Source organism: Agromyces sp. NPDC052230 (assembly GCF_040679595.1).
GTDB lineage: Bacteria > Actinomycetota > Actinomycetes > Actinomycetales > Microbacteriaceae > Agromyces.
Window position 1 is genome coordinate 386,695 of sequence record NZ_JBFAVC010000003.1, and the last position, 54,929, is coordinate 441,623.

The following is a 54,929-nucleotide window of genomic DNA, read 5'->3' on the forward strand; positions in this document are numbered from 1 at the left end:
CCGGACGCGCGTGCGCCCGTCGCCGAGGTCTTCGAAGGTCAGCGTCTCGTTGCTCACGACGTCGGGGAAGCCCTCGAATTCGAAGGTCTGGATCACCAGCTCGTTCTCGCGCACCGTGTGGAACGTGCCGTTGAACGCGTATGCCTCGCCTTCGGGGTTGGTGTGGACGTAGCGGTACCCACCGTGGCTGACGAAGTCCCAGCGGTCGACGGCCATCTCGTAGCCGTTCGGACCGAGCCATTGCTTCACGAGCTCGGGGTCGCGGTGCGCGTTGAACACGGCGGCCACGGGCGCATCGAACTCGCGCTCGATCTCGATGAAGGGCAGGCCCTCGGGGGCGCTGATGGTGACGGGGTTGGTGGTGGTGGTCATGATGGGTTCTCCTCTGTGGTGCCGGGCGTCGGTCCGGCATCGGATGCTGCGGCGTTCGTGCCGCGGTCGGTGGCGAGCAGCGCGTCCAGAGCGCGGAACTGCTGCTCGTGGATCAGCCGGTAGCGGTCGATCCACGCGGTGAGGGCCTCGAGCTGCGCGGCGTCCAGGTGCACCGGGCGTCGCTGCGCGTCGCGACTGCGGGTCACGAGGCCGGCCTGCTCGAGCACCTGGATGTGCTTCGAGACGGCCTGCTTGGTGATCTGGAACGGCTCGGCGAGTTCATTGACCGTGGCCGGCCCCCGGCTCAGACGGGCGATGATGCCCCGTCGCACCGGGTCGGCGAGTGCCATGAAGGCGCGGTCGAGACGGTCGTCGGCGCTCGGGTCCACGATCATCCCGCCTCCTTCGTTATCAACCATTCATTTGATCAACCAATTCATTGACTACAGTACGCCGACAGCATCGGCTCGTCAAGTGGGTCGTACGCGGGACTCGCGGGGCTCCGGCATCCGGAGCAGAATCGGGCGGAGGAACGACGACGACCTGGAGGCCACGATGCCCGTCACGCTCAATCCGTACCTGAACTTCCACGACGACGCCCGCGAGGCGCTGGAGTTCTACCACGCCGTCTTCGGCGGTGAACTCACCATCTCGACGTTCGCCGACTTCCAGGCGGCCCAGGATCCGGCCGAGAACAACCTCGTCATGCACGGCCAGATCGACGGCGCGAACGGCGTCACCCTGATGGCCGCCGACACACCGAAGCACCTGGAGTTCCGCGGCCACGAGGGCTTCTCGGTGTCCCTCTCGGGCGACGACGACGCGACCCTGCGCGGCTACTGGGAGAGGCTCGCCGAGGGCGGGAAGGTGGTGGAGCCGCTCGAGACGGCGCCGTGGGGCGACGCCTTCGGCATGCTCGTCGACCGCTTCGGCGTGAGCTGGGTCGTCAACATCGCCGGTTCGGCGTCGTAGGCGGTTTCGGGGGGTCTCGACACCGGATGTCGCGTCCGAGGTCGGTCTCGGTCCCTCGCGGCTGTCAACCCCTCGCCGCTCCGACACACCCCGCCTACCGTGGGACACCCCGGCGCTGCGGACGCATGCGCCGGCCGATGGGTTGGAGACGGATGCGATGACGGGATGGAACACGGACACGCTCGCACAGACCGCCGGTGACGGCGCGGTCACGATCGTCGAGGGGTCCTCGTTCTGCGTCTCCGCGGCCAACGGCGACATCGTGCCTGAGCTTCCCCACGGCGTCTTCTTCCGCGACACGAGGCTGGTCTCGCGCTGGACCCTCCTCATCGACGGTGCGCCCGTCGAGGCGCTGTCGTCGGCCACGCCCCAACCGTTCCAGGCCGTGATGATCGGACGAGCCGGGCACATCCCCGGGCGCGCCGACACCTCGCTCATCGTGGAGCGCGATCGTCACGTGGACAACGGGCTCCGTGAGACGCTGACCCTCAAGAGCTACTCGCGAGAGCCCACGTTCTATCGCGTCGAACTCATTGCCGAGTCCGACTTCGCCGACATCTTCGAGGTGAAGGAGGGCCGGGCGACGGGTGAGCCGCGGCCGGCGGGCGAGGAATCGCCCGGACGGCTGCGGATCGACTCCGCCCGAAGCGATCGGAGCTTCGGCCTGGCGATCTCGGCACCGGGTGCCGCCGTGTCGGGCGACCGCCTGTCGTTCGACGTCATCCTCGGGCCGCGTGGAACGTGGTCGGCGGAGGTGCGCGTCGCGCCGATCGTCGACGGCGAGGTGGTGTCGATCGGCACCGACACCGGGCCGCTCCCCCAGTTGGAGCCCGCGCGGCGGTTCCTGGCCTGGCAGTCGGGCATCCCGGTGCCGTCGCTCGAGGACGTCACGCTCGAACGCGTCGTCCTGCAGAGTCAGCGCGACCTCGGCTCCCTGCGCATCTTCGACCCGCGGCATCCCGAACGCGCCGTCGTGGCCGCCGGTGTCCCGTGGTTCATGGCCCTCTTCGGGCGCGACTCCCTGCTCACCGCGCTCATGTCGCTCCCGCTCGACCCGACGCTCGCGGTGGGGACGCTGCAGACGCTGGCCGACCTGCAGGGCACCAAGTTCGAGCGGTTCTCCGAGGAGCAGCCCGGGAAGATCCTGCACGAGGTCCGCCTCGGCGCCGCGACGAACCTGGCTCTCGGGGGCGGTTCGGTCTACTACGGCACTGTGGATGCGACGCCGTTGTTCGTCGTGGTGCTCGGCGAGCTCGCCCGCTGGGGCGCACTTCCCGACGACGCATCCGACCTCATCCGCGCCGCCGACCGCGCGCTCGACTGGATCGCCCGTGACGGCGACCGCGACGGCGACGGGTTCGTGGAGTACGGCCGCATGAACGAGCACGGCCTCGTGAACCAGGGCTGGAAGGACTCGTGGGACGGCATCTCGTTCGCCGATGGCACCCTCGCCGAGGCTCCCATCGCCCTCTGCGAGGTGCAGGGCTACGTGTACGCCGCCTACGAGGCGCGTGCGGCACTCGCCACGATCCAGGGCGACGCCGACGGCGCGCAAGCGTGGGCCACCCGAGCCCAGGAATTGAAGCGCGAGTTCAACGAGCGATTCTGGCTCCCCGACCGGGGCTATTTCGCGATCGCCCTCGACGGGAGGAAGCGAACGGTCGACGCCTGCGCGTCGAACATGGGCCATTGCCTCTGGAGCGGCATCGTCGACGACGACAAGGCCGCAGCGGTCGCGGAGCGCCTGCTCTCGAACGAGATGTTCAGCGGTTGGGGCGTGCGCACCCTCGCCACCGACATGGGCGCCTACAACCCCGCGAGCTACCACAACGGTTCGGTCTGGCCGCACGACAACGCGATCATCGCCGCCGGGCTCATGCGCTACGGCTTCGTCGAGGAGGCCAACCGCATCGTGATCGGGCTCTTCGAAGCGGCCAGCCACTACGGCGGCCGCCTGCCCGAGCTGTTCTGCGGCTTCGACCGCACCGAATACCCCGAACCGGTGGCGTATCCGGCCTCGTGCTCACCGCAGGCCTGGGCGGCGGCGACACCGTTCTCGCTGCTGCGCACGACGCTCCGATTCGACCCGTCGGTGCCCACCGGTGACCTGTGGCTCGCGCCGACGTCCACGAACGACCTCGGCGACATCCACCTCCGCAACATGCCCTTCGCCGGCGCCCGGATCTCGGTGGATGCCACGCGTAAGGGCGCATCGGTCGCCGGGCTCCCTCCGGGCGTCACGCTTCACCGGACGCCCCGCTGGGCGCCGGCCGTCTCCACCCGAAAGGACCACTCATGAGGATCGGCATCATCGCACCCCCGTGGATTCCCATTCCGCCGTCTGCATACGGCGGCATCGAGTCGTTCATCGACATCCTCGCGCGCGAGCTCGTGGATGCCGGCCACGACGTGATGCTCGCGGCATCCGGTGACAGCACCTCGTCGGTGCCGCAGCTCGAGGGGTTCCCGCCCGCCGACCACGAGACGATGGGCGTGACCACGCACGAACTGCGCCACCTGATCCGCGCCTACACGAAGTTCGAGGGCGCCGACGTCGTCGTCGACAACACGCTGGCCGGCCCGATCGTCGCCCGCAGCCTGCGCACGGGGCCCACCGTGACCATCGCCCACGGACCCTTCATCCCCCTGGTGCAGGAGCTGTACGCCGTCGCCTCACCCGACATGGCGTTCGTGGCCATCTCGCATCACCAGGCCTCGACCGCGGGTGACATCCCCATCGCGCGGGTGATCCACCACGGCATCCACGTCGAGACCATCCCCATCGGCCCCGGCGGCGACAGCGCCTGCTTCGTCGGCCGGATGAATCCGTCGAAGGGGCTCCCCGAGGCGATCACCGTCGCCGAGCGGGCAGGCATTCCGCTCCGCATCGCGGCGAAGATGCGGGAGCCCGCCGAGGAGGAGTACTTCGACGAGGTCGTGCGCCCGGCGCTCGGTTCGAACGCCGAGTACCTCGGCGAACTCGATGCCGACGAGAAGTACGAGCTCATGGGCTCATCGCTCGCGCTGCTCAGCCCGATCCAATGGGATGAGCCGTTCGGGCTCATGATGATCGAGGCGATGTCGACGGGTACGCCGGTGGTGTCCACGAACCGGGGCTCCGTGCCCGAGATCGTCGACGAGGGACGCACGGGGTACATCCGTGACGACCTCGACGAGCTGGCCGAGGCGCTCGGGAGGACCACCGACCTGGATCGCGGCGCATGTCGCGCGAGTGTCGAGGCCCGCTTCACCGCGCGGCGAATGGCCGCCGACTACATCGCGCTCTTCGAGGATCTCGTCGATCACCCGTGGGGGCGTGCGGATGCCCAGGCGTGGCCGACGAGGGCCGCAGACGAGTCGCCGGCCGCCGGCGAGCAGCCCGGTCGATCCGCCGTCGGGGAGTCGACGAACGCGTAGCGGAACTCAGTCGAAGAGCTCCGAGAGCCAGCTCTCCTTCTTCTTGCGGCGGGGGGAGCCCTGGTCGTACCCGCGGTCGTACGGCTGCTGGTATGCCGGGGCGGGCTGCTGCCCGTAGCCGGGGCCCTGCGGCTGCACGGGCGACTGCGGCTGGGGCGGCGGCGCCACCGAGGAGGGCGCCGCGAATTCGCGCGCCGCACGCTCGACGATCTTGTCGAGTTCGCCACGGTCGAGCCAGACGCCGCGACAGGTCGGACAGTAGTCGATCTCGATGCCGCTGCGCTCGCTCATCACGAGCACGGATCCGTCATTGGGGCACTGCATGGGCTTCTCCTTCGGGGTGTCGGGCGAGCCTATGGCTCGAAGCTCGGAGGATGCTCCGGGTGTCGATACGGCGTTGCGCGCCCTAGACCAGGGCCGGAAATGCGCGAACGGATGCCGCGCCGCGCCTCACTGGGAGGCGCCGGCAGCGGCATCCGCTCGTCGACCGGCGGCGGACCGCCGATCATGGGGTGCGAGAACTACGCGATGACGCGAATGTTCTCGGCCTGCAGGCCCTTCGGGCCGCGGGCGGTCTCGAATTCGACCTTCTGGTTCTCCTCGAGCGAACGGTATCCGCCCGACGCGATCGCGCTGAAGTGCGCGAACACGTCGGCAGAGCCGTCATCCGGGGCGATGAAGCCGAAGCCCTTGTCGGCGTTGAACCACTTGACGGTTCCGGTTGCCATATTCTTTTCCTTCTGTAAAGCCGAGCCGCTGAACGGCTGCGACGTGCACGACTCGGGGCCGTGCGGGGTTCCGACGGCGACGTCCGCCGCCGGAAGCTTGTGGTCGATCAGACCCGACGGAACTGGTTCACCATCGGACAATCGAACGGGTCACGGGCGGCGAGGCCGACGCGATTGAGGTAGCTGACGACGATGGCATACGACTGCAGCACCGTCGTCTCGGTGTAGGGCACGTCGAGCGTGCGGCAGTACTCGCGAACGATCTCGCGGGTCTTCGCCAGGTGCGGACGCGGCATGTTGGGGAAGAGGTGGTGCTCGACCTGGTAGTTGAGGCCGCCGAAGAGCGCGCTGGCCCACCAGCCGCCCGAGACGTTGCGCGAGGTCAGCACCTGCTTCGAGAAGAAGTCGAGCTTCGCGTCCTTGGGGATGATCGGCATGCCCTTGTGGTTGGGCGCGAACGAGGCACCCATGTAGATGCCGAAGACCGCCAACTGCACGCCGATGAAGGCGAACGCCATGCCGAGGGGGAGGACCCAGAAGATCGCACCCAGGTAGACGGTGAACCGCGCGGCCATGAGGCTGAGCTCGATCCAGCGGCCCTTGACCGGTCCGCGAGCGAAGAGCGTGCGCACCGAGGTGATGTGCAGGTTCAGGCCCTCGAGCGTGAGCAGCGGGAAGAACAACCAGCCCTGCCGGCGCGTGATGAACGCCATGACCCCGCGCTGCTTCGCCGCCGACTCCTCGGTGAAGGAGATCGTGTCGAAGTCGATATCGGGGTCCTTGCCGATCTTGTTGGGATTGGCGTGGTGCCGCGTGTGCTTCGTCATCCACCAGGCGTAGCTGATGCCGACGACGCCGGCGGCGAGGATGCGCCCGATGCGGTCGTTCGCGGGGCCCGATTCGAGCACCGCGCGGTGCGAGGCCTCATGGGCGAGGAACGCCACCTGGGTGAAGATCAGGCCCAGCGCGGCCGCGATGAGGAGCTGGAACCACGAGTCGCCGAGCAGGATGAACCCGGTGATCGCTCCGCCGAGGGCGAGCGCGAGACCTGCGACGAGCGAGAGATAGAACCAGCGAGTGCGGTTCAGGAGGCCGGATTCGCGAACGACCCGGGAAAGTGCCGTGTAGCTCCGTGTGATGTCCATGGAGCCGGTGCGGGGCTTCGTTGCCCGAATTGCACCGAAGGTTTCGGTGTGAGAGATAGTGTTCCCAGCTGGTTGTCGACTTCCCAGCCGGCCATGTGCGGGTAAACCACCCGCTGCAGATGATCCCATCATAGGGCGTCGGAATGGGAAGGCGCTGTGAGGGCTCATGATTCTCCAGTGGTGTCGGCCGCGGTGCGGAGTTCGTCGACGAAGGTCTCGTAGGCGGCGCGGCGATCGCCCGCGTCCTCGACGTCGGCGCCGGGCGGCACCCACTCCCCGGCACCTGGGCGGTCGGGTTCATGGGTCATCTCAGGAGACTAGGTGCGGTCGATGCGGCCGGGGAGGGGGTTGCGAAGATCGCGGATCTCGGCGTCCCTCGTTCCGCCGGTGCAGACTGGTCGCATGCGCATCATCGTGACCGGAGGCACCGGCAAGCTCGGCCGCACCGTCGTCAGTACGCTCCGCGACGAGGGGCACGAGGTCTGGAACCTCGACCTGCACGGCAGACGCGGCGGGTTCATCCGCGTGGAGCTGACCGATTACGGGCAGGTGATCGACGCCATCGCCGGCGTCGACGACCGGCACTCGGGGGTCGACGCCATCGTGCACCTCGCCGCGATCCCGGCGCCCGGGCTGGAGAGCGACGCGGCAACCTTCCGCAACAACATGCTCGCGACCTACAACGTCTTCCAGGCCGCACGGCGCCTCGGCATCCGGCGCATCGTGTACGCGTCGAGCGAGACCGTGCTCGGCCTTCCCTTCGACACCCCGCCGCCCTACATCCCGGTCGACGAGGAGTACCCGGCCCGCCCCGAGAGCACCTACTCGCTCGTGAAGCACCTCGAGGAGCAGCTCGCGATCGAGCTGGTGCGCTGGGACCCGGGGTTGTCGATCACGGCGCTCCGGTTCTCGAACGTCATGGACCCCGACGACTACGAGGCGTTCCCCGCCTTCGACGCCGACGCGACGCTGCGCAAGTGGAACCTGTGGGGCTACATCGACGCGCGCGACGGCGCGCAGGCGGTGAGTCTCGCGCTCGCCAAGGGGCAGCCTGGGTTCGAGCGGTTCATCATCGCGGCGGCCGACACCGTGATGAGCCGCCCGAACGCCGAACTCGTCGCCGAGGTGTTCCCGGATGTCCCGGTGCGCGGCGACCTCGGCGTCAACGACACGCTGCTCTCCATCGAGAAGGCCCGCCGGGTGCTCGGGTACGAGCCGCGGCACACGTGGCGCGACTCACGCGACTCGCGGGACTCGCGCGACACCGCGGGTTGATCGCAGACGACGAACGCCGCCGCTGCCCGTGGGCGGCGACGGCGTTCGTCGTGGTGCGACCTAGAGGGCGCGGATGTTCTCGGCCTGGAGGCCCTTGGGGCCCTGCGCGACCTCGAATTCGACCTTCTGGCCCTCATCGAGCGAACGGTAGCCGTTCCCCGTGATGGCGCTGAAGTGCGCGAAGACGTCGGCCGAGCCGTCGTCGGGGGCGATGAAGCCGAAGCCCTTTTCGGCGTTGAACCACTTGACGGTTCCGGTTGCCATACTGCTGTCCTTCTGTCCTGCGGGCCGCATTCGCGACCCCGATGCGATCGAGGGTCGATCGCGGCCCCGACGGCCCGGTGCCGCCGAAGCGAGGGGCGAGGGGCGGGATTGCGCTCAGGCATCCGCCGTCTCGTATCGGGTCATGCCACGCGGATCAGTCCGCCTCCGGGCAATCAGGTGGAGGCACGGGCGAGCGCCCGCTAGATGGAGGAATCGTTGAAGGCCACCATAGCGGCATCCGCCGTCGCTGCACAGGGTCCGCGACCTGATCGTGACCATGCGTGACGATGACGTTCGTGTCCCCCCGATGAGGGACATGCGGCACGAAACCAGCAGACTCCGAGGGAACCGGTGCAGAATCGTGGGATGAACCGCCGCCCCCTGCGATTCTTCGCCCTCGCCTACGCTCTCGCCGTGCTCTGGCTGACCGTCGGTCCGGCGCCGTGGCGCGCGAGCGGCAATCAGCTCGATGGCGGCATCCTGAACCCCGAGGCCTGGACCGCGACCGTCACCTGGACCACCGGCTACCTCGCCGAGATGGCCTTCAACGTCGCCATGTTCGTGCCGGTGGGCATCATGGCCGCGCTCCTCATCCCCCGACGCCGCTGGCCGCTCGCCGCGCTCACCGGATTCGGCTTCACGTTGCTGATCGAACTCATCCAGGTACCCGTCGATCGTGTCTCCGACCCGCGCGACCTCGTCATGAACTCGAGCGGCGCGGTGTTCGGAGTGCTGCTCGTGGTCGTCGCCCGCGGCGTGCGGCGGGTGGCCGAGGTCGTCTCCGTCGTGCCGAGCCCGGCGGATGCCGCGAGCCGGCTGCCGGTGCCACCGCTCGCGCCGCTCGCCGAGGCGGTCGACCTCGACGACCGGCACGAACACGGCGACCTCGTGGGTGCGACGGCGTCTGGGGCCGTGGTGGATCGTCCGGCCGCCTGATCCTCGCGGTCCTCCCCCGCCGCTACAGTGTTCGAGTGACCTCCCCTGCTGCGCCCGCCGCCGCGGCGCGGTTGCCGTGGGTGCGACTCGCGCTCGTGGGCGCGGCCGGCGGCCTGCTCTCGGGCGCCTTCGGCGTCGGCGGCGGCATCCTCATGGTCCCGCTCCTCATGACGTTCACCGCGATGAACCAGCGGCGTGCCTCGGCCACGTCGCTCGCCGCGATCGTGCCCGCCGCGCTCGTGGGGTCGATCACGTACCTCCTCAATGGCGAGATCGACCTGCTCGCCGCGCTGTTCGTCGCGATCGGTGGCATCGCGGGCTCCTGGATGGGCTCGTGGCTGCTGCGGCGGCTCTCGCTCGGCTGGCTGCGCTGGCTCTTCATCGCGCTGCTCGTCGCCGTGGCCGTGCGTCTGCTGCTCGTCACGCCGGCGCGGGTTGACGGCCGGATCGAATACGACGTGGTCTCGGTCGTGAGCCTGCTCGCGCTCGGCGTCGCCATCGGCGTCGCCGCTGGCCTGTTCGGCATCGGCGGCGGCATCATCATGGTGCCCGCGTTCGTTGCGCTGTTCGGCATGAGCGATCTCGTGGCGAAGGGCACGTCGCTCGCCGCCATGATCCCGACCGCGGTGAGCGGCACGGTCGCCAACACCCGCGGCGGCATCGTCGATCTCCGGGCCGCCCTCATCGTGGGGATCGCCGCCACCATCGCCTCGTTCGCCGGGGTCGCGATCGCGTTCCTCCTCTCCCCCGAATGGTCGGTGCGGCTGTTCGCGGCACTCATCGTCATCGCCGCCGTGCAGCTGACCATCCGCGCCATCCGGCTCGGAAGGCGGGAACGGCCACGTGACGCATGACGGCGGCCGCCCCGCCGGCTGGTACGGCGACGAATCGGATGCCGCGCTGCTTCGCTACTGGGATGGGAAGAAGTGGAGTCCGCACACGGCACCGAAGCCGGCGCCGTTCCTGCCGCCGCTCCGTCCGCTTGCGCCCGGATCCGACGAGCTCGCGGGACACACGGTGCGCCTCCGCGCACCCGACGAGCACACCACCGTGCCGCTGCCGCCCGACGACGCCGGCTCGGCGGCATCCGACCGCTGGGTTGTTCGCGCGATCGCACGAGCCCGTCGGCGTGTCGGCAGGACCCGGTAGCATCCGGGCATGCGATTCCGGTTCAGCGCGCCGCTCTGGGAGTGGGACGCACAGGGCGGCTGGTTCTTCGTGACCCTTCCCGAGGAGGCCACCGCCGATATCCGGGAGGTGCCGCGGATGCCGCGCGGTTTCGGTTCGGTGCGCGTACGCGTCACCGTCGGGACGACGACGTGGTCGACGTCGGTGTTCCCCGACTCGAGGCTCGGCAGCTACGTGCTGCCCGTGAAGATGGCCGTGCGCACGTCCGAGGGACTCGACCCCGGCGACGACGTGGAGGTGGAACTCGAGGTGGTGGACCTCTAGGCGCGGGCCTTGGCGGCGAGGTACCGCTGCTCAGGACCGTTGAGGGTGCGGCGTGCGGCCTCGGCGAACGCCAGCGACGCGGCATCCGTCGACCCGGCCCGCTCCAGCAGGTGCGCGCGCACGGCCCACGTGCGGTGATGCTCGACGAGCGTCGGCGTCGCTGCCTCGGCAGTGTCGAGCGCCTCGAGCCCCGCCGCCGGGCCCTCGACCATGGCCAGCGCGACGATGCGCCCCAGTGTCACCATCGCCCCGGGCGCGAGGCGCGCGAGCAGGTCGTAGAGCCCGAGGATCTCGAGCCAGTCGGTGGTCTCCGTCGAGGCGGACTCGTCGTGCACCGCCGCGATGGCCGCCTGCACCTGGTACGGCCCGATCGGCGCGCGATCGAGCACGTCGGTCACGAGCGCGACGCCCTCGTCGATCATGGCGCGATCCCAGCGGGCGCGGTCCTGCTCGTCGAGCGGCACGATCGCTCCCGTGGCATCGGTGCGCGCGGCCCGCCGCGCGTCGGTGAGCAGCATCAGCGCGAGGAGTCCGGTGGTTTCGCCCGAGGCATCCGGATCGACGGCATGCAACTGACGGGCGAGCCGGATCGCCTCCGCCGACAGGTCGACGCGGGCGAGGCGGTCGCCAGAGCTCGCGGTGTGGCCTTCCGTGAAGATGAGGTAGAGCACGTTGCGGAGCGCGGCGAGCCGCGTCTCGAGTTCGTCGGCCCGAGGCATCCGGAACCCTTCGCCGCTCACCCGGATGCGCGCCTTCGCGCGCGAGATGCGCTGCGCGACCGTGGCCTCGGGCATGAGCAGGGCCCGCGCGATCTCGGCCGTGGTGAGGCCGCCGACCGCCCGGAGCGTGAGCGCGCGACCTGCGCGGGTCTCGTGAGGGCGGGGTGGCAGCAGAGCAGGAACAGTGTGAGGGTGTCGTCGGCCGCGGGCACCGGCGGCGGCGGCGGCTCGAGCTCGGCGGCGCGCGACTCGCGGCGGCGGCGCGCGACATCCGATCGCACCTGGTCGACGTAGCGGCGAGCGGCGACCTGCACGAGCCAGGCGCGCGGGCTGTCGGGCACACCGTCACGCGGCCACTGCTCGGATGCCGCGATGAGGGCTTCCTGCACGGCGTCCTCGCATGCCTCGAAATCGCCGTAGCGCCGCACGAGCACCGCGAGCGCCGACGGTGCGGCGTCTCGCAGTGCCCGGACGGCGTCGGTCACGAGGGTGTTCCGTTCAGAGGTCGTTGCCGCTGCTCAGCTCGAGCACCGGCCGCACCTCGATGAGGCCGAACTGCGCCTCGGGGAACCCGCCGGCGATCTCGATCGCGCGCGCCTCGCTCTCGCAGTCGACGACGTAGAACCCGGCCAGCAGTTCCTTCGTCTCGGCGAACGGGCCGTCGCTCGCGACGACGCCGTCGTCTGAGGCGGTCACACGCTTCGCGAGCGACGCGTCGCCGAGCGCCTCAGACGCCACGAGCTCGCCGCGCGAGTCGAGATCTTCGCTGATGCCCTGGTAGTACGCGTACCCCTCGGCCTGCTCCTCGGGGCTGAAACCCTCCCACACGGCACGCGACTCGGGGTTGCTGTAGATCTGGATGAGGTACTTCATCGCTCATCGCTCCTTCGTTCTCGTACGTTCGGGAGACCGGATCGCGCTCCCACCAGTATGTCGAGGCCGGATCCTGGTTCTCGACGTCGGCGGCGACATCCGTCGACTAGCGTGTCGCGGCCGGCGGCACACGGGCTTGACAGGGGGGCACCCCCTCATCGAACCTTCGATTGCGGGGAATCACGCGACGGGAGGGGGCGTGGTGACGACCTTCGGTATCGAAGAGGAGTTCCAGTTCCTGGATCCCGAGACGCTGCGTCCCGCGGATGTCGCGGCGTACGTCTTCGGCGCCCTGTCGAGCACTCCCGAGTGGCGTGACGTCACGCACAAGGAGTTCCTGGCCTCGCAGGTGGAGCACTCATCGGCCGTGTTCACCGACCTCGAGGAGTCGCGCTCTGCGCTGGTGGGATTCCGCCGGTTCGTGGCCGATCGTGCGGCCGAACTCGGCGTGATCGCCGCGAGCACGGGCACACCGCCCGACACCACGCCGTTCCCCTCGATCACGAACGTCGAGCGGTACCACCGCATCGCGCGCGACATGGCGGGCGTCATCGCCGACCACCAGCTGAGCGGCCTGCACGTGCATGTCGGCGTGCCCGACCGGGAGGCCGGGGTCATCGCCCTCAACGCGGCACGCCCCTGGATGCCGCTGCTCACCGCGATCTCGACGAACTCACCCCTCTGGCGAGGGAACGACACGGGGTACGACAGCTGGCGCACGATCCTGCTGCGCCGCTGGACCACCTCGGGTTGTCCTCCGTCCTTCCTCGACGCCGCCGATTACGACCGCCGCATCGAGCGCCTGCTCGGCATCGGCGGAATCAAGGACCTCGCGCTCATCGCGTGGGACCTGCGCCTGTCGCAGCACGCGCCCACCATCGAGTTCCGCATGGGCGACGCCCAGCTCGACGCGGAGGCGACCCTGCTCGTCGCGGCCCTCGCGCGCGCACTCGTGACGCACTCGCTCGCGGAGCCCGAGGCGACGGATGCCGCAGCCGACGCCTCGGCTGACGTGCCGCCCGAGCTCCTCTCGGCTGCGCTGCTGCATTCGGCGCGCTACGGGATGCGGACGGACGTGTTCGATCCGGCGACGGGCGGGCTGGCGCCCGCCGGTGAGGCGTTGACGCGGTTCGTGCGGATCCTCGAGCGCGAGCTCACCGAGGCGGGCGACCTCGAGGCGGTGTCCGAGGCGGTGGCGCGGACGCTCCGCGACGGTACGGGTGCCGACCGTCAGCGTTCGGCGTTCGCTCGAGAGGGCATGGCCGGAGTGCGGCGGCTGATGGAGTCATCCGTCGTCGCACACCATGGTCGCCGGGGGGAGCCGACGGCGACGAGCCGGTGAGTGCTCGTCGCCGTCGGCCGGAGCCCGATCAGTCGAGCAGGTGCTCCAAGGCCCGTGTCATCCACGCGGCTCGGGTCGCGGCATCCGTGATGCCCTCGAATCCGAAGCCCGTCAGAAGCGAACCCGGCGTCGCCACCACCGCGGCCTCGGGGAACCCTGCGGCCGTCGTGATGATGAAGTTGTTCGGGTTCGGGGCGCTGCCCGCCGGCGGGCCGGTGACCTCCCAGCCGCCGGTGTCCGAGCCCTCGAACGACGTCGAGTCCAGACCCGTCGATACCGTGATGTCGTCGACGAACATGCCGAGCCCCTGGGTCGCCCAGTCGCTGATGTACGCGATCGACACCTCGACCTGGCCGCCGGCGTAGGCCGACAGGTCGACCGACCACTCCTGCCAGCCTCCCGAGTTGCCGGACGCGGCATTCCATTCGCCATCGCCGGTGCCCGTCGGATCGCAGGTCGTGTCGTCGATGAACGTCTGGTAGTGGTCGAGGTGCGGGTGCAGGTCGCGCCAGCCGGCCGGGCAGCTGTCCCCGGTGTCCTGGTCGGTGTGACCGTTGAGGTCGGGCAGGGTCGTCCAGTCCTCCCCGCCGGCCGTGCGGGCCTCGACGGCGACGAAGTCCCAGTGAGCCTCGGTGTCGTACGAGGTCCAGAAGGACATCGTGGCACCGCCTACGGGAACGTCGATCGTGTTGGTCAGCCGCTTGTACGACACGTCGCCGATCTGCGAGTAGGCGTAGGCGTCGCCGGTGTGCGGCTCGAACGGTCCGCCCTCACGATCCCACCTGCCGGCGACCCAGCTCTCGAACTGCGGGTACACTGCCGGGTCGAGGATGCCGCTCGTGGTGATGAACGAGTTGCTGTGACCCTGGTTCTGCGCGCTGTCGGCTCCGTTGAAGCCCCAGTCGAGGCCGGTGAACGGAACGTCGACGCCGAGCACGTCGAGGATGCTGCCATCTTCGGCGGTCCCCGCGTTGTCGACGGTCAGGTACGCGCCGAGCCAGTACTGCAGGACGTCGTTGGTGAAGTCACCCGAGCCGCCGAGCGCACGACAGCGCTCGAGCACGGCCGGATCGGCGCGGCACTCGGCGTTCGCCGCCGTCGGGTCGTAGAACTGCGTGCCGACGTTCGGCGTGTACTGACTGCCGGCCCACGAGCCGGTGTAGAGCACGCGGCCGCCCTCGTTCATGAAGTCGCGGACCTCGAGGATCTCGTCCATCGCCAGCCTCGAGGCGTTGCCGCCGCCCCAGCCGGCCTCGCGCGTCACGATGTCGTCGCCGGTGTACCAGATGACGGCGTCGTAGTGCGAGAGGACGCCGAGCACGTCGGGAGCGATCCGTCCGCGCTCGTCGACGTCGTAGACGTCGTACCCGGTGCCGTTGGCATCGAGCGCCGCGGCGTAGGAGTCGAGGTAGTTCGGCCCGGACGCCTGGTTCGGCGAGGCGCCCGTGTAGTCCTCGGCGGCGAGGATCAGGACGTCGTCGTCGGATTCCTCCACGGCTTCGTAGGTGAAGGAGTCACTCGTCTCTCCGCCGCCTTCGAACCAGACCTCGACGCTGTCACCGGGACTGGTTCCCGTGACGATGCCGCTCATGATGGCGTAGTGCCTGCCGGTCTGGCCGCCGTAGCGGTCGCCGCCGGTCCACTCCTCCGTCGGCGCGCTCACGGGATCGCCGCCGTTGATGGCGTACTTCAGTGTCACCTCACCGAGGCTCCGGCGGGCGATGACACGCACCTCCTGCGGGTCGCCGTAGGAGTAGTCGAAGGTGAAGTTCGCCAACGGCAGGCCGGTCTTGTAGGTGTCGTCGCTCTCCAGGTAGAAGGGCTCCGTCTGGATGCCGAGGTGCGACACCGGGTCGGCCGGGTTCGCCGCGGACTTCGCCACGTCGAGCGCGAATGGGAGGGCGCGCTCGAACTCGGCCTGCACCTGCGCCTCGTCGTCGGGGAACACGAACCCGCCGCCGTCGTCGCCCTCACCGAGCTCGGGTGTCCAGCCGAGCGTTCCTCGCTCGGCGTGCGCGTAGTCGGTGGTCTCGCCGTTGGTCACGTACAGCACGTCCGACGACAGACCCGGCTCGAAGCCCTCGATGGTGGGGTTGTCGCGGTTACCCGAGAGCGCGTAGTAGATGGCGTCATCCGCGGTCGGTGTGCCGATCTGCCAGCCTTCCGCGTACAGCAGCCATTCGCCGAAGGAGTGGTAGTTGACGTGGAACGAGAAGTCGACCTTGTCGTACAGCGCGATCATGGCCTGCGTCTCGGGCTCCGAGGCCGCCGAGGGCCCGCGGTAGGTCTCGCTCGAGATCTGCGACGACGAACCCTCTTCGTCGTACCCGAAGTGCTCGGGGTAGTTGCGGTTCGGGTCGACGCCGTCGGCGCGGGTGATCTGTCCGTCGCTGTCGTTGTCGCGCAGGTTCTTCCGCCAGAGCCGTTCGTGGTCGAACGTGTACTGGTAGCCGTCGGGGTTGGCCACGAGCACGAACCACAGCTCGTTGTTCCTCAGGATCTGCCTGACGTCCTTGTCATTGGCCCGCCATCCGTCGATGAACGAGTTCAGCAGTCGCCGATTCACCTCGGTGGAGATCCACTCGCGCGCGTGCTGGGTCGAGCTGTACAGCACCGCCGGCCGTTCTCCATCGGGGGTGCCCCTGGCGCCCTGGGTCAGCTTCACCGCGATGAGCTCGCGGCCCTGGTGGGTCTCGCCGAGCACCTGGAGCTTGACAAGCTGCGGGTTGTCCTTCGCGAGCTGGTACAGCTCGTCGCGGATGCCGCCGGCTTCGTCCCATGACCGCCAGACGTCGAATCCCGACTCCGCCTGCTCCACCGCCAGCTGTCTGGCGGACTTGCCATCCTTGTTCTTCTTGACCTTGACGTCGATGCCGCGGTCGCGGAGGCTCTTGGCCTCCTCCTCGGTGAGCACGAGGTCGACGTTCACACCGGAGTCGCTGTGCAGGGCTTCGGAGAGATCGAACCCCGACGCGGCGAGTTCGGCAGCCTCGGCGGCGCTCACCTCCGCGGTGTACATGTCGAGGGCGTTGTCATCGTCGACGGCGCTCGCCCCGATCGGGCCCAGCATCGAGAGCGTCAGCGCGAGCGTGGCTGCGCCGACGAGGCCGTTGCGAAGGGAACGAGTGGAGCGGGTGGAGCGGATGGAGCGGGTGGAGCGGATGCCAGCCATTGAAGACTCCTTCAGTCCGTCCGCCCGGCACCAGAAGTGAGTGACGTCATCGTCGCGCGATCCCCATGGTCGCCATGTCTCGGTGCCGCCAGCGGACTCTACGGGTTAGCGTCCTCCTCCCCCGTGCCGCCTGTCAAGGACGATCTGCGCGTGCGGCTTCAGCAGCCCGGTCCTGCGGGGTTCTCGTTGCAGTCACCCCTGGTGAGGACGGTGTCGACCTCGCCGACGAGCACCCGCAGTGGTTCGCCCGCGACGGTGAGGGTGCCCGATATCGCTCGCCATGGCGAACCGGCGAACCGGTACTCGGCGCGCAGCACGACGGCGAGATCGACCGTGTACACGCCTGACGTGGCATAGACGTGACTCGTGGCGGTCTCGCTGAACTCGGGCTGCCCGAGGGCAGCCCACGGCGCCCCTGGCGTGGAGGCCTCGACCACGGCCCCGTCGCTGTGCGTCCACCGGTAGGCGACTGGGGTGAACCGCACGTCGGCGGGTTGTCCGAGCAGCGTGCCGGACACCACGTCGACGGATGCCGCCGCCACGAAGTTCGCCGGAAGCGCCTCGATCGCCCAGCCGGCGGGCTCCATCCCGTTGCCGGGCACCGACGGACGGAACGACGCGATGTCGCGCAACGTCACCACGACGGGGGCGACGGGCTCCTCCGTCGGCGGGGCGGCTGGGTCGCCCGCGCAGGCAGGCCTGTTGGACGGGCTGCAGTAGTCCGATGGCGGTCGCGGCGGCAAACGGTCACCGCCGGTGTTGGATCCGACTTCGTCACCCGTGTTTCCACCGGTATCAGGATCGCTGCCAGGTCCAACCACTTCGTCGACGACTTCAAGTATGGCTTCTTGAGGCCCGAGCTCGGAACTGATGTTAGGACAGCCCAGGCCGACCAACGCGTCGGTGCAGGTACTCGGCGGTATGGGGTTTTCAGTTGACGGCCAAGTGAGAAAGATGACAACCGCCACCATCAGTGTCAGCAGAAGTCTTGGCCCGACCACAGTTCCACGCCGTCCACGAGCAATACCGATGGGTCCTGTGAGGAAGACTTCAAGAAGGCTTGAGTCGGCGAGACCGGATCGCGATCGCTCGGTGTGACGTCCGAACCATCCGCACTAATCACACGAACGTTACTTACATCCCGACATAGGTAAATGGAAACAGTGACGCCGGTGTCATCAGGGTTTACAAATGCGAGCCGCACTCGATCCACGAGCACGTCTCCAACCATCGTCAGGCCAGCGTCACGTAGCGCCTCGAACTCACCGTGAATCGTCTCGGCGAACGAGGGCGTAACGGTTGAGTCGATCTTGCTGGACTCAGCACCCCTAGCGACCTCGGCTGATGCCGTCCGATATGCCTCGTAAGCTTTCGTAGCCGCGGCCAGGGCCTCCTCGTCGGACGCGAAGACGGGCTCCGCGGACGGCGACGGTGAGGGTGACGGCGTGCCGGCGGGGGCTCCGACGCATCCGCTCAGCACCAGGGCGATGACGCCGGCGACCGCGAGCGCCAGACCGCGTCGACGGCGGAAGCGGGGACTCGGCATGCGCTGAGCCTAAGCGAGCAGCACCCCTCGAAAGGCCGTTATCCACAGCCGGGAGGCGCCTCCGCTACCGCATGAGATCGCGGATCAGCTCTCCCCACTCGAAGCCGCATTCACGGCAGTCGAACAGCGGACCATCGACATCGAAGGGATCGGCTGCGGCATCCGTCGACGCGAGTACTGCGCGCATCGAGCTCGCGTAGACGACCGCACGCACAGCGGTCGACCCGCAACGCGGGCACGGCTCATCGAGCACGTCGTGCTCGATGGTGATCTGCACCTGGTTCGTCGTCATGCGGCCACCGTACGCCCGAGTGACCGCATCGCCGGTCGCACACGCGGAGCATTCGGCTGACCGACAGTTTGTCTCTCGGAGAGGCGGCACTTCGGCACTTCGGCACCTCGGCACTCCGGCACCTCGGCACTTCGGCACCTCGGCACTCCGGCACCTCGGCACTCCGGCACTCCGGCTACTCCGGCACCCCTGCACTTCGGCACCGGGACTCGAAACGGAAAACACACTCCGATGCTGACCGTTTGCGAGCCCGAACGGATTCCGCAGCCCTAGGCTCAGAGCGTGAACAACGTCGCATCCGGCAACGGGTCGGCCGGCACTCAAGCCGACCTCTGGGTCCTCGGTGTGGACGTCGGCGGCACGGGCTCCCGGGCCGCGCTCGAGCCGCTCGCGCCCGGCGCGGACCGTCGACTGCTCGAGGGCGACCGCGTCGGCGTGGCATCAGCCGGCTCCACCGCGCCCGAGGTCATCGCCGAGCTCATCGAGAAGGTCCGCGCCGAGTGGCCGGATGCCCCGATCGCCGCGGTCGGCATCGGCGCCACCGGGCTGGCCTCCCTCGTCACCTCACCCGCCATCGCGCTCGAACGACTCGAACGCGCCGCGGGCGGGGCGCCGCTCGCACTGGCGATCGACGCGGTCACCGCGCATCTCGGCGCGCTCGGCGGTAGACCCGGCGCCGTCGTGGCGGTCGGCACGGGTGCCATCGCCATCGGCACCGACCTGCGCACGCACTGGCGTCGGGTCGGCGGCTGGGGCCACCTGTGGGACGACCGCGGCTCCGCCGCCTGGATCGGCATCGAGGCGCTGAAGGCCGCGATCCAGACGTACGACGGCATCACCGACGACGCGCAGGCGCTCCTCACGGCCGCCGTCGACCGGTTCGGACCCGCGTATTCATGGCCCGGGCACCTCCTCACTCGAGAGGACCGGGCCGGCCGGCTCGCCGGCTTCGCAACGGATGTCTCGCAGCTCGCGGCATCCGGCGACGACGTGTCGACCGACATCATGCGAAGGGCGGGCGCCGCGGTCGCGGCCACCCTCGCTGCCGCGCTCGACCCCGACCTGCCGCAGCTCGCCTCGGGCGTCGGCGGGGTGTTCGCCGCGGGCGACGCGTTCACGGCATCGTTCCAGCAGGAGTTCGCGCGCCTCGCACCGGACGCCGAGCTGGTCGCCCCTTCCGGCACACCCCTCGACGGGGCCGTGCGGCTCGCGCGGCTCGTGGCGGCGGGCGACATGCCGGCGGGGCATCCGCCGTTCCTGTGGACCTCGCATGGCTGAGACCAGCGCCGGCCTGCTGCTCTATCGGCGGATGCCGCGGCTCGAGGTGTTCCTCGGCCACATGGGCGGCCCGTTCTGGCGGGGCAAGGATGCGTCGGCGTGGTCGATCCCGAAGGGCACGTACACCGACGAGGAGCCGCTCGCGGCCGCGTTACGCGAGTTCGAGGAGGAGGTCGGACGCCCGGCGCCCGAGGTGCAGTACCGGGAGCTCGGCGCGTTCCGCTACGCGTCGGGCAAGCGCGTGTGGGTGTTCGCGGGCGAGAGCGACTTCGACGCCTCCGACATCCGGAGCAACTCGTTCGAGCTGGAGTGGCCACCGAGGTCGGGGCGGCGGCAGTCGTTCCCCGAGCTCGATGCGGCCGGATGGTTCACGCTCGACGACGCACGGGAGCGGCTCGTGAAGGGGCAGCGGGCGGCGCTCGACGCGCTGGCGCGGGTCGTCGGGGACTGACGCGCGCGCGAGCGGGCTCAGGCGCGGGCGAGGATCGCGCCCGTGTCCGCGCCGGGCGGCAGCGTGCCGTAGAGCATCCCGCCGCCGCCCTCGAGCCGCGTGCGCACGAACGCGTCCGCGACGGCACCGGGCGCGTGTTCGAGGAGCAGCGCGGCCTGCAGCACGATCGCGAGCCGTTCGGTGAGCTCGCGGGCCCGGGATGCCGCGGCCGCGACATCCGCCGTCACCTCGCGCACGACCGACTGAGCCTCGGCGAGCGCCAGGTCGAAGCCCGCATGCTCGCCGCCCATCGCCCCGACGACGTCGAAGAACGCCTCGAACGCCTCGGGCTCGCGGGCGAGCACGCGCAGCACGTCGAGCGCGATGACGTTGCCCGACCCTTCCCAGATCGCGAGCAGCGGCTGCTCGCGGTAGCGGCGCGCGAGCGGGAAGTCCTCGGTATAGCCGTTGCCGCCGAGGCACTCGAGCGCCTCGTACGCGTGTCCAGGCCCGCGCTTGCAGACCCAGTACTTCGACACGGCGGTGGCGAGACGTCGGAAGGCCTGCTCGGATGCATCCGCATCGTCGTCGTGGGCCCGCGCGAGCCGCATGGCCGTGAATGTCGCCGCCTCGGACTCGAGCGCGAGGTCGGCGACCACCGCCGTCATCGCGGGCTGGTCGACGAGGAGCGCCCCGAACGCGCCCCGGTGCCGCACGTGCCACACCGCCTCGGCGACCGACTGCCGCATGCCGGCGGCCGTGCCGATGACGCAGTCGAGCCGCGTTCGGGCGACCATCTGCACGATCGTCGCGACGCCGCGTCCCTCCTCGCCGACGAGCCACGCCGTCGTGCCGTCGAACTCGACCTCGCTCGATGCGTTCGAGTGATTCCCGAGCTTGTCCTTCAGTCGCTGGATGCGGAACGCGTTGCGCGAGCCGTCGGGCAGCACCCGTGGCAGGAAGAAGCAGCTGAGCCCACCGGGCGCCTGTCCGAGCACGAGGAACGCGTCGCTCATCGGCGCGCTGCAGAACCACTTGTGTCCGGTCAGCCGGAACTCTCTTCCCCACGCGCCGTCTTCGCCCGTCGGCTCGGCACGCGTCGTGTTGGCGCGCACGTCGGATCCGCCCTGCTTCTCGGTCATGGCCATGCCCATGAGCGCGGAGCGCTTGTCGCCGGCCGCAGCGTCACCCAGTTCGGCGTCGTACTCCCGGCTGAGCAGCCGTGGCATCCAGTCATCGCGGAGTCCGGATGCCGCGAGCTCGAGCACCGGCACGGCGGCGTGCGTCATCGACACCGGGCACGCGTGGCCGGGCTCGACCTGTGCGAACAGGAAGAACGCCGCGGCGCGCTCGGCGTTCGCGCCGGGCGCCGGACGGGCCCAGGCTGACGTGTGCGCACCAGCGCCGACCGCCGCCGCCATGATGCGGTGATAGGCGCCGTCGTACTCCACTTCGTCGACGCGGTTCCCCCACCGGTCGTGCGTGCGCAGCATCGGCCGGTGGGTATTCGCTCGCTCGGCGTCGCGCTGGAACGACGCCGAGCCGACGAGCTCGCCGATCTCCTGCAGGGCCGACGCCGCCGCAGGTGCGGCACGGCCTCCGCGCCCCCACCGCGCGACGGCCTCGATGAGCGGCACGTTCGCCGCGTATTCGTCGACGCCCTGGCGTGGCGGCGCCTGGTTGAGGACCTCGTGCGTGCTGCTCATGGTCGACCTCCGGTGCCATTCTCGTCGCGCGCAACTGTCGATGCACGACAGATCGGCGTCGGGCGGGCGGATTCCGCCCTGAGCGATATCCGCCACAGGGAGGATGTCGGCGGTACCCGCTTGGATGCAGACTGAGCGGGTGCATCGCCGAGCCCGGCGCTTCAACCCCGCTCGGTCGACCTTCCCCCGCACGCCATCCTTCACACTGTTCCCTCGCGTCCCTCACGGAGAATCATGCTCGGCAGACTCCTCATCCGATATCTGAAGCCCTACCGATGGCTGCTCGTCGGCGTGCTGGCGTTCCAGTTCGCCTCCGCGCTCGCCTCGCTGTACCTGCCGAGCCTCAATGCCGACATCATCGACGAGGGGGTCGCCAAGGGCGACACCGACTACATCTGGTCGACGGGCGCGTTCATGCTGGCGATCTCGCTCGCGCAGATCATCGCGGCGATCATCGCGACCTACTTCGCGGCCAAGGCGGCCATGCGCATCGGCCGCGACATCCGCAACGACGTGTTCGACAAGGTGAGCGCCTTCTCCGAGAGAGAGGTGTCGCAGTTCGGGCCGGGGTCGCTCATCACCCGCAACACGAACGACGTGCAGCAGGTGCAGATGGTCGCCATGACCGGGGCCACCATGCTCGTGAGCGCGCCGCTCCTCGCGATCGGCGGCATCATCATGGCGCTCCGGCAGGACGTCGGCCTGAGCTGGTTGATCTGGGTGTCGGTCGGTTCGATCCTCCTGGTGGCCGCGATCGTGGTCTCGCGCATGGTGCCGCTGTTCCGCACCTACCAGAAGAAGCTCGACGCGGTGAACCGCATCCTGCGCGAACAGCTCACGGGCATCCGGGTGGTGCGTGCGTTCGTCCGCGAGAACATCGAGGAGGAGCGCTTCCGTGAGTCGAACACCGACATCATGGATGTCGGCCGCCGGGTCGGCACCCTCTTCATCACGCTGTTCCCGCTGTTCATGCTCGTGCTCAACCTCACCATCATCGGCGTGATCTGGTTCGGCGCCATCGAGGTCGACGAGGGCGGCGTGCAGATCGGCACGCTCTTCGCCTTCATGCAGTACGTGGGCATCATCCTCGGCGGCGTGCTCATGGCCGCCTTCATGACCATCATGATCCCCCGCGCCGCGGTGTCGGCCGAGCGCATCGGCGAGGTGCTCGCCAGCGAGTCGACGCTCGCGCGACCCGCGAAGCCGGTCACCGAGTTCCCCGCGACGGGAACCGTCGAGTTCCGGGATGCCGCGTTCGCGTACCCCGGTGCCGAGCACGCCGTGGTCGACGGCATCTCGTTCCGAGCCGAGCGGGGCGAGACCGTCGCGATCGTCGGCTCCACGGGTGCCGGCAAGACCACGCTCGTGTCGCTCATCCCGCGGCTGTTCGACGTGACCGGCGGCGCGGTGCTCGTGAACGGCGTCGACGTACGCCAGGCCGATCTCGACCGGCTCTGGAAGACCATCGGCCTGGTGCCGCAGCGTCCGTTCCTCTTCGCCGGCACCGTGGCCTCCAACCTGCGGTTCGGTCGCGAGGAGGCCACCGACGCCGAGCTCTGGCAGGCCCTCGAGATCGCGCAGGGCCGCGACTTCGTCGCCGAGATGGAGGGCGGCCTGAATGCGCGCATCGCCCAGGGCGGCACGAACGTGTCGGGCGGCCAGCGCCAGCGACTGGCGATCGCCCGGGCCATCGTGCACCAGCCCGACATCCTCGTCTTCGACGACTCGTTCTCGGCGCTCGACCTCACCACCGACGCGAGGCTCAGGCAGGCGTTGTGGCGCGAGTTGCCCGACGTCACGAAGATCGTCGTCGCCCAGCGCGTCTCGACGATCACGGATGCCGACCGCATCATCGTGCTCGACGATGGCGGCATGGTCGGCGTCGGCACGCACGAGGAGCTGCTCGAGGCGAGCAGCACCTACCGCGAGATCGTCGAATCGCAGCTCGGAGTGGAGGCAACGGCATGAGCGCCGACAACGAGAACCCCGAACAGGGCGCCGAGCAGGGTCGAGGCCGAGGCGGTGCACGGCGACGTGACGCCGCACGAGCGCGGGCAGGGGTCGTCGACCCCAGCCAGATGACCGAAGAGGAGCGCATCGAGCACGAGCTCGCCGAGGAGGCGCGCATCAACTCGGGCGACTGGAACGCGGTCGCACCCGGCAAGGCGAAGGACTTCGGCGCCAGCTTCCGGCGCCTGCTGGGGCTCCTCGCGCCCTACAAGTGGCAGTTCGCGTTCGCGTCGCTGCTCGGCGCCATCGGCGTGGTGCTCACCGTCATCGCGCCGAAGGTGCTCGCCGAGGCGACGAACATCATCTTCGAGGGCTTCATCTCGTCGCAGCTGCCCGCCGGCGTCACGCAGGCGCAGATCGTCGACGGGCTTCGCGCCCAGGGCCAGAACGACCTCGCGAACATCGTCGAGGCCGCCACGCTGGTTCCGGGTGAGGGCATCGACTTCGTGCGGCTCAGCCAGGTCGTGATCATCGTCATGTTCCTGTACGTCGTCGCATCCGTGCTCTCGTGGATCCAGGGCTATGTCATCAACGTGATCATGGTGCGGGCGATGTGGCGCCTGCGCGAAGACGTCGAGGCGAAGGTGCACCGCCTGCCGCTCCGGTACTTCGACCGGGTGCAGCGCGGCGAGCTCATCTCGCGAGTGACGAACGACATCGACAACATCACGCAGACGATGCAGCAGTCGCTCTCGAGCGCGCTCACGAGCGTGCTCACCGTGGTCGGCGTGCTCATCATGATGTTCTCCATCTCGTGGCAACTGGCCCTCGTGACACTCGTGTCGCTCCCCCTGATGGGTGTGATCTTCGGCATGATCGGCCCGAAGTCGCAGGCCGCCTTCGGCGTGCAGTGGCGCAAGGTCGGGCGCCTCAACGCTCGCGTCGAGGAATCGTTCTCGGGGCACGCGCTGGTGAAGGTGTTCGGCCGTGAGCGCGACGCCAGCGAGAAGTTCCGTGCCGAGAACGAGGAGCTCTACGAGGCCGCGTTCAAGGCGCAGTTCCTTGCCGGCATCATCATGCCGGGCATGATGTTCATCGGAAACCTCACCTACGTGGGTATCGCCGTGCTCGGCGGTCTCATGGTCGCCGGCGGGCAACTGCGCCTCGGTGACGTGCAGGCGTTCATCCAGTACTCGCAGCAGTTCACGCAGCCGCTCGCGCAGCTCGGCGGCATGGCCGCCGTCGTGCAGTCGGGCACGGCCTCCGCCGAGCGGGTCTTCGAGCTCCTCGACGCCGACGAGCAGGACCCTGACGTCGCCGACGCACCGGCCCCCGTGCAGGGCGACGGCACGATCGAGTTCCAGAACGTCTCGTTCTCATACACGCCCGAGCGGCCGCTCATCCGCGACCTCTCGTTCCGGGTCGAGCCCGGGCAGACGGTCGCGATCGTGGGTCCGACGGGTGCCGGCAAGACGACGCTCGTGAACCTCATCATGCGGTTCTACGAGCTCGACGGCGGACGCATCCTGCTCGATGGGCAGGACATCGCGACGCTCACCCGGCACGACGTGCGCGCCCGCACGGGCATGGTGCTGCAGGACCCATGGCTGTTCGCGGGAACGATCCGCGAGAACATCCGCTACGGACGCCAGTCGGCGACCGACGAGGAGATCCTCGACGCCGCTCGCGCGACCTACGTCGACCGGTTCGTGCATTCGCTGCCCGACGGATACGACACGGTGCTCGACGAGGAGGCGTCGAACGTCTCAGCCGGTGAGAAGCAGCTCATCACCATCGCCCGCGCGTTCGTGTCGCAGCCGTCGGTGCTGATCCTCGACGAGGCGACATCCTCGGTCGACACCCGCACCGAGTTGCTGCTGCAGCACGCGATGGCGGCACTCCGCGAGGGCCGCACGTCGTTCGTGATCGCGCACCGCCTCTCGACGATCCGCGACGCCGACCTCATCCTCGTGATGGAGCACGGCGACATCGTCGAGCAGGGCACGCACGAGGAGCTCATCGCGGCGAAGGGTGCGTACTACCGCCTCTACAACTCGCAGTTCGAGCAGGCGGCCTACGACGTCGACGCCGAGTTCGCGGCCGAGCAGGGCGAGCTCGTGACCGGGCCGACGAAGACGCTCGAAGACGCCGTCGAGGAGGCGGCCGAGGCCGAGCTGAGCTGAGGTCGCGGCCGAAGGCTGGTATCGAGCGAGCGGATGTCCCGACAGGGGCATCCGCTCGTTCCGTGTCTCGGCGTCGCTTAGGCTGAGACGTGCCCATGGCTCGGACGTTGCCGCCTCGCCGCCCCCGCCTCCTCCTCCCCTGAAGGTCTCGTGACGACTGCCCTTGCCCCCGTGCGCCCGTGGCGCCTGTGGCTGGTCTGGGGCATCGGGGTCGCCGCGTACGTGCTGTCGGTCACGAACCGCACCTCGCTGTCGGCGGTCGGGGTGGACGCGGCGGTTCGGTTCGACGCGGATGCCTCGACGCTCTCGATGTTCGCGGTCATCCAGTTGTTCGTGTACGGCGCGATGCAGATCCCGGTCGGGCTGCTGCTCGACAAGTACGGCGCGCGCCCGATGATCACGATCGGCATGTTCCTGATGGCCGTCGGGCAGTTGGTCATGGCGTTCGCGCCCGACGTGGGCACGGCGATCCTGGCACGCATGCTCGTCGGTGCCGGCGACGCCGCGATCTTCCCGAGTGTGCTGCGGGTGGTGGCGGTGTGGTTCCCCGAGCGTCAGGCGCCGATGCTCGTGCAGCTCACGGGTATCGTCGGGCAGGCCGGTCAGCTGCTCGCGATCCTGCCGATGGCGGCGCTCCTGCACGCGACGAGCTGGTCCGTCGCATTCGGCAGTCTCGCCGGCCTCGGGGTGCTGTTCACGGTGCTCACGTTCGGGGTGATCCGCAACCGCCCACCTGATCGGACCGCGGATGTCTCGGTCGACACCGTGACCGGAGCGATGCACGTCGTGACCTCAGCTGCCGACCTGCGCGTGGGCTTCCGCGAATCATGGGCGCATCCGGCGACGCGCCTTGCCTTCTGGTCGCACTTCACGACGCCGTTCTCGGGCGCGGCGTTCATCCTGCTCTGGGGATTCCCGTTCCTCACGGTCGGACAGGGGCTTTCGCCGGCGACGGCGTCGCTCGTGTTCAGCGTCTACGTGGTGTGCGCCATGCTCACCGGGCCGATCATCGGCATGCTCTCGAGCCGACACCCGATGCGCCGGTCGCGGATGCTCGTGCTCCCGATCATCGGGATCCAGATGATCGCCTGGTTCGCGGTGATCGCCTGGCCGGGGCAGGCGCCACTGTGGCTGCTCCTGCTGCTCGCGCTGGGGCTCAGCGTCGGCGGCCCCGCCTCGATGATCGGGTTCGATCACGCGCGGACGTTCAATCCCAGCCATCGCCTCAGCACGGCGACGGGCATCGTCAACGTCGGCGGATTCCTCGCGGCGCTGCTGGCGATCCTCTTCATCGGCATCGCGATGGACGTGCAGGGCGCCGGCACGCCCGACACCTACAGCCTCGACGCGTTCCGCATCGCGTTCCTCACGCAGGTGCCGCTGTGGTTGCTCGGCGCGAGCTTCATCGTCTTCGAGCGCAAACGTACGCGCGTGCACATCGGGCTCGAGGAGCCGCGGCGTCGTCGGCGCCCGCGCTCCGACGCCTGATCTCCGCGGCCCGGAACGGATCCGCGCGACAGTTTCCCCCGCGAAGCCGCACCACTCCGGTACTCCGGCACTTCGGCACCGCGCCACTTTCGGCACTCCGGCACTCCGGCACTTCGGCACTTCGGCACTTCGGCACTTCGGCACTTCGGCACTTCGGCACTTCGGCACTTCGGCACTTCGGCACTTCGGCACTTCGGCACCGGGTTGCAGAACGAGAAACACACTTGGGCGAGCGAACGAGCGAACGAGCGAACGAGCGGGAGCGACGACCGCCGCGAGCGCTCAGCGCTCGAGCAGTCCCCGGAGGTCGTCGGCCGTGAGCGAGGCATCCGTCAGCCCCTCGTCGTCGAGGAGCGACGCGACGAGCTCGCCCTTGCGGGCCTTCAGCTCCATCACTTTCTCCTCGATGGTGCCCGAGGCGACGAGCCGGTACACCATCACTTGCTTCGCCTGGCCGATGCGGTGCGTGCGGTCGACGGCCTGCGCCTCGCTCGCCGGGTTCCACCACGGATCGAGGAGGAACACGTAGTCCGCCTCGGTGAGGTTCAGCCCGAATCCGCCCGCCTTGAGGCTGATGAGGAACACGGATGCCTCGCCCTCGCGGAACCGCCGGATCACCGCGTCGCGCCGACGCGCCGGCGTCGACCCGTCGAGGTACGCGTACGGGACGCCCGCGGCATCCAACCGGGACGCCGCGCGGCCGAGGAACGACGTGAACTGGCTGAACACGAGCGCGCGATGCCCTTCGCCGAGCACGTCGTCGAGCTGCTCGAAGAGCGCGTCGAGCTTGGCCGACGCCATGCCCGCGTAGCGCTCCTCATCGATGAGCGTCGCGTCGAGCGCCAGCATGCGGAGCAGCGTCAGTGATCGATACACGATGAAGCGATTGCGATCGAGGTCGTCGATGAGTCCGAGCAGCTTCTGCCGCTCACGCTGCAGCATCGAGTCGTACAACCGCCGGTGCCGCGGATGCAGCTCGACGTGCAGCACCTGCTCCTGCTTCGGCGGCAGCTCGGGCGCGACGAGCTCCTTCGTGCGGCGCAGCATCAGCGGTCGGATGCGCCGTCGGAGCCGTGCGAGTCGCTCGGTATTGCGGTCGTTCTCGATCGGTCGTCGGTACCGCTCGTCGAACGCCCGCCGCGACGGGAAGAGCCCGGGCGCGACGATGTCGAGCAGCGCCCACAACTCGCTGAGGTTGTTCTCGACGGGCGTACCGGTGACCGCGAGCTTGAACGGCGCCCGGATGCCGCGTGCCGCCCGGTGCACCTTCGTCGCCGCGTTCTTCACGAACTGCGCCTCGTCGAGCACGAGTCCGCCCCACTCGACCGCCGCGAACGCGTCGGCCTCGAGCCGCAGCACAGCGTACGTCGTCACGACGAGATCGGCGTCGGCCGCGGCATCCGAGATCCGGCCGCTGCGCTTCGCCTCGGTCGCCGTCACCGCCGCGACCCGGAGGACCGGGGTGAAGCGCGCGGCCTCGCTCACCCAGTTCGACGCGACCGAGGTCGGCGCGACGACGAGGAACGGCGCCGGCGCATTGCGATAGGCGTCGCCGGCGGCGCGGCTGCTCGACGGACGGGAGACCGCATGCGCGATCAACGCGAGCGTCTGCGCCGTCTTGCCGAGCCCCATGTCGTCGGCGAGGATGCCGCCGAGCCCATGCCGCCACAGGAATGCGAGCCAGCGGAATCCGTCCAGCTGGTACGGCCGCAGCGGCAGCGCGAGCTCCGCCGGCGGCGGCACCGCCTCGACGGCGCCCTCCTCGAGCCCCGCGATGGTCGCACGCCACGCGAGTGCGGGCTCCGAGACCTCCGCCAGATCCTCGAAGTCGGCCCACAGGCTCGTCTGGCTGCGATGGATGCGCAGACCCGTCTCCCACTCGGCGAGCGTGCCGGCCTCCTCGATGAGGTCGCGCAGCTCATCGAAGACGGGCAGGTTGAGGTTGAGGTAGCTCTTGTCGACGAGCAGCAGCCGGCGCTGCCCCTTCGCGAGCGCCCGGAACAGCGGCATGAACGGCACGGGCTTGCCGTCGACGGTGAGCTGCACCCCGAGGTCGAACCAGTCGCGCTTCTGCGATTCCACGGTCGTGACGCGAAGCGAGGGCGCCGCGGTCACCTCACGGTAATCGGGCCGCTCGCCGGTGACGTCGATGCGCAGTCCGCCGCGTTCGGCCAGTCGTTCGAGTCGCGGCATCCGCTCGGCCGTGAACTCGGCGGCGTCGAGCCCGCGGAGGATCACGGCATCCAGCGGCACCCAGCCGAGCTCGTCGGCGACGCGGGCGAGCAGATCGTCGTCGAGCTCGGGGTCGTCGGATGCCGCGGCGACGGATGTCTCGACCGGGCTCGTGCGTCCGTCAGCGTGCTCCCAGCGCCACGCGAGGCGCAGCACGTCGCCCGGCTCGAACGCCGCCTCGAGCACGAGCGTCGCGGGCGGGGCATCGGGAGCCTCGAAGCTGCCGTCGCGGCTGCCGACGGGCAGCGACCGGACGAGCGCGTGGAAGTGAACGCGCAGAAACACGGGCACGTCGGCCGCCGGCACCCGGATCGTCTCGGGCGGCGAGTCGAGCAGCGCGCGTTGCGCGGCCGACAACGCTCCGTTCGCGGCCGGCGCGAGCTCGATGACGCCGGCGTCGACGTCGAACCGGTAGAGCCCGTGCCGTCCGACCGGACGCACATGCTCCACCGGGTACGCGTCGTCGCCGAACGCGACGCTGGGCTCCAGGGTGAGCGCGCCGTGCGCGAGGCCGGCGTCGAGTCCCACGGTGGCGCTCCCCCGCAGCACGACGTCGGGCGTGACATCCGACCCCACGAGCGCGACACCGAGTCGCCCCGCTTCAGCGAGCAGCGCCCACAGCAGCGGACTCTCGAACTCGTCGAGCGTGATCCACTCGGAGCCGTACTGGTACACCGCAGGTGTCGCGCCCTTGAGCATCGCGAACTGGGCGAACCAGCGCGACTGCGCGGGATCGACACCGGCCGCGCTCGCCTGGAAGGCGATGTTCTGCCAGGTCAGGCCGTCCTTGACCCACGCGCCGCGGCTGCCCTGCGTGACCGGGCGCACCGCGAGACGGTCGACGGATGCCGCGCGCCGGGCGGGTTCGTCACGCGGTCCGCGCCACTGGCCGCTGCGGCGCTCGACGCGACGACGCAGCTCGAACTGCAGGCCGAGCGGCCGCAGGGCGGGCCGTTCGGGTTCGGGAGCGGATGCTTCGGCCCCATGCCCGAGGCCCGCGAGCGCCGCACGCCAGTCGTGGGTCGAGCGGTCGGCGGGCATGCCCACCATGCTCGCACGCGCGGCCGACAGGGCAGCGCCGCGTCAGTCCGCAGCGGAGCGCAGCGCCCCGGGGTACAACTCCTCGAGCAGGTCGAGCGCGAGATCACGCAGCACCTCGCGGAGCTCCCGCTCGAGCCGCTCGCCGCCGTCGCCCGCCGAGCGCAGCTCCCACACGACGGCGAGCCGATCACGCTCGGCGAGCACGGCGTCGACGACGAGCTGCCGCCAGAACGGCGGATACTCGCTCGCCTTCCACGCGCCACGACCACGACCGTAGTGCGCGATCGCGAGGTAGCGCAGCAGCGCCGAGGTGACGAGCCCGTCGAGGAACGCCGTCTCCCAACGCAGGCTCGACTCGGTGCGTCCGCGCACGACGTTGACGCCGCGCGCGATGCCCGCGCCGCCGAGCGCGCCGATGACGGCCCCGGCCAGCATGCCCGCGCCGAACGTGAGCCCGCCCGCCATGAGGTCGGCGCCGAGCCCGGTGAGCGCGCCCGACACGACGCCCGAGAGCACGCCCGTGCGTCCCTCGTCGAGCGGTGCGTCGACGTGGATGTCGCTCGCCACCCGCTCGAGCACCTCCCCCACCGCCCGACCCTCGAGCTCGTGGATCACGATGAGCCGCTCGGTGCTCGCGACGAGCCCGGACTCGAGGCGTTCGCCGAGTACGCGCATCGCCTCGTCCTGCGCCTGCGATCGCGCCGCGTTCGGCAACCCAATCGACCCGCCGAGGCGTGCGGCCAGCGGTTGCTCGGGCAGCACCTCACGGTCGCAGGCAGCTCGCGCGATGGGCTCGGCGAGGGCCGCCATCGCCTGCTCGAACTGGGACATCCGGCGAGCGCGCCACTCCTCCGAGAGTCGCTCGAACGCGGGTTGCTTCGCGCCGGGGAGCACACGGCCGATCGCGTCGAAGAGCGTGAACTCCTGCACCCAGCAGCGCGCGAATGCGTCGAGCGCGAGCACCTCGCTGAGGTCGAGGGTACCCGCCACGGCGGCCCGCCATCGGGCCTCGTCGGCGGCCTCCGCGGCGCGCTCGCGCGGGCGGCCGGTCTGGTTGAGCAGCACGAGCACGGGCTTGCCGATCCACTCGAGCACCTCGAGCTCGGACCTGAGGTAGCCCGCGTCGCCGGGCTCCTCGGCCGCGTTCACGAGGTAGAGCACGACATCCGCGTCGTCGGCGACGTTGCGCACGGCGAGCTGGGTGAGCCAGAACGGCTCGTCGCGGTAGCGGTCCCACACCTGCGACAGGAACCATCCGATGGGGTTTCCCGACTGCCGCAGACGCCGCACGAGCCGCACGCTGTCGCCGAATCCCGGCGTGTCCCACAGCGTGAGCAAGTCGCCCTCGGCGGTCTGCACGAGCGGGAACGGCGTCGCCTCCTGCGTGACGTGCGGGGCATCCCGCACCTCGCCGACGTCGCGCCCGAGCAGCGTGCGCGCGAGCGTGGTCTTCCCGGCATTCGTGTGCGAGATGAGCGAGAGGGCGATGGCGCCGGGCTCGGGCGAGAGCTCCGACATCGGCTCGGCCGGCAGCCGCCCGGCAGCCGCCGACTCGAACCCGTCGGCGCTCACGGCACCCTCCCGCGCGGCGATTCGTCGGCGTCGAGGCCGGATGCCGCGAGCGCCGTCTCGGCGGCCGAGACGTCGGGCGACGCGAGGTCGACGAACACCGGGGTGGCGCCGTGCGCGGAGAGCAGGTCGCGCCAGGCGGCCCGACGGCCGGCGAGACGTTCGTCGTCGCCGGGCCAGCGCGCCCGGAATCCCGACTCGTCGACGAGCGCGGTGAGCGGATGCCGCGAGCCCGCCCCTGCGCCCGGCGCGCCCGGCGCGAGTGCGTCGAGGAAGGCGCCGTGCACCTGGCTCTCCGGCGTCGCGGCGAGGCCGAACAACGGCAGGACGATCTCGTCGGCGGCGCCCCGGCGCGCGAACGACAGGTTCGCGAGCGCCTCGTCGTCGCCCCACGCGACGGGTGCCTCGACGGTGACCGACGCGCCGCCGTACGCCCGCGCGAGGATCGCGTCGAGGCCGCTCCGCGCCTCGGGCGTCACGGTGTAGCTGTACGGCACGAGCCGGATCCGGCCGGAGCGACCGAGGTACCCCGACACGAGCCGCTGGTAGTACGGATCCGTGAGCGGCAGCTCGATGCGTGCCGCTCGCCGGCGCTCGACCAGTCCGGCGATGAGCGCCAGCACCAGCCGCGGGATCACGACCACGGCGACGACACTGCCGGCGAGCAGGTGCATCCAGGTCGCCGCGTTCTCGCTGTCGGGGGCGCGGATGGCCGCGACCTCCGCGACATCCGGAATCGGGATGCCCGTGAGCCAGGAACCGGGCGCGAGGGTCACGGCCAGCAGCGACCGCACCTGCTCGGCGTCGAGGAACGTGCTCTCCCAGGTCGCCCGGTACTCGAAGGCGAGACCGCGCAGGTAGAGGCCGGCGATCACGCCGAGCGCCGTGGCGGCCGCCGCGAGGTGCAGCACGCGTGCCGCCCGCGCGCCGTAGACGGGGGCGGCCAGCCGCGCCCACTCGGTGGGCAGCGTCTCGAGGATGGTGCGCCGTGCCGCGCCGGCCTCGCCGTCTCGCCCGCGGGCTCGTGCCCGGGCACCGGCTCGCGCCCCGGCCGGCGTGCGCAGGGCGGCGAACTCGATCAACAACGCGCGCAGCGGGCCGGGCCGGCCGCGGAACCCGACGAAGCGGATGAGCAGCACGAGGTACACGAGGAGGTTCCAGACGAGCAGCAGGAACACGGGCGGCGCGAGGAGGTTGATGCTCGACCCGCCGCCGATGCGGTCGACGACGAGGCCGAGCAGGAACGCCGCCGCCACGACGACCGCGCCGACCCACGGACGCCAGCGCAGCGCGCGTACGGTGCGTGTCACGGCTGGCTGACGCGGGCCGATGCGCTCGAGCACCAGGCGGGCGCGTCGGGTGAGGAACACCTCGGCGCTCGCGCCCTCGCCGACGACCTGCGCGGCCGCGCGGCTCGCCCAGTCACGGTCGGCGTCGGTCCAGAGCAGGCGATCGCGATCCCCCGTCTCGACGGCCCGCGCCGCGGTGACCTCGAGGGCGGCTGACTCGTCCATCAGGCGCAGTCTATGGCCGGGGCCGTCGCGAACCCCGGTGGTTGACGAACATCGAATTCGCGGGTTGAAGAGACACGAAGGGCCCGGGCGTCGCCGCCCGGGCCCCTCGCGGACCGCCTAGGGAAGCAGCCCGCTCGTGCCGCCGCGTGGCAGGGGGCCGGCGCTCTTGGCCGGGGCAACCTCGAACGCCCGCACGATCTCCTGCGAGAACGTGCTGCCTGCGGCATCCGTCGCCGTCACCCGAAGGTCCACCCAAGAGCCTGCATCGGGCACGGCCAGGTCGGCCGCGTACGTCGTCACGAAGTCGCGGCCGGTCGGGAAGGTGACGAAGGGCGTGACCTCGGGCGTCGCGCCCGCGCCATCCGTCGCCGTGAGCTCGATCGGCTGCCAGTCGCCGCCGGCGACCCTCACCTCGAGCGTCGCCCCGGTGAGTGCGGCGCTTCCGGATGCCTCGGCGACATGCCCGAGCTCGAGGGCGAGTGCCACTGGTGTTCCCGCCTTGCGACCCGCGCCGACGAGCCCCGAGGCGTCGAGTTCGACGTCGTACCAGGCCTGGATCATCGGCAGGAGCTGCTCGGTCCAGTCGTCGGCCGTCCCGGTCGACCGGAACGTCCACTCGCTCACCGTCTCGGTCGAGGACGCGAGGGCCGAGCCGTCGTGCGTGGCCCGGTTCACGATCCGCCAGTCGGTCTCGCCGTCGGGCACGTCCCACACATACGCTGCCTGGTACGGCGACGACGCGACGAGCACGCCGTCGACGTACACGTCGGTGAGCTGCGCGCGGTCGTCGGCGTCCGAGAACACGTCGAACGCTCCGGTTCGCTCGGGGTTGTCGCCGTCGGCCCACGACGGAAGGTTCACCTGCACGGCGGACCCGACACGATGCGGCGCCCAGTAGCCGGGGCCGACGTACGGGCGCACGACCGGTCCGAAGAAGCTCGACTCGGCGACCTGGTCGGGTGCGTAGGCACGCTCCACGTCGCGAACGTCCCAGCCCACGCCGACGAGATGGGCGGTCTGATACCACTCGACGTGCTCGGTGTTCACCCACTCGGTGCGCTCGATGCCGCGCGTGGTGCGCAGCGAGTAGCCCAACCCGTGCATCATGCCCGGCACGAAGTCGTACCGGAACTCGCCGACCGTGCCGCCGTCGCCGAAATACGTGGTATCGACGCGGGCCAGGTGGTCGGGGCGGTAGTGCAGATCCTCGGGCATCGCGCCCTCGCTGAAGCGCACGATGTCGTAGATCTCGGTCGCGTGCGCGACGCCGGAGCCCTTCACGACGACGGTCTTCGCCGCCATCGACTCGAGCACCCGACGGCCCTGGATGCCGCTCACCGAGGCGACCGGGATCGCGACCGGCGTCGTGTAGTCGTCGTCGCCCACCCACTCGATGAGTTCGCCGTCGCCGTCGTTCACGACGAGGAGGAGCGCCGCCCCGGCGGCCGCCGCATTCGCGGCGCGCTCGGGAGGTGTCACGGCGTCGGACCGGGTCACGACGGCGACCCTGCCCACGACGTCGACCGCGGCGAACTCCTCGGCGCTGCCGGTGCCGACCTCGATCGCGCGAGCCCGCAGGCTGCCGTCGAGCGGCGTCGACCCGTGCTGCTCGATCACGTCGAGGGATTCCCCGCCCGCCGTGAGCGAGATCGTCTCCTGCAGGCGCCACCGGGTCGTGAAGTCGAAGCTGTCGGAATCGGAGGTGTCGAGCGGCTGCGCGTACAGCGTGTCGACCAGGCTCGGCGCGATGAGGTTGCCGCGGAACCCGTCGGCCTGATAGTCGACGCGGCTGAACACCGGCGAGACGCGGTCGTCGCCGACGTCGACCGTCAGCGGCTTCGCCGCGCGGGCGTCGAACGCCACCGTGGTGTCGCTGTCGAGCACCACGTGCGGGTCGCCGACGAGCGCGATCCCAAGGTCGTCCGCCGCCTCGGCCACTTCCATGAACGACATGAGCGAATACGTGCCGGCCGGCAGCCGCAGCGTCGCCTCACCCGGCACGTGGACGACCTGGATCGCCCGGGCCTCGCTGTCCCACAGCCAGCCGTACGCACCTGCGGGCTCGCCGTCGAGGCCGGTGGCGGTCACGGTGAGGTCGTAGCGCTCGGCCTCGGCGATGATGCCGAGCGCGGTACGGGAAACCGGCTCCCCGTCGATCGACGCGACGAGCGCGCCCGAGAACTGCGCGCCCGCGGGCAGGCCCGCGGGATCGGCCGTGAGGGTGACCGAGCGCGTCTCGCCCGCAGGGATGGTGAGCTCGTCGACATCCATCGCGAGCAGCCCGGTGGCCGCGTCGACCGAGTGTGGATCCACGTCGCTCGGCGTCGTGTCGGCCAGCGCCGCCGCGAGGTCGAGCACGACCTCGGCGTCGCCGCGGTTCGTGTACTCGACGGTGCGCTCGACGGGGTCGCGCGATTCGCCCCACGAGATCATGCCGAAGTCGCCCGAGCCGGTCGCGATGACCGGGGCGTCGAGCGCCTGGTCGATGTCGACGACGCCCGAACCTGCCTGGTACGGCGTGAGCCCGAGGTCGGTCGTGGTGCTCACGAGCGCCGCGCGCAGTTGGTCGGCCGTGTACTCGGGATGCTGCTGCTTCACGATCGCGGCCGCGCCCGACACATGGGGGGTCGCCATCGACGTGCCGCTCATCCCGACATACGCGCCATCGCCGACGCTGTCGGCCGAGCGAGCCGCCGTGACGTCGCTGCCTGGGCCGACGAGCTCGGGCTTCAACGCACCCGAACGCAGGAGCGGACCCTGGCTCGAGAACCACGACAGGTCTCCCGTCGGGTCGTCGACCGAGCCGACAGTCAACGCGCTCGCGGCCGCGCCCGGCGACCCGATGGTCTCGGGCGACGCCGAGTTGCCCGCGGCGACCACGAACAGCGCACCGGTCTCCGCCGCGATCCGGTCGAGTGCCTCCGACATGAGGTCGGTGCCGTCGGAACCCTGCGGCGTGCCGAGGCTCATCGACACGATGTCGGCCCGCTCCCCCGCCCACTGCATGGCGGCGATGATCCACGATTCCAGCCCGTACCCGTCGGCGCTGAGGACCTTGCCGATCAGCAGGTCCGCACCGTCGGCGACGCCGCGGTGGGCGCCACCGCTCGCGGCGCCAGTGCCCGCGATGGTCGACGCCACGTGCGTGCCGTGGCCGTGGGGGTCGTCGGCGACGTCCTCGTCGGGCACGAAGCTCGTCGAGCCGGGCAGCACCGCGCCCGCGAGGTCGGGGTGCGTGTCGTCGTAGCCCGAGTCGAGCACGGCGACCGTCACGCCCTCGCCGGTGTAGCCGGCGGCCCACGCCTGGGGTGCGCCGATCCACGGCGTGCTCGAGTCGAGCGTCGTGTGCACCTTGCCGTCGAGGTGGATCGCCTCGATGCCGCCGCCGAGCGCGACGTCGGCGCCGCCGTCGGGTGCGGTGCCGAAGTGAGCGGATGCCGCAGCATCCGTGAGGGCGGCCCAGGTCGCCTCGGCGGTTGCGCGGTCTGCGGCCGCGGCCGCGCCGTCGATGCTCGTCAGCGGGGCGCCGATCGCGAGCCCGGGCACGGTCGCCGCGCGCCGGGACTCCCGGCCGTCGTCGAACTCGAGGATGACCGGGGTGGCATCGACCGACGCGTCGTCGTAGCCGAACTCGATGAGCTGCGACACGTTGAACAGGTCGAGGTCGACCATGCCCGCCGCAACGTACGGCATGGCCGACCGCGGCATGACGTACAGGTCGCCGTCGACCTCGCCGGTCTGGACGCCGGCGCCCGGCTCCGCCGGCTCGATCTCGACGGAATGCGTGCCGTCGGCGAGGTCGGTCACCGTGACGCGGTCGCCCGTGATGAGGGTGACCGAGTGGGCGCCGCCGGCGGTGGCCGGCGCCGTTGCAGCCGGCGCCGTCGCAGCCGGCGATCGGGGCTCGCCCGCTGGCGCCGCGGTCGCGGGCAGTGCGGCCGCACCGACTCCGGCGACGCCGATCGCGAGGCCGCTGACCGCGGCCGCGATCGCACGCCGGCGACGCGGTCCAGATGGATGGATGGATGGTGGCATGGGGAACACCTCTCGCACTGGCTGACTGGCCTGCCAAGCAACCTCTCACGCCGGATTCGTTAGGGTGATGGCGGAGAGATGCCATGGCCGTGATCCGCCACGACGGCCCCTGGCAGGCGGATTGGGCGGCGGAAACGAAGGGTTTCGCGTGCTCGAGGCGATCGGACTGGACGACGAGCACACGTCCGTGTACCGGCTCATCCTGCAGGCTCCGTCGGCGAGCGTCGACGAGGTCATCGCGTCCGGCGCGCTGCCCGCCTGCCGGGCACGGCAGGTGTTGTCCGAGCTCGAACGCCTCGGGCTGCTCGCGCGCCAGGCATCCGCCCCCGACCGGGTGGTCGCGTCACCGCCGTCGCTCGCCCTGCGCCCGATGCTGCTCGAGCGCGAGCGCGGACTGAACCAGGCGCACGAGGCCCTCGTGCAGCTGAGCGAGCTCTATCGCACGGGCGCCGGACAGCGGGAGACGCCCGACGTGGTCGACGTGGTGCTCGGAGCGGATGCCGTGCGTCAGCGGGTCGCCCAGCTGCAGGCATCGGCCACGCAGCAGGTGCGCGTCTTCGTGTTGCGGGACGTGGCCTTCCTCGACGCCGATGAGAACCTCGCGGAGGACGACGCGCTCGTTCGCGGCGTCCGTTATCGCGTGATCGTCGAGAAGCCCGTGCTCGAGCGCCCGGGGTTCATCGACGCGGCGCGCGAGGCGGCGACGCTCGGCGAGGAAGTGCGTGTGCTGCCGACGCTGCCGACGCGGCTCATCATCGCCGACGACGCCATGGCGCTCCTGCCCATGCGTTCGCGCGGTGAGGAGCGTTCGATGGGCGCGCTGCTGGTGCATCCGAGTGGGCTCCTCGACCTCGTGGCGTCGATCTTCGAGGAGTTCTGGGCGAGCTCGACCGCGTTCAGCTCCGCCGGCGAACCGGCGGGCTCGCACGATGCGGTCGATCGCGACCTGCTGAAGCTGCTCCTGCTCGGCCTGACGGATGCCGCGGCCGGCGCCCAGCTCGGCATCTCGGTTCGCACGGTGCAACGGCGAGTGGCGGAGCTCATGGAGACGGCCGGCGTGACGACACGTATCCAACTCGGCGCGGAGGCCGTGCGCCGCGCGTGGGCGTAGCAAGCGGATCTTCGAGACGCACGTGCTCGCTGCGCGCCTCAGGCCGCGGACTTCAGTGGGCAGCAGACGACCGTCTTCGTCTCGTCGTCGGGGGTGCCCGGCGGGCTCCAGTACTCCTCCCACATGGTGGTCTCGTCGAGCTCCCGGCCCTGCACGGCCATCGCCTTCGCGATCGCGTCGTATGCTTCCGAGACCTTCGCGTACGAGCCGAGGTGCGTCGTCGTGGCGACCTCGCACGCGGGGGTCTCGTCGGGGACCACGGTGCCGTCGCCCTCGACGGGCTGCGCCACGACGAATCCGGCCGCGACCACGACCTCGCCGCTCGTCATGTCCATCTCGGTGTACCGGCCGATCGCCGGGCCCTGGCCGAGCAGGTCATGCGTGCCGAGGTAGGCCGCGGCGGACTCGAACGCCGACCCCATGAACGTCGGGATCTCGCTGAACGTCGTGCGCCGGCGCACGACCGCGAGGTCCTGCCGTGGCTGCTGGGTGATGCGAACCTCGTAGGGCATCGCCGACCTCCCGCTGAGTCGTCTCGCCTCCAGTATGGCCCGCGACACGCTCGGATGGACCCCCGGTCGGGTCCTCGACTTCGGATGCCGCCCGCCCTACTGTTCAGGCATGGACAGCGCCGTGGCCGCGATCGCCGCCTGGATGCCGCGGCAACGCTGGTGCGGCAAGACCCATGCACCCCGGCTGCGCCTGACCGGCGCGTTCGAACTGCCGTCGGTCGACGCGGACGCCCGCGTTCGCACGCTGTTCCTCATGGACGATGCGGCGTCGCCGCCCATCCTGTACCAGATGCCGGTCGTCGAGCGCGCCGAGCAGTCGCGTTCGCCCGCGGCATCCGACCACCTCATCGGGCGCCTTCCCGACGGCGGATTCCTCTACGACGGACCCTACGACCGCGCGTACACCGACGCGGTGCTCGCGCTGATCGTGGGCGAGGGGCGGGCGGTTCACGACGGGGCGGAGGCGTGGGGGCGGTACTCGGCCGAGTCGGCCGCGACGGGCGCACCGGCCGACGCCCGGCCGCCGCTCAGCGCGCCCGCCACCGTCGTCGGCGGCGAGCAGTCGAACACGTCGATCGTCTACCGCCCGGCGGACTCCGCGCCGATCATCTGCAAGGTGTACCGGCAGTTGCATCACGGCGAGAATCCGGATGTCACGCTGCAGACGGCGCTCGCGGCATCCGGTTCCCGGCATGTTCCCGCGAGCGTCGGGCACGTGGTGGGCGAATGGGACGACGTGGGCCGGCCCGACGGACGCGCCCGAGGGCACCTCGCGTTCGCCCAGGAGTTCCTGCCGGGCGTGGCGGACGCGTGGCGCGTGGCCCTCGACGCGGCGGCCGCCGACACCCCGTTCACCGACGAGGCACGCGAGCTCGGTGCGGCGGTGGCGGCGCTGCACGTCTCGCTCGGCGAACTCTTCCCGTGCGAGGCGCCGTCACCCGAGCTCATCGGCCTGATCACGGGCGCGTGGGCGCGGCGGCTCGGGATCGCGGTGGCCGAGGTGCCCGAGCTCGCGCCGCATCGCGCCGAGATCGAGGCGTTCCACGAGCGGGCGCGGGCGGGCGCGTGGCCGCAGCTGCAGCGGATCCACGGCGACCTGCACCTCGGGCAGGTGATCCTCGCGCCCGAGCGTGGTTGGGTGATCCTCGACTTCGAGGGCGAGCCGATGCGGCCGATGGACGATCGCACGCGTCCCGACCTGCCGGTGCGCGATGTCGCGGGCATGCTGCGCTCGTTCGACTACGTGGCCGGGTCGACGGCGATCGCGGCTCCCGAGCGGGCATCGGCGGCGGTGCAGTGGGCGGACGCCGCGAGGCGGGCATTCCTCGAGGGATATGTCGCGGCATCCGGACTCGACCTCAGCCCGTACCGCGACCTGCTCGCGGCCTTCGAGCTCGACAAGGCCGTGTACGAGGCGATCTACGAGACCCGGAATCGCCCGACGTGGGCGCGGATCCCCCTGAGCGCGATCACGAGCCTGCTCGAGTCGGGGCCGTTGCAGACGGTCCAGGCGACGGATGCCACGCGGTGATGGGAACCCTCAAGCGCGCGTGGCTCACCACGATCAAGCACACGCTGAACCCGCTCGTCCTGCGGTTGGCTCGGCGGGGAGCCGGCCCGTTCTCGCTCGTTCGCCACGTCGGGCGGAAGAGCGGCGCCTCGTATGAGACGCCGCTGATCCTCGCGCGGGTGCCCGACGGGTTCATCGCCGAGTTGACGTACGGCCCCGGCGTGAACTGGTATCGCAACATCGTGGCCGCGGGGCGGTGCGTGGTGGTCTGGCGTGGCCGCGAGTGCGCGATCGACGGGATCGAGCCCTTCCCGACGGACGCGGGCCGTCGTGCGTTCGGGGTGCCGGCGTCATGGCTGCTGCGACTGTTGCGGCGCAGAGAGTTCCGGTTGCTGCGCGAGGCAGCACAGGATGCCGGGCGCTGAGCTCCCGACTCAGGCGAGGTCGAGCACGTCGATGCCGAACGTCTCGGCCGCCTTCGCCAGTCGCTCGTCGAATGTCGCGAGCGCCGCGCCGTTCTCGAGGGCAGCGTCGAGCACGCAACAGTCGGGGAGCTTGAGGGCGGTCTCGACGCGGATGCGGGCCAGCCTCGCCGCACCGGGACGCGGCGCCCATTCGACGATGCCGAGTTCCGCCAGGTGATGCTCGGCGGCTGACCCGGCGCCCGCTCGCACCGGGCCGACGAGGACCTCGGTGAGCGTCAGCGGATGCATGACGAACTCGGCATCGAGCTGGGTGCGGAAGAATCGCCCGGCCGCGGCATGGTGCGAGTCACGGGATGACAGGTGCGCGATGACCACACTGGCGTCGAGCGCGATCATTCCTGCCACTCGCTGCGCAGCCGCTCGAGATAGTCGTTCTCGTAGGCCGCGTCGAGACTCCCGGCGCTCGCGTCGATCGCCTGACGCCGGCGCAGGCGCGCTGCTTCAGCGTCGGCATTGAACGCCTCTGCGCCGCGCAGAAACAGCCTGAGCACGAGTTCGCTGCGGCTCGCCTGGGGCCACGCGCGCGCCGCGACGTCGAGTGCGCGCCGGATTTCGGGCGTCTCGGTCACTTGGAAGCGAGGGCGGGTCGTGGGCATGAAGCAAGTGTACCACCGGGTATACGGGTGGTACACCGGGAAGGTGTTCAGCGGATGCCGCGAGCGAACAGCAGCAGGGGCGTGCGCGCGGCGTACTCGCGGTACTCGTCGCCGTAGGCGTCGATGAGTCGTCGCTGCTCGACGTGGGCCTTCGTGAGGAGCACGGCAGCGAGCAGCGCCCAGATCACGAGGAGTTCGATGCGTCCGCGCCAGAGCACCCAGCCGGCCGCGGCGACGAGGATGCCGAGGTAGATGGGATTGCGCGTCAGTCGATAGATGCCGCCGGTTCGGAGCGGCGCACCCGGTTTCGGTGCGACCCACGGCACCAGGTCGCGGCCGAGGGCTGCGGCGCCCGCGATCGCGAGGCCGGCGCCGATGATCGCGAGGAGCACGGCGACGACCGTGATCCACGTCTCGCTCCACAGCGGATCGCCCGGCAGGAGCAGCAGCGCGAGCAGCACGAACTGCGCCCACACCAGCAGGTTCGCGCGGTCCTTCACGGTCGCCTCCCTCGTCGTTCCCATCCTCCTCCCCTCTGCGCCGCGCCGACCACACCGTTCCCTTCGCCAGCCCGCGGCACTCCGGCACTCCGGCACTCCGGCACTCCGGCACTCCGGCACTCCGGCACTCCGGCACTCCGGCACCGCGGCACCGCGGCACTCCGGCACCGGGTTCAGGAACGAGATCGTCCTCGCAGCTTCGGCTGATACGGTGAGTGAACGCTCACTGTCACGGAATCACAAGGAGACGGACACATGTCCTCGTCGTCACCCGCACGCGAGCGCATCCTCGACGCCGCCGCCACGGTGCTCAACCAGCGCGGAGTCGCCGGCGCGACCACCCGCGAGCTCGCCCGCGCGGCCGGGTACTCCGAGGGCATGCTCTACAAGTACTTCTCCGACAAGCAGGAGCTCTTCCTCGCGGTGCTCAGCGAGCGGATGCCGCGCATCGAACTGCCCGAGGCATCCGACCGCTCAGACCTACCGTCATCGCTGGAGAGCATCGTCACCGCCCTCCTCGTCTACTTCACGCGCACGTTCCCGCTGTCGGTGTCGATCTTCAGCACCCCCGACCTGCTCGCCGAGCATCGCGACGGCGTACGAGGACACGGAGCGGCCGGGCCAGAGGGCGTCGTGCCGCTCGTCGTCAACCTGCTCGTCGAGGAGCAGGCGACCGGTCGCATCCGCGCCGACGCCGACCTCGAGGCGGCAGCCCACCTGCTCGTCGGGCTCGCGTTCCATCGGGCGTTCATCGCCGCCTACGAGGGCGACATGGAGGTCATGGACGCCTCGGACTTCGCGGCTCGCGGCATCCGCCTCGTGGTGCCCTCCCTGGAACCCACCGACTGAGCGACGGCCGGCTGCGACCGCACGACAGGACAGGTACGGCTGGCCGCCTACGCACGCTCGCGGCCGAGCAGCTCCGCGCGGTTCGCCTCGTAGTCGCGCTTGCCGACCAGCTTCCAGACGAGGCGGAACGGCGCGGGCAGGTGTTCCCGCAGCCACTCGTCGCCGCCGTCGGGCTGGGCCGCCAGGATCGCGCCGAGCTGCGCCCAGGTCTTGCCCTTCGGCGTCGACTTGCGTCCGTGCACGGATGCCGCGTCGACCTCCTTCTGGGTGAGCACCGTCTCCATGACGGGCACGATGCTCGTCTCCTCGTCGGGCAGGTGCACGGCGAGCGCCGCGTTGATGCCCTCGAGCGACGCGAGCACCGGCGCGGCATCCGCCGACCGACCGCTCGCGCGCCACGAGGGGAGCGCGGCATCCATCGCCTGAAGGTGCACGAGCATCGCCGCGTGCTGCTCCTTCATGCGCTCGACATGCCCGGTGCACTTGGGCGCACGGTCCTCGAGGTTGTCCCAGAGGTGGTCGTCCTCGAACTCATGGTGGGCGTGCAGGCTCACCGAGAGCATCGAGAGGTGGTCGCCCACCACGTCGGCGTGGGCCGCACCACCCTCGGCGACCCCCGTCACGAGCGACGGCGCCTCGCCGAAGGTGGCGCGGTACATCCGGTGGATCTCGATCATGCCGCGCGCGTCGCACGTCTTCGCGTCGGGCGAGCCGCCCGGCCGGTCACCGCTCGAGGGAAGCGCGGCCGCGGACATGTGGGCTCCGATCGTCGTGATGGAAGCGGTCGATCGCGACCCTACGACGCGTCGGATGCCTCGGCAAGACCCCGAGTGAGGGGGTGCACGATCTCCCACGTGACGCCCGAGACGACGAGGTCGGCCCGCTCGCGTCCGGGTGCGACGCGCTGGGCATTCGCGCCGTCGACCTCCCGCGCCCACGCCTCCGCCGCCTCGGGCGAGCGACCGAACTCGGTGTGCCGGCGCACCAGTCGCGGCATCCGCTCGCCGTCGTCGGCGTCGCAGAACCACGCCTCGTCGAGCAGGCCGCGCACCCGCCGCCACGGTTCGGACTCGTCGAGCAGGTAGTTGCCCTCGACGACCACGATGCGAGCGGATGCCTCGATCGCGATCTCGCCCGCCACCGGCTCGTCGACCGCACGCTCGAAGGCCGGCGCGTACACGACGTGGTCGGACTCGCGCCGCACGCGCTCGATCAGCGCGACGAAGCCCCAGCCGTCGAAGGTCTCGATCGCGCCCTTGCGGTCGCGGAGGCCGAGCCGGTCGAGGGTCGCGTTGGCGAGGTGGAACCCGTCCATGGGGAGGTGCACGGCCGATCCGTCACCGCTCGGGTCGAGGGCGTCGACGAGGGCCCGGGCGAGCGTCGTCTTGCCCGAGCCCGGGCTGCCGGCGATGCCGAGCACGATTCGAGCGCCGGATGCCGCGTGCCGCCGCCGCATCCGCTCGGCGAGCGCCCTGAGTGCGGCGAGCTCGGCAGGCGTCTCGTGCTCGGACATGCCTTCAAGCATGCCGCAGCCAGCCGCCGCGGGGAGTCAACCCCTCGCCCGCGAGCGCCCGCGCGCGGGAGGCTGGCCGCGGGAAGCCGGCACCCACAGGCCGGCACGAGACGAAGGAGCGAGCGATGACCGACGAGATCAGGCCCGACGACCCCATCGAGGTTCCCGAGGGCGACAAGAAGCAGCCGGCTCCCGACGAGGAGAAGACGTCGGAGGAGACGCCGGGTTCACCGAGGAGCGACGCTCCGCTGACCGACTCCACTGAAGGCGGCCTCGACGGCGGCGACCCGGGAGTGGAGGAATAGGCACCCGCCCTACTTGCTCATGCCCGCCGTGAGTCCCGAGACGATCTGCTTCGTGGCCAGGAGGAAGAGCACCACGAGCGGGATCGTCGCGAGCGTCAGCCCGGCGAAGAGCGTCGCCCAGTCGGTCTGGTACTCGCCGAAGAAGCGCGTGATGCCGACGGGCAGCGTGTACGACGACTGGTCGCGGATGAGGATCAGCGGGTAGAAGAAGTCGTTCCACACGGGCACGAACCGGAACACGATGACGGTCGCGATCGCGGGGCGCACGAGCGGCAGGTGCACGCGCCAGAACGTCGCGAACGGGCCGGCGCCATCGAGCCGAGCGGCCTCGTCGAGCTCGATGGGCAGCTGACGGAAGAAGCTCGCCAGCACGAACGTCGAGAACGGGATGCCGAGGGCCCCGTAGACGAGGATCAGGCCCCAGAGGTTCGAGATCATGCCCGCCGCATCGAGCATGAAGAACAGCGGCAGGATCGCGAGGTACACCGGCAACATGAGCCCCGACAGGAACACGCCCTCGAGGGTGGCGAAGAGCTTCGACTTCGTGCGCGCGAACGCGTAGGCCGCGAGCAGGGACACGGCCGTCGAGAGCAGCACGGATGCCACGGTCACGAAGATCGAGTTGACGAAGTACGTGTCGAACGACGCCGTGATCCACGCCTTGCCGTAGCTCGTGAAGTTCGGCGGCAGCGGCAGTCCGAGCGGCTGCCTGGCCATGTCCTGCGTGGTGCGCAGCGAGTTCGACAGCATGAGCAGGAGCGGTGCGATCGAGATCGCGGCATACAGCCAGAGGAACGTGCTCGAGGCGAATCCGCCGAGGGTGGCGCGGCGACCCGCGCGCCGGCTCGGCTCCGAGCCGCCGCGATCGGTCGAGTCATCCGTCGAGATATCGGGTGCGAGCGTCGCGGTCATCAGAACAGCTTCCGTTCCGCCCGGCGCATGTACCAGGTGATCAGCATGGAGAACCCGAAGATGAAGAGGAAGAGGAGCGTGGCGATCGCCGAGCTCGTGCCGATCGCGTTCGACGACCCCGATTCGAACGCCGTGCGATAGAAGAGCAGACTCATCACGTCGGTGGCGCCGGCCGGGTTGCCCTGGGATCCGCCGAGCGCGTAGGGGATCGGGAACGCCTCCATGGCGCCGATGAAGGTGAGCACGCTGACGGTGCCGATGGCGGGCAGCAGCATGGGCAGGGTGATGGCCCGGAACCGCTGCCAGGCGGTGGCACCGTCGATCGACGCGGCCTCGTCGATCTCCTCGGGGATGCCGCCGAGCGCGGCGCCGTACAGCAGCACGGGGAATCCGATCCACTGCCAGGCCGTGACCACGACGACGACCCAGATCGCGGTCTGGGGGTTGCCGAGCCACGGCTGAGCGAGTTCGCCGAGGCCGATGGCCCTGAGCACCGCGTTCACCGGGCCGAACAGGGGCGAGAGCATGAGCGACCAGAGGTAGCCGATCACGAGCGGTGAGACGAGGTACGGCAGCGTGTACATCGTCTGGAAGAAGCGCTTGAACCGCCGGATGCGGTGCAGCAGGGTCGCGAGCCCGAGGCCGATGGTGTTCTGGAAGACCATCGCGCCGACGAACAGCAGCAGGTTGTGCACGAACGCGTTCGGGAGGTCGTCGCGGTAGGGCAGCTGGGTGAACAGCGTGACGTAGTTCTCGAGCCCGACGAAGCCGCCGCGCACGATGCCGGTCCAGTCGAAGAACGAATAGCTGAGGGCCGTGAGCAGCGGGTAGGCGATGAAGATCGAGAAGAGCACGAGTGCCGGGAGCACGAAGACCATGCCCGCCCGACGTGACAGGGTGATGCCGGAGCGTGCGGTGCCGCGGCGTGCCCTGGGCGTCGTGATGGCGGACATGGTCTTCGTTCCTCGTGATCCGGTGGAGCTTCGTGCGTGGGTCGCCGGGTTCACCCGGCTGGGTTACCCGGGCTACTCGCCGGGCGTGAACCACTGCGAGATGCCGGCCTGCAGGGCGGCAGCGGCGGCCGCGGCATCCGTCTGCCCGAGGAACATCTTCTGCACCTCGGCGCCGAGCACCGCGGTGCCCAGCGGCTCACCGTAGCGGAAGTCGACGAGCAACAGGTACGGCGCCTGTCCCTCCTCGTAGTTCGCCCACGCCTCCTTCATGACCTCGTCCTCGTACTCGACGCCCGGGATGGCGGAGAACTGGTTGAGCTCATCGGCGACGAGTTGCCCGAACTCGGGGGTCGCGAACCAGTTGAGCAGCTCGAAGGCCTCGTCCTGGTGCTTCGACTTGGTGTTGACGGCGAAGTTGCCGTCGGCGTACGCCGGCGAGACCGGGGCGTCGAGCACGGCCCCGTCGGGCACCGGCACCTGGTAGGAGCCGAACTCGAGGTCGGGCGCCTGGTTGCGGAAGGTGGCGATCTCGAACGACCCGCCGGGGAACTGGGCGGCCTGGCCCGACGTGAACTGGATCTGGCTGTCGGTGTAGCTCACGCCGACGACGTCGGGCGTCAGGTACTTCTGCACGTCGCTGACGAGCTGCAGCGCGGCGACGTAGTCGGGGTCGGTGAAGTCGGTCTCGCCCGCGAGCACCTTCTCCTCGAACTCCGAGCCGCCGTACCGGGCGCTGCCGATGATGTCGGAGAAGATCGGCAGGATCCAGTCGTCCTTCGCACCGAGCGCCATCGGCGTGACGCCGGCGGCGAGCAGTTTCTCGTTCACCTCGATGAACTCGTCCCAGGTGGTGGGCACCTCGAGTCCATGCTCGTCGAAGATGGCCTTGTTGTAGAACATCTGCAGCGTCTGGGTCGCGAGCGGCACGGCGTACGTCTTGCCGTCGGCCTTGCCCTTGGCGCCCGCGATCACGCTGGGGGCGAACTCGTCGAGGCCCTCGACCTTGTCGTCGATGGGCTCGAGCTGGCCCGCCTCGATGTTCGGCTGCAGCTGGCCGTACGCGCGGACCATCGGCACGTCAGGGCCGTCGCTGCCGGCGAGGCCGGTGGTGAGGATCTGGTTGTACTCCGTGTTCTGGAACGCCTCGAACTCGACCGTGATGTTCGGGTGCTGCTCCTCGAAGACATCGAAGATCCTGTTGTACGCCTCGACGTCTTCGGTGCGCCAGGACCAGACCTTGAGGGTGACCTCGTCGCCCTCCTCGGCGCCGTCGCCGCTCGCGGCGCTCGGCGCGCAGGCGCTGAGCAGGAGGGCGGAGCCGGCCAGCAGGGCCGTCGTGGTGAGGATGCGTCGCCTCATTGGTTCTCCTTCTGTATGGGTGATGACTGCTGTTGGTGCTGACTGCGGGGTGTTGACTGCGGGGGTGGTGCGTCAGGTGTCGGATGCCGCGGCGAGCGCGTCGCGCACGGAGCCCGCGTGATCGGCGAGCAGCATGCGGGCTCGCTCGACCTCGGTGTCGGCCAGTGCGGCGACGAGCGCCGTCTTGAGCTGGCCGTCGGAGGCGCGAAGCAGTTCGCGTGCGGCATCGGGGTCGAGGCCGGCGGCCTCCTCCAGGATGCGCACGGTGCGGCGACGGAGCTTGTCGTTGGTCGCGACGACCGAGACCATGAGGTTCGACCAGGTGCGGCCGACGGCGACCATGAGCCCGGTCGAGAACCCGTTGAGCACGAGCTTCTCCGCGGTCGCGGCCTTCAGTCGCGTCGATCCGGTCAGCACCTCGGGGCCCGTGTCGAGCACGATGTTCGTGTCGGCGAGCGGGCCGAGCGTCGCGTACGGATTGCTCGACACCAGCACGGTGTGAGCGCCGGCGTCGCGTGCCGCGGCGAGCGCACCGCCGACGTAGGGCGTGTTCCCGCTGGCGGCCAGGCCGAACACGACGTCGTCGGCCGTGACGTCCGCTGCGGCGGCACGCCCCTCGGCGTCGGAGTCCTCCGCGTCCTCGACGGCGTTGAGGATGGCGTCGGCGCCACCCGCGATGTGGGCGACGACCCGGCCGGCCTCGAGATTGAACGTGGGCAACAACTCCGCGGCGTCGAGCACACCGAGTCGACCCGAGGTTCCGGCACCGAAGTAGTGCACGTTGCCGCCACGACGGAACCGCTCGGCGGCGACGTCGACGACCTCCGCGAGCTGCGGCAGGATCGCCGCCACCGCGTCGACCGCCACCCGATCGTGCTCGTTGAGGAGCCGGAGCACGTCGACGCTCGCGAGGGCGTCGAGGCGAGCGGATGCCTCGAGCCGGCGTTCGGTCGGGGACACGAGTTCGTCGCCGTCGTGCTGCCGGTCGAGGAGTCGGTGGCTGGGCATTGTGGTGGGGCATCCTTCGGTTCTGCTGGTGCTTCGGACCCAGTATGTACAGAACTGTCGATTTTTGGAAGAGAAGCGACTATTTTTTTCATGTGCCCATTCGAAGACCCTCACTCGACGCGCTCGATGGCGTTCTCGAGGGGGCGTTGGCGGAGGGCGCCTACTCGGCAGCGGTCGCACTCGTCGCCCTCGACGGGCAACCAAGGTACCGGCACGCGGTGGGCTGCATCCGCTCATGGGATGCGCCCGCTGTACCCGCCGATCGCGCGTGGCCCGCGGCGAATGCCTCTACCCGGTTCGATCTCGCCTCGGTGACGAAGCCCATCGTGGCCGCGGCGCTCCTCTCCGAGCTGGAGGCACGCGGTCTCGGGCCGGAGCTGCCCGTCGGGCAACTCCTCGACGAGTTCCGAGACCCTGTGCTCCGCTCCGTGACGATCGCACAGTTGCTCTCGCATACGGCAGGATTCCCGGCGGAGTGGACGGATCGCGAGCCCGACCCCGGTGGCGCGAGGTTCCGGGCTGCGGCCCGACCTGACGCTTCGCCGCGGTCCACGCACCGCTACTCCTGCGTGGGCTACATCTGGGCGGGATTCGTCGCGGAAGCCCTGGCCGGCGCACCGCTCGACGAGGTGGTGCGATCGCGTGTGCTCGACCCGCTCGGCATGACGCAGACCTGCTACCGGCCCGACACCAACCAGCGGCCTGCCATCGCCGCGACCGAGTTCCAGCCCGAGCGCGGACTCGTGCACGGCGAGGTCCACGACGAAACCGCGTGGGCGCTCGGCGGCGTCGTCGGCAACGCGGGACTGTTCGGCACGGCGGGCGACCTGCTGCGATTCGCGGAGGCGCTCCGCCTGGGCGGACGCCTCGACGGCCGTCAGGTGCTCTCCCCGACGGTTGCGGGCGCGCTCGTCACTCCGGTTTCGGTACCCGGCGACCCGGGCTACGGGCAGTCACTCGGCACGCGGCTCGACGAGCCGTGGATGCGAGGACTCGGGCCGCGCACCGCGGGCCACACCGGATTCACCGGGACCGGCTTCGTCACCGAGCCCGGCGGTCGGCGCTCAGTAGTATTCCTCACGAACCGGGTCCACCCGACCCGATCATCGATCGAGCTCCTGGCGCTGCGGGGCCGAGTCGTCGATCTCGCAGCCGGCCTCGGAGGCACCGCATGACCGATGTGTTCATCACCCTCCGGCAGCGCCTTCCGACGCTGAGCAAGGCGGAACGGCGGGTCGCCGAGGCCGTCATCGATCACCCATCGCTCGTCATCGAGTCGACGATCACGCAGCTCGCCGCGGCGTGCGACACCTCGCCCGCCAGCGTGGCGCGGATGTGCCGCGCGGCCGGCTTCGCCGGGTACAAGGAATTCCGCATCACCGTGGCCGCGGCGAACAGCCGCGAGCAGGCGGCGCGCGAGCTGTTCAAGGTGGCGGATGCCGAGATCTCGCCGACCGACTCGATCGCCGACCTGGTGGCGAAGGTGGCCTACCAGGAGGCGCGCGCGATCGAGGAGACCGCCCGCGAGATCGACGTGGACGCGCTCGACGCGGTGGTCACGGCCATCCGCAGTGCGCCCCGCATCGACATCTTCGGCGCCGGCTCGAGCGGCCTCACGGCGCAGGACCTGCAGTTGAAGCTGCATCGCATCGGCATCCCGGGATTCTGCTGGTCGGATGCGCACCTCGCCCTGACGTCCGCGGCGATCACCACCCCGGGCAGCGTCGCGATCGGCATCTCGCACACGGGCACGACGCTCGAGACGAACCAGCTCGTCGGCCTCGCCCACGAGCGGGGGGCCGTCACGGTGGCGATCACGAACCATCCGGATTCGCCGCTCGGCCTCGCCGCCGATCACGTGCTGACCACCTCGGCGCGCGAGTCGGGATTCCGCACGGGCGCCATGTCGAGTCGCCTCGCGCAGATGGCGATCGTGGACTTCCTCGTGGTGCGCCTCGTGCAGCAGGACTTCGCCGCGGCGAGCGAGTCGCTGCACAGCACGTACCGGGCGGTGCAGAACCACCGCATCGGGGGAAACGCGGACGCCCGGTAGCCGGGCAGTTCGTTCGGCGTTCGGCGTTCGGCGATCTGCCGCGCGGTATCGCTTCCTCAGCGCCCGCGCGTGATCACGTCGGCGCGATCCGCGACCCACTCGACGAGCGGCATCATCCGCTCCATGAGCTCCTCACCGAGCTCGGTCAGCGCGTACTCGACGCGCGGCGGCACCTCGGGATACGCGGTGCGCTCCACGAGCCCGTCGGCCTCGAGGGTTCGCAGCGTCGAGGCGAGCATCTTCTCACTGACGCCCTGCACCTCGCGGCGCAGTTCGCCCCAGCGGCGGGTCCCGTCGGTGAGGGCGAGCAGCACGAGCACGCCCCACTTGCTCATGATGTGGTCGAGCACCACGCGCGTGGGGCATCCCTCCAGGAACACCTCGCCCGAGCGCTCCCGGATCTCCGTAAGACTTACCACCATGTGGGTACCCTACGTCACGCGGGTACCTTCGCGATGGACGGTGAGGAGGAGGCATCCGCCCCGTCGTCGCTGCGCTGCACGGCCACGCCTCCCTCGTGTCGGTGCCCGCGCGTACCGTGGGCGGCATGAGCAGCGAACTCATCGACCCCACCACGCCCGAGCGCGAGAAGGCGCGCGGCAAGCTCGAACGCGACCTCATCTGCTGGTTCATCACGACGCACCCCGACGGCCGGCCGCACGCCGTGCCGGTGTGGTTCTACTGGCGCGACGGCCACCTGTTCGTCTTCAGTCGCCCCGATGCCGTGAAGGTCGCCCACGTGCGCCGCGGCTCACCGGTGCTCATCCACCTCGAGGGCGGCCGATTCGGCAACGATGTCGTCGTCCTGAACGGAACCGCCGAGATCTCGAACCGCAGCAGCGCCGAGACGCTGGCCGACTTCCGCGACGCCTACGAGGCGAAGTACACCGAGGCGATCGCCGACTACGGCATGTCCCTCGATGAGATCGTCGAGATGTTCAGCACGGCGATCGTGTTCACGCCCGAGCGCCTGCTGGCGTGGTGAGCGGCCGGCCGCGGCATCCGCTCGGTGCCATGTCGGTCGTCGCGCGTAGCGTCGCCGCCATGACGCAGCCCGTTCCCCAGCCGTTCGAACTCCACGTGCCCGACGATGAGCTCGACGACCTCCGAACCCGCCTCTCGCGCACGAGGATCCTCCCCGACTCCCCGCGGCGACCCGCCTCGGGCATGAGCGCCGCCTACCTCCGCGAACTCGTCGACACGTGGCTGACCTGGGACTGGCGCTCGCGCGAGGCGTGGCTCAATCGGCATCCGCAGTTCATCGCGCAGGTGGGCGACACGGCGCTGCACTTCGTGCACCAGCGATCCGAGCGAGCGGATGCCCCGGCACTCCTCGTGATGCACGGCTGGCCGCACACCTTCGCGCTGCAGCTCGACTTCGCCGACCTGCTGCCCGACTTCCACGTCGTGGTCGCGAGCATGCCGGGGTTCGCGTTCTCGTCGCCCTACGCGGAGGGGCCGATGACCGAGACCCGCATCGCCTCCACCATGCACGCGCTCATGACCGACGTACTCGGCTACGACCGGTACGTCACCTACGGGGAGGATGTCACGGCGAACGTCAGCGACCTCATCGCCGCGAGCTACCCCGAGCAGGTGATGGGCATCGTGGCGACGCACGCGCACTTCCCCTCGAATGAGGAACGCGAGGCATTGACGGATGCCTCGGAGCGCGAGTTCTTCGCCGAGCTCGCGGCTCGGCATGGCACCGACGGCGCCTACGGGCACGTGCAGGCCACCCGCCCAGACACGCTCGCGGCTGCGCTCAACGATTCCCCGGCAGGACTGCTCGCGTGGCTCGCCGAGAAGCTCGTCGAGTGGAGCGATACACCCGCCGGCGATCCGTCGGCGGTCGAGCGTCGCATCTCGCGCGACCGGATCCTCACCGAGGCGATGGTCTACTGGGTCACCCAGAGCATCGGCTCGTCGTTCCGCCCGTACTACGAGGGGGCGGATCAGGCCGGGCCGATCCCGCCGACCTCGGTGCCCGCGGCGGTGTTCATCCAGCGGCATGAGGCGGAGTACCCCGAGTCGCTCGCGCGGTCGCACTACCGCGGCCTGCGCGTGTTCGATCGGCTCGAGGAGGGCGGCCATTTCACGGTCGCCGAGGTTCCTGAGGAGATGGCGGCGCGGATGCGGGCGTTCGTGGGTTCGCTGGGCTGAGTCCTGCGGGCGTGACCTGGGCCGGGCCGGGCGCGCGCCTGGGCCGGGCTGGGCCGGCGCCGGTGCCTGACGCGCGGCGGCGCATCAGTCAACCCCCGCGCGGCGCTGTCGGAGGCCACGTAACCTGCGGGCAGAACCGGAGAAAGGACGATCGCAATGACTGTTGCACGTGACCTGATGACTCCCGACCCGAAGTGCGTGAAGGAGAACCAGACCCTCGTCGAGGCCGCCCGCATGATGCGCGAGCTCGACGTCGGCGCGCTGCCGATCTGCGGCAACGACGACCGTCTGAAGGGCATGCTCACCGACCGCGACATCGTGGTGAAGTGCATCGCCGACGGCGGCGACCCGACATCGGTGACCGCCGGAAGCCTCGCCGAGGGCAAGCCCGTGACGATCGGCGCCGACGATGACATCCGCGAGGCACTCGAGGTGATGCAGGAGTACCAGGTGCGTCGCCTCCCGGTGATCGACGGGCACGACCTGGTCGGCATCATCAGCCAGGCAGACATCGCACGCGAGCTGTCGGCGACCGCCACCGGCGAGACCGTCGCGGAGATCTCGGAGGACTGAGTCCGGAGAACGGGTCGGCGGCTCGGAAACGAGGGTTCCGAGCCGCCGACAACGAAGTGCTGAAAAGCGTCGGGCGCCTCAGTCGCCGCAGATACCCCTGGCGGTCTCGTTCTTGCCCTGGCCGCCGATTGCCTTGACGACGTCTCCGACGTTCGTGAATCCGAGGGCGCCTTCGGTGTTGATGGTCTTGTGCACCTGGCCGAAGCAGGCAGCGTCGGCGGGCGCGGCGTGGGCGGTACCGGCGACGCCGAACGTGGCGAGAGCGGCGATGAATCCGGTGGCGAGAATGCGCTTCATTGGTCTTCCCCTTCAATCGGCGGGTGCGAATTGACCCGATACCACTGACTTCTCCTCCCAGCCCCGCTTCGGATGCACTTCGTCGCACAATTCTTGGTCCGGCGTCGAGGAGCGCGCGCACCTGAGGGCTGAGCCGAGCTGCTCGAGCGCGTCGCGCGGGCTGGTCATGGACCCGTCTCGCAGCACCCACCGACACTCATTCGAATCGAAAACGCCAGATCAGTCCGTGAATAGCTTGCGCACAACCGCGCCTGTGGAGGACGAGTCGCGCCCCGCCCCTACCACTCCGCCAACCACGC

56 protein-coding genes (2 of these 56 only partly in view) are annotated in these 54,929 nt (G+C 70.2%); 24 read left to right on the top strand and 32 right to left on the bottom strand.

From position 1 onward, the window contains the following. Together AB0K73_RS09645 and AB0K73_RS09650 are read right to left on the bottom strand one after the other, a co-directional pair. Window positions 1–372, bottom strand: the 5' portion of a protein-coding gene (locus AB0K73_RS09645; protein ID WP_360517563.1) for an SRPBCC family protein. It extends 111 nt beyond the left edge of the window; 372 of the gene's 483 nt are visible here — the first part of the coding sequence; its start codon is at window positions 370–372; the stop codon falls past the left edge of the window. Beyond that, window positions 369–767: a metalloregulator ArsR/SmtB family transcription factor gene (locus tag AB0K73_RS09650; protein ID WP_360517566.1), complete on the bottom strand. Its 399-nt coding sequence runs from the start codon at window positions 765–767 to the stop codon at window positions 369–371. The genes AB0K73_RS09645 and AB0K73_RS09650 overlap by 4 nt, the downstream gene beginning before the upstream one ends. Window positions 768–927: 160 nt before the next feature. Here AB0K73_RS09650 and AB0K73_RS09655 point away from each other — a divergent pair, with 160 nt between their 5' ends. From AB0K73_RS09655 to AB0K73_RS09665, 3 genes are all read left to right on the top strand, one after another. After that, window positions 928–1,344 (top strand): VOC family protein, encoded by a 417-nt coding sequence (locus AB0K73_RS09655; RefSeq protein ID WP_360517569.1) that lies wholly within the window; start codon window positions 928–930, stop codon window positions 1,342–1,344. 157 nt (window positions 1,345–1,501) lie between these two features. Beyond that, window positions 1,502–3,643 (top strand): glycogen debranching N-terminal domain-containing protein, encoded by a 2,142-nt coding sequence (locus tag AB0K73_RS09660; RefSeq protein WP_360517572.1) that lies wholly within the window; start codon window positions 1,502–1,504, stop codon window positions 3,641–3,643. Then, window positions 3,640–4,761 (top strand): glycosyltransferase family 4 protein, encoded by a 1,122-nt coding sequence (locus AB0K73_RS09665; protein ID WP_360517575.1) that lies wholly within the window; start codon window positions 3,640–3,642, stop codon window positions 4,759–4,761. The genes AB0K73_RS09660 and AB0K73_RS09665 overlap by 4 nt, the downstream gene beginning before the upstream one ends. A gap of 6 nt (window positions 4,762–4,767) precedes the next feature. Here AB0K73_RS09665 and AB0K73_RS09670 read toward each other — a convergent pair whose 3' ends face one another. The 4 genes from AB0K73_RS09670 to AB0K73_RS09685 all read right to left on the bottom strand — a co-directional run bounded on the left by AB0K73_RS09670 (window position 4,768) and on the right by AB0K73_RS09685 (window position 6,942). Further along, window positions 4,768–5,085 (bottom strand): zf-TFIIB domain-containing protein, encoded by a 318-nt coding sequence (locus tag AB0K73_RS09670; protein WP_360517578.1) that lies wholly within the window; start codon window positions 5,083–5,085, stop codon window positions 4,768–4,770. Between the two features lie 197 nt (window positions 5,086–5,282). Next, window positions 5,283–5,489 (bottom strand): cold-shock protein, encoded by a 207-nt coding sequence (locus tag AB0K73_RS09675; RefSeq protein ID WP_360517581.1) that lies wholly within the window; start codon window positions 5,487–5,489, stop codon window positions 5,283–5,285. Window positions 5,490–5,596: 107 nt separating this feature from the next. After that, on the bottom strand, window positions 5,597–6,634 hold the full coding sequence (locus AB0K73_RS09680) for an acyl-CoA desaturase (RefSeq protein ID WP_360517584.1): 1,038 nt from the start codon (window positions 6,632–6,634) through the stop codon (window positions 5,597–5,599). Window positions 6,635–6,798: 164 nt separating this feature from the next. Further along, window positions 6,799–6,942, bottom strand: coding sequence for a hypothetical protein (locus AB0K73_RS09685; RefSeq protein ID WP_360517587.1), 144 nt, complete (start codon window positions 6,940–6,942; stop codon window positions 6,799–6,801). Between the two features lie 94 nt (window positions 6,943–7,036). Here AB0K73_RS09685 and AB0K73_RS09690 point away from each other — a divergent pair, with 94 nt between their 5' ends. Continuing rightward, complete coding sequence (locus tag AB0K73_RS09690) at window positions 7,037–7,909, top strand: NAD(P)-dependent oxidoreductase (RefSeq protein WP_360517590.1); 873 nt, start codon at window positions 7,037–7,039, stop codon at window positions 7,907–7,909. Window positions 7,910–7,969: 60 nt separating this feature from the next. Here the strand turns inward: AB0K73_RS09690 and AB0K73_RS09695 are convergent, their stop codons facing one another. Then, window positions 7,970–8,173 (bottom strand): cold-shock protein, encoded by a 204-nt coding sequence (locus AB0K73_RS09695; RefSeq protein WP_360517592.1) that lies wholly within the window; start codon window positions 8,171–8,173, stop codon window positions 7,970–7,972. A gap of 366 nt (window positions 8,174–8,539) precedes the next feature. Between AB0K73_RS09695 and AB0K73_RS09700 the strand changes: the two genes are divergently transcribed. From AB0K73_RS09700 to AB0K73_RS09715, 4 genes are read left to right on the top strand one after another with little or no spacing between them, the layout of a single operon-like run. After that, window positions 8,540–9,109, top strand: a complete 570-nt coding sequence (locus AB0K73_RS09700; RefSeq protein ID WP_360517595.1) for a VanZ family protein — start codon at window positions 8,540–8,542, stop codon at window positions 9,107–9,109. Window positions 9,110–9,144: 35 nt separating this feature from the next. Beyond that, on the top strand, window positions 9,145–9,963 hold the full coding sequence (locus tag AB0K73_RS09705) for a sulfite exporter TauE/SafE family protein (RefSeq protein ID WP_360517598.1): 819 nt from the start codon (window positions 9,145–9,147) through the stop codon (window positions 9,961–9,963). Beyond that, window positions 9,953–10,258 (top strand): DUF2510 domain-containing protein, encoded by a 306-nt coding sequence (locus AB0K73_RS09710; protein WP_360517601.1) that lies wholly within the window; start codon window positions 9,953–9,955, stop codon window positions 10,256–10,258. Before AB0K73_RS09705 ends, AB0K73_RS09710 begins: the two co-directional genes overlap by 11 nt. Window positions 10,259–10,267: 9 nt before the next feature. Further along, on the top strand, window positions 10,268–10,561 hold the full coding sequence (locus tag AB0K73_RS09715; RefSeq protein WP_360517604.1) for a DUF1905 domain-containing protein: 294 nt from the start codon (window positions 10,268–10,270) through the stop codon (window positions 10,559–10,561). Here the strand turns inward: AB0K73_RS09715 and AB0K73_RS09720 are convergent. Genes AB0K73_RS09720 through AB0K73_RS09730 form a run of 3 tightly spaced genes read right to left on the bottom strand, consistent with a single transcriptional unit; the run spans window position 10,558 to window position 12,153 of the window. Then, window positions 10,558–11,373 carry a DUF6596 domain-containing protein gene (locus tag AB0K73_RS09720; RefSeq protein ID WP_360517808.1) on the bottom strand — a complete coding sequence of 272 codons (816 nt, stop codon included), beginning with the start codon at window positions 11,371–11,373 and terminating at the stop codon, window positions 10,558–10,560. The genes AB0K73_RS09715 and AB0K73_RS09720 overlap by 4 nt on opposite strands. After that, window positions 11,298–11,765, bottom strand: coding sequence for a sigma factor (locus tag AB0K73_RS09725; RefSeq protein ID WP_360517607.1), 468 nt, complete (start codon window positions 11,763–11,765; stop codon window positions 11,298–11,300). Before AB0K73_RS09725 ends, AB0K73_RS09720 begins: the two co-directional genes overlap by 76 nt. A gap of 13 nt (window positions 11,766–11,778) precedes the next feature. Beyond that, window positions 11,779–12,153, bottom strand: a complete 375-nt coding sequence (locus AB0K73_RS09730) for a YciI family protein (protein WP_360517610.1) — start codon at window positions 12,151–12,153, stop codon at window positions 11,779–11,781. A gap of 202 nt (window positions 12,154–12,355) precedes the next feature. On the opposite strand from AB0K73_RS09730, the gene AB0K73_RS09735 reads away from it, so the two are divergent. Next, window positions 12,356–13,495, top strand: coding sequence for a YbdK family carboxylate-amine ligase (locus AB0K73_RS09735; protein ID WP_360517613.1), 1,140 nt, complete (start codon window positions 12,356–12,358; stop codon window positions 13,493–13,495). A gap of 28 nt (window positions 13,496–13,523) precedes the next feature. On the opposite strand, the gene AB0K73_RS09740 is transcribed toward AB0K73_RS09735, so the two are convergent. The 4 genes from AB0K73_RS09740 to AB0K73_RS09755 all read right to left on the bottom strand — a co-directional run bounded on the left by AB0K73_RS09740 (window position 13,524) and on the right by AB0K73_RS09755 (window position 18,505). Continuing rightward, window positions 13,524–16,667: a M14 family zinc carboxypeptidase gene (locus tag AB0K73_RS09740; RefSeq protein WP_360517616.1), complete on the bottom strand. Its 3,144-nt coding sequence runs from the start codon at window positions 16,665–16,667 to the stop codon at window positions 13,524–13,526. Window positions 16,668–16,825: 158 nt separating this feature from the next. Next, entirely contained in the window at window positions 16,826–17,305 is a 480-nt protein-coding gene (locus AB0K73_RS09745; RefSeq protein WP_360517619.1) for a hypothetical protein, read from the bottom strand. Between the two features lie 338 nt (window positions 17,306–17,643). Next, the gene (locus AB0K73_RS09750; RefSeq protein WP_360517622.1) at window positions 17,644–18,213 is read right to left on the bottom strand and encodes a hypothetical protein; all 570 of its coding nucleotides are present in this window, start codon (window positions 18,211–18,213) and stop codon (window positions 17,644–17,646) included. Window positions 18,214–18,277: 64 nt separating this feature from the next. Further along, entirely contained in the window at window positions 18,278–18,505 is a 228-nt protein-coding gene (locus AB0K73_RS09755; RefSeq protein ID WP_360517625.1) for a hypothetical protein, read from the bottom strand. 282 nt (window positions 18,506–18,787) lie between these two features. On the opposite strand from AB0K73_RS09755, the gene AB0K73_RS09760 reads away from it, so the two are divergent. Together AB0K73_RS09760 and AB0K73_RS09765 are read left to right on the top strand one after the other, a co-directional pair. After that, complete coding sequence (locus AB0K73_RS09760) at window positions 18,788–19,783, top strand: BadF/BadG/BcrA/BcrD ATPase family protein (protein WP_360517628.1); 996 nt, start codon at window positions 18,788–18,790, stop codon at window positions 19,781–19,783. After that, window positions 19,776–20,234 carry an NUDIX domain-containing protein gene (locus AB0K73_RS09765; RefSeq protein ID WP_360517631.1) on the top strand — a complete coding sequence of 153 codons (459 nt, stop codon included), beginning with the start codon at window positions 19,776–19,778 and terminating at the stop codon, window positions 20,232–20,234. The genes AB0K73_RS09760 and AB0K73_RS09765 overlap by 8 nt, the downstream gene beginning before the upstream one ends. A gap of 17 nt (window positions 20,235–20,251) precedes the next feature. Here AB0K73_RS09765 and AB0K73_RS09770 read toward each other — a convergent pair whose 3' ends face one another. Beyond that, window positions 20,252–21,919 carry an acyl-CoA dehydrogenase family protein gene (locus AB0K73_RS09770; RefSeq protein ID WP_360517634.1) on the bottom strand — a complete coding sequence of 556 codons (1,668 nt, stop codon included), beginning with the start codon at window positions 21,917–21,919 and terminating at the stop codon, window positions 20,252–20,254. Window positions 21,920–22,153: 234 nt separating this feature from the next. Here AB0K73_RS09770 and AB0K73_RS09775 point away from each other — a divergent pair, with 234 nt between their 5' ends. From AB0K73_RS09775 to AB0K73_RS09785, 3 genes are all read left to right on the top strand, one after another. Next, window positions 22,154–23,887 (top strand): ABC transporter ATP-binding protein, encoded by a 1,734-nt coding sequence (locus AB0K73_RS09775; RefSeq protein WP_360517637.1) that lies wholly within the window; start codon window positions 22,154–22,156, stop codon window positions 23,885–23,887. A gap of 110 nt (window positions 23,888–23,997) precedes the next feature. Beyond that, window positions 23,998–26,052, top strand: coding sequence for an ABC transporter ATP-binding protein (locus AB0K73_RS09780; protein WP_360517811.1), 2,055 nt, complete (start codon window positions 23,998–24,000; stop codon window positions 26,050–26,052). A gap of 150 nt (window positions 26,053–26,202) precedes the next feature. Next, the gene (locus tag AB0K73_RS09785) at window positions 26,203–27,540 is read left to right on the top strand and encodes an MFS transporter (RefSeq protein WP_360517640.1); all 1,338 of its coding nucleotides are present in this window, start codon (window positions 26,203–26,205) and stop codon (window positions 27,538–27,540) included. Window positions 27,541–27,822: 282 nt separating this feature from the next. Here the strand turns inward: AB0K73_RS09785 and AB0K73_RS09790 are convergent, their stop codons facing one another. The 4 genes from AB0K73_RS09790 to AB0K73_RS09805 all read right to left on the bottom strand — a co-directional run bounded on the left by AB0K73_RS09790 (window position 27,823) and on the right by AB0K73_RS09805 (window position 37,931). Then, complete coding sequence (locus AB0K73_RS09790; RefSeq protein WP_360517643.1) at window positions 27,823–30,813, bottom strand: DEAD/DEAH box helicase; 2,991 nt, start codon at window positions 30,811–30,813, stop codon at window positions 27,823–27,825. A 42-nt stretch (window positions 30,814–30,855) separates the two neighbouring features. Beyond that, window positions 30,856–32,385, bottom strand: coding sequence for a DUF3482 domain-containing protein (locus AB0K73_RS09795; protein ID WP_360517646.1), 1,530 nt, complete (start codon window positions 32,383–32,385; stop codon window positions 30,856–30,858). Next, window positions 32,382–33,896: a DUF2868 domain-containing protein gene (locus AB0K73_RS09800; RefSeq protein ID WP_360517649.1), complete on the bottom strand. Its 1,515-nt coding sequence runs from the start codon at window positions 33,894–33,896 to the stop codon at window positions 32,382–32,384. Before AB0K73_RS09800 ends, AB0K73_RS09795 begins: the two co-directional genes overlap by 4 nt. A gap of 117 nt (window positions 33,897–34,013) precedes the next feature. After that, the gene (locus AB0K73_RS09805) at window positions 34,014–37,931 is read right to left on the bottom strand and encodes a S8 family serine peptidase (RefSeq protein ID WP_360517652.1); all 3,918 of its coding nucleotides are present in this window, start codon (window positions 37,929–37,931) and stop codon (window positions 34,014–34,016) included. Window positions 37,932–38,079: 148 nt separating this feature from the next. Between AB0K73_RS09805 and AB0K73_RS09810 the strand changes: the two genes are divergently transcribed. After that, window positions 38,080–39,042 (top strand): transcriptional regulator TrmB, encoded by a 963-nt coding sequence (locus tag AB0K73_RS09810; RefSeq protein ID WP_360517655.1) that lies wholly within the window; start codon window positions 38,080–38,082, stop codon window positions 39,040–39,042. 38 nt (window positions 39,043–39,080) lie between these two features. Here AB0K73_RS09810 and AB0K73_RS09815 read toward each other — a convergent pair whose 3' ends face one another. Next, complete coding sequence (locus AB0K73_RS09815; protein ID WP_360517658.1) at window positions 39,081–39,554, bottom strand: GyrI-like domain-containing protein; 474 nt, start codon at window positions 39,552–39,554, stop codon at window positions 39,081–39,083. A gap of 109 nt (window positions 39,555–39,663) precedes the next feature. Here AB0K73_RS09815 and AB0K73_RS09820 point away from each other — a divergent pair, with 109 nt between their 5' ends. Next, window positions 39,664–41,085 carry an aminoglycoside phosphotransferase gene (locus AB0K73_RS09820; protein ID WP_360517661.1) on the top strand — a complete coding sequence of 474 codons (1,422 nt, stop codon included), beginning with the start codon at window positions 39,664–39,666 and terminating at the stop codon, window positions 41,083–41,085. Further along, window positions 41,085–41,489 (top strand): nitroreductase family deazaflavin-dependent oxidoreductase, encoded by a 405-nt coding sequence (locus tag AB0K73_RS09825; RefSeq protein ID WP_360517814.1) that lies wholly within the window; start codon window positions 41,085–41,087, stop codon window positions 41,487–41,489. Before AB0K73_RS09820 ends, AB0K73_RS09825 begins: the two co-directional genes overlap by 1 nt. Before the next feature lie 9 nt (window positions 41,490–41,498). Here the strand turns inward: AB0K73_RS09825 and AB0K73_RS09830 are convergent, their stop codons facing one another. Genes AB0K73_RS09830 through AB0K73_RS09840 form a run of 3 tightly spaced genes read right to left on the bottom strand, consistent with a single transcriptional unit; the run spans window position 41,499 to window position 42,669 of the window. After that, window positions 41,499–41,885, bottom strand: coding sequence for a type II toxin-antitoxin system VapC family toxin (locus tag AB0K73_RS09830; RefSeq protein WP_360517664.1), 387 nt, complete (start codon window positions 41,883–41,885; stop codon window positions 41,499–41,501). Next, window positions 41,882–42,145, bottom strand: coding sequence for a hypothetical protein (locus tag AB0K73_RS09835; protein WP_360517667.1), 264 nt, complete (start codon window positions 42,143–42,145; stop codon window positions 41,882–41,884). The genes AB0K73_RS09830 and AB0K73_RS09835 overlap by 4 nt, the downstream gene beginning before the upstream one ends. A gap of 47 nt (window positions 42,146–42,192) precedes the next feature. Further along, window positions 42,193–42,669 (bottom strand): methyltransferase, encoded by a 477-nt coding sequence (locus AB0K73_RS09840; RefSeq protein WP_360517671.1) that lies wholly within the window; start codon window positions 42,667–42,669, stop codon window positions 42,193–42,195. A gap of 231 nt (window positions 42,670–42,900) precedes the next feature. On the opposite strand from AB0K73_RS09840, the gene AB0K73_RS09845 reads away from it, so the two are divergent. Next, complete coding sequence (locus AB0K73_RS09845) at window positions 42,901–43,494, top strand: helix-turn-helix domain-containing protein (protein ID WP_360517674.1); 594 nt, start codon at window positions 42,901–42,903, stop codon at window positions 43,492–43,494. A gap of 47 nt (window positions 43,495–43,541) precedes the next feature. Here the strand turns inward: AB0K73_RS09845 and AB0K73_RS09850 are convergent, their stop codons facing one another. Together AB0K73_RS09850 and AB0K73_RS09855 are read right to left on the bottom strand one after the other, a co-directional pair. Then, entirely contained in the window at window positions 43,542–44,249 is a 708-nt protein-coding gene (locus AB0K73_RS09850) for a hemerythrin domain-containing protein (RefSeq protein ID WP_360517677.1), read from the bottom strand. Window positions 44,250–44,290: 41 nt separating this feature from the next. After that, entirely contained in the window at window positions 44,291–45,007 is a 717-nt protein-coding gene (locus AB0K73_RS09855) for a nucleoside/nucleotide kinase family protein (protein ID WP_360517680.1), read from the bottom strand. Between the two features lie 125 nt (window positions 45,008–45,132). Here AB0K73_RS09855 and AB0K73_RS09860 point away from each other — a divergent pair, with 125 nt between their 5' ends. Beyond that, window positions 45,133–45,312: a hypothetical protein gene (locus AB0K73_RS09860; RefSeq protein ID WP_360517684.1), complete on the top strand. Its 180-nt coding sequence runs from the start codon at window positions 45,133–45,135 to the stop codon at window positions 45,310–45,312. A gap of 9 nt (window positions 45,313–45,321) precedes the next feature. Here the strand turns inward: AB0K73_RS09860 and AB0K73_RS09865 are convergent, their stop codons facing one another. From AB0K73_RS09865 to AB0K73_RS09880, 4 genes are all read right to left on the bottom strand, one after another. Next, on the bottom strand, window positions 45,322–46,224 hold the full coding sequence (locus AB0K73_RS09865; protein ID WP_360517687.1) for a carbohydrate ABC transporter permease: 903 nt from the start codon (window positions 46,222–46,224) through the stop codon (window positions 45,322–45,324). Then, a complete protein-coding gene (locus AB0K73_RS09870) occupies window positions 46,224–47,177 on the bottom strand; it encodes a sugar ABC transporter permease (RefSeq protein WP_360517690.1) in 954 nt (317 codons plus the stop codon). Before AB0K73_RS09870 ends, AB0K73_RS09865 begins: the two co-directional genes overlap by 1 nt. 72 nt (window positions 47,178–47,249) lie before the next feature. Further along, window positions 47,250–48,536: an extracellular solute-binding protein gene (locus AB0K73_RS09875; protein WP_360517693.1), complete on the bottom strand. Its 1,287-nt coding sequence runs from the start codon at window positions 48,534–48,536 to the stop codon at window positions 47,250–47,252. A gap of 72 nt (window positions 48,537–48,608) precedes the next feature. Beyond that, window positions 48,609–49,544, bottom strand: a complete 936-nt coding sequence (locus AB0K73_RS09880) for an N-acetylmuramic acid 6-phosphate etherase (RefSeq protein WP_360517696.1) — start codon at window positions 49,542–49,544, stop codon at window positions 48,609–48,611. A 92-nt stretch (window positions 49,545–49,636) separates the two neighbouring features. Between AB0K73_RS09880 and AB0K73_RS09885 the strand changes: the two genes are divergently transcribed. Both AB0K73_RS09885 and AB0K73_RS09890 read left to right on the top strand, forming a co-directional pair. Beyond that, window positions 49,637–50,719 (top strand): serine hydrolase domain-containing protein, encoded by a 1,083-nt coding sequence (locus AB0K73_RS09885; protein ID WP_360517699.1) that lies wholly within the window; start codon window positions 49,637–49,639, stop codon window positions 50,717–50,719. After that, window positions 50,716–51,597 carry a MurR/RpiR family transcriptional regulator gene (locus AB0K73_RS09890; RefSeq protein ID WP_360517702.1) on the top strand — a complete coding sequence of 294 codons (882 nt, stop codon included), beginning with the start codon at window positions 50,716–50,718 and terminating at the stop codon, window positions 51,595–51,597. Before AB0K73_RS09885 ends, AB0K73_RS09890 begins: the two co-directional genes overlap by 4 nt. A 56-nt stretch (window positions 51,598–51,653) precedes the next feature. On the opposite strand, the gene AB0K73_RS09895 is transcribed toward AB0K73_RS09890, so the two are convergent. Beyond that, window positions 51,654–52,019, bottom strand: coding sequence for a helix-turn-helix domain-containing protein (locus AB0K73_RS09895; RefSeq protein ID WP_360517705.1), 366 nt, complete (start codon window positions 52,017–52,019; stop codon window positions 51,654–51,656). A 125-nt stretch (window positions 52,020–52,144) separates the two neighbouring features. On the opposite strand from AB0K73_RS09895, the gene AB0K73_RS09900 reads away from it, so the two are divergent. The 3 genes from AB0K73_RS09900 (at window position 52,145) to AB0K73_RS09910 (ending at window position 54,333) form a co-directional block, all read left to right on the top strand. Then, the gene (locus AB0K73_RS09900; RefSeq protein ID WP_360517708.1) at window positions 52,145–52,582 is read left to right on the top strand and encodes a pyridoxamine 5'-phosphate oxidase family protein; all 438 of its coding nucleotides are present in this window, start codon (window positions 52,145–52,147) and stop codon (window positions 52,580–52,582) included. 59 nt (window positions 52,583–52,641) lie between these two features. Further along, complete coding sequence (locus AB0K73_RS09905) at window positions 52,642–53,760, top strand: epoxide hydrolase family protein (protein WP_360517711.1); 1,119 nt, start codon at window positions 52,642–52,644, stop codon at window positions 53,758–53,760. Window positions 53,761–53,916: 156 nt separating this feature from the next. After that, window positions 53,917–54,333, top strand: a complete 417-nt coding sequence (locus AB0K73_RS09910; protein ID WP_360517714.1) for a CBS domain-containing protein — start codon at window positions 53,917–53,919, stop codon at window positions 54,331–54,333. Window positions 54,334–54,411: 78 nt separating this feature from the next. Here the strand turns inward: AB0K73_RS09910 and AB0K73_RS09915 are convergent, their stop codons facing one another. Beyond that, on the bottom strand, window positions 54,412–54,630 hold the full coding sequence (locus tag AB0K73_RS09915) for a hypothetical protein (protein WP_360517717.1): 219 nt from the start codon (window positions 54,628–54,630) through the stop codon (window positions 54,412–54,414). 278 nt (window positions 54,631–54,908) lie between these two features. Beyond that, a protein-coding gene (locus tag AB0K73_RS09920; protein WP_360517817.1) for a DUF1801 domain-containing protein crosses the window boundary here: on the bottom strand, window positions 54,909–54,929 show its end. Its footprint extends 330 nt past the window's final position; only the last 21 of its 351 coding nucleotides appear in the window; the start codon falls outside the window, past its right edge — the gene reads right to left on this strand; its stop codon occupies window positions 54,909–54,911.

Coding starts and splice junctions, on each gene's coding strand:
- AB0K73_RS09800 (WP_360517649.1), bottom strand. CDS start 33,896: ATGGACGAGTCAGCCGCCCTCGAGGTCACCGCGGCGCGGGCCGTCGAG.
- AB0K73_RS09910 (WP_360517714.1), top strand. CDS start 53,917: ATGACTGTTGCACGTGACCTGATGACTCCCGACCCGAAGTGCGTGAAG.
- AB0K73_RS09670 (WP_360517578.1), bottom strand. CDS start 5,085: ATGCAGTGCCCCAATGACGGATCCGTGCTCGTGATGAGCGAGCGCAGC.
- AB0K73_RS09860 (WP_360517684.1), top strand. CDS start 45,133: ATGACCGACGAGATCAGGCCCGACGACCCCATCGAGGTTCCCGAGGGC.
- AB0K73_RS09730 (WP_360517610.1), bottom strand. CDS start 12,153: ATGAAGTACCTCATCCAGATCTACAGCAACCCCGAGTCGCGTGCCGTG.
- AB0K73_RS09650 (WP_360517566.1), bottom strand. CDS start 767: ATGATCGTGGACCCGAGCGCCGACGACCGTCTCGACCGCGCCTTCATG.
- AB0K73_RS09830 (WP_360517664.1), bottom strand. CDS start 41,885: ATGATCGCGCTCGACGCCAGTGTGGTCATCGCGCACCTGTCATCCCGT.
- AB0K73_RS09780 (WP_360517811.1), top strand. CDS start 23,998: ATGACCGAAGAGGAGCGCATCGAGCACGAGCTCGCCGAGGAGGCGCGC.
- AB0K73_RS09895 (WP_360517705.1), bottom strand. CDS start 52,019: ATGGTGGTAAGTCTTACGGAGATCCGGGAGCGCTCGGGCGAGGTGTTC.
- AB0K73_RS09775 (WP_360517637.1), top strand. CDS start 22,154: ATGCTCGGCAGACTCCTCATCCGATATCTGAAGCCCTACCGATGGCTG.
- AB0K73_RS09850 (WP_360517677.1), bottom strand. CDS start 44,249: ATGTCCGCGGCCGCGCTTCCCTCGAGCGGTGACCGGCCGGGCGGCTCG.
- AB0K73_RS09865 (WP_360517687.1), bottom strand. CDS start 46,224: ATGACCGCGACGCTCGCACCCGATATCTCGACGGATGACTCGACCGAT.
- AB0K73_RS09790 (WP_360517643.1), bottom strand. CDS start 30,813: ATGCCCGCCGACCGCTCGACCCACGACTGGCGTGCGGCGCTCGCGGGC.
- AB0K73_RS09825 (WP_360517814.1), top strand. CDS start 41,085: ATGGGAACCCTCAAGCGCGCGTGGCTCACCACGATCAAGCACACGCTG.
- AB0K73_RS09845 (WP_360517674.1), top strand. CDS start 42,901: ATGTCCTCGTCGTCACCCGCACGCGAGCGCATCCTCGACGCCGCCGCC.
- AB0K73_RS09755 (WP_360517625.1), bottom strand. CDS start 18,505: ATGACGACGAACCAGGTGCAGATCACCATCGAGCACGACGTGCTCGAT.
- AB0K73_RS09655 (WP_360517569.1), top strand. CDS start 928: ATGCCCGTCACGCTCAATCCGTACCTGAACTTCCACGACGACGCCCGC.
- AB0K73_RS09675 (WP_360517581.1), bottom strand. CDS start 5,489: ATGGCAACCGGAACCGTCAAGTGGTTCAACGCCGACAAGGGCTTCGGC.
- AB0K73_RS09820 (WP_360517661.1), top strand. CDS start 39,664: ATGGACAGCGCCGTGGCCGCGATCGCCGCCTGGATGCCGCGGCAACGC.
- AB0K73_RS09660 (WP_360517572.1), top strand. CDS start 1,502: ATGACGGGATGGAACACGGACACGCTCGCACAGACCGCCGGTGACGGC.
- AB0K73_RS09880 (WP_360517696.1), bottom strand. CDS start 49,544: ATGCCCAGCCACCGACTCCTCGACCGGCAGCACGACGGCGACGAACTC.
- AB0K73_RS09900 (WP_360517708.1), top strand. CDS start 52,145: ATGAGCAGCGAACTCATCGACCCCACCACGCCCGAGCGCGAGAAGGCG.
- AB0K73_RS09870 (WP_360517690.1), bottom strand. CDS start 47,177: ATGTCCGCCATCACGACGCCCAGGGCACGCCGCGGCACCGCACGCTCC.
- AB0K73_RS09690 (WP_360517590.1), top strand. CDS start 7,037: ATGCGCATCATCGTGACCGGAGGCACCGGCAAGCTCGGCCGCACCGTC.
- AB0K73_RS09815 (WP_360517658.1), bottom strand. CDS start 39,554: ATGCCCTACGAGGTTCGCATCACCCAGCAGCCACGGCAGGACCTCGCG.
- AB0K73_RS09685 (WP_360517587.1), bottom strand. CDS start 6,942: ATGACCCATGAACCCGACCGCCCAGGTGCCGGGGAGTGGGTGCCGCCC.
- AB0K73_RS09770 (WP_360517634.1), bottom strand. CDS start 21,919: ATGAGCAGCACGCACGAGGTCCTCAACCAGGCGCCGCCACGCCAGGGC.
- AB0K73_RS09715 (WP_360517604.1), top strand. CDS start 10,268: ATGCGATTCCGGTTCAGCGCGCCGCTCTGGGAGTGGGACGCACAGGGC.
- AB0K73_RS09835 (WP_360517667.1), bottom strand. CDS start 42,145: ATGCCCACGACCCGCCCTCGCTTCCAAGTGACCGAGACGCCCGAAATC.
- AB0K73_RS09700 (WP_360517595.1), top strand. CDS start 8,540: ATGAACCGCCGCCCCCTGCGATTCTTCGCCCTCGCCTACGCTCTCGCC.
- AB0K73_RS09890 (WP_360517702.1), top strand. CDS start 50,716: ATGACCGATGTGTTCATCACCCTCCGGCAGCGCCTTCCGACGCTGAGC.
- AB0K73_RS09665 (WP_360517575.1), top strand. CDS start 3,640: ATGAGGATCGGCATCATCGCACCCCCGTGGATTCCCATTCCGCCGTCT.
- AB0K73_RS09680 (WP_360517584.1), bottom strand. CDS start 6,634: ATGGACATCACACGGAGCTACACGGCACTTTCCCGGGTCGTTCGCGAA.
- AB0K73_RS09765 (WP_360517631.1), top strand. CDS start 19,776: ATGGCTGAGACCAGCGCCGGCCTGCTGCTCTATCGGCGGATGCCGCGG.
- AB0K73_RS09875 (WP_360517693.1), bottom strand. CDS start 48,536: ATGAGGCGACGCATCCTCACCACGACGGCCCTGCTGGCCGGCTCCGCC.
- AB0K73_RS09695 (WP_360517592.1), bottom strand. CDS start 8,173: ATGGCAACCGGAACCGTCAAGTGGTTCAACGCCGAAAAGGGCTTCGGC.
- AB0K73_RS09740 (WP_360517616.1), bottom strand. CDS start 16,667: ATGGCTGGCATCCGCTCCACCCGCTCCATCCGCTCCACCCGCTCCACT.
- AB0K73_RS09905 (WP_360517711.1), top strand. CDS start 52,642: ATGACGCAGCCCGTTCCCCAGCCGTTCGAACTCCACGTGCCCGACGAT.
- AB0K73_RS09915 (WP_360517717.1), bottom strand. CDS start 54,630: ATGAAGCGCATTCTCGCCACCGGATTCATCGCCGCTCTCGCCACGTTC.
- AB0K73_RS09805 (WP_360517652.1), bottom strand. CDS start 37,931: ATGCCACCATCCATCCATCCATCTGGACCGCGTCGCCGGCGTGCGATC.
- AB0K73_RS09840 (WP_360517671.1), bottom strand. CDS start 42,669: ATGGGAACGACGAGGGAGGCGACCGTGAAGGACCGCGCGAACCTGCTG.
- AB0K73_RS09750 (WP_360517622.1), bottom strand. CDS start 18,213: ATGCCGAGTCCCCGCTTCCGCCGTCGACGCGGTCTGGCGCTCGCGGTC.
- AB0K73_RS09855 (WP_360517680.1), bottom strand. CDS start 45,007: ATGTCCGAGCACGAGACGCCTGCCGAGCTCGCCGCACTCAGGGCGCTC.